The following is a 57,383-nucleotide window of genomic DNA, read 5'->3' on the forward strand; positions in this document are numbered from 1 at the left end:
CCACATCGCTGCCGGGAAGGTGTTCCACAGGTCGGCGTATTGCTTGCCCCAGAAGCCGGTCCAGGTCATGCCGCTGAGCAGCATCACCAGCAGGAACGCCGCGCCCCAGAACCCGGCGACAGCGTGCAGGTCACGCCAGAACAAGCGGCCACGGCTGCCGAAGCGCGGCCACAACACCCCGGCCGAAGACTTGCCCCGCGGCCACCACAGGTACAGGCCGGACACCACCAGCATCACGCCCCAGCCAGCGGCGAGTTCGATCAGGCGATCACCGACGGTGCCGATCATCAGCTCGCCGTGCAGGGCGCGGACGATGGCTTGCAGGTTGTTGTTTGCGTCTTGCTCGCCGAGGACGGTGCCGCGATACGGGTCGATGAACACCGTCACTTCGTGGGCGTCGTTGCGCATCACAAACTGCGCGCTGCGCGTGGCGTCGGCAGGCGGCAGGTATTTGCTGATCGCGGCGTGGGGGTAGGCGGCCTGGGCGCGCTGCAGTTGCTCGTCGGCGCTCAGCGCGTGTTCGGCGGCGGGCACGGTGAGCAGGTGGCCGTACATCAGCGGGTCGAGTTGGGGTTTGAACAGGTAGATGATACCGGTGAGGGCCAGCAGCACCATGAAGGGGGCGACGAAGAGGCCGGCGTAGAAATGCCAGCGCCAGGCCAGGTTGTAGAAGGAGATTTTTTGTGTGGTCATCAGGGGCTCCGCAAGGCTTGTTATGTGTTGGGTCGTGAGCGCTGAAAACTGTAGGAGCGGGCTTGCCCGCGAAAAACCTGAGCGCGCTGCGTTATCGTTGACGTTTTTCGCGAGCAAGCTCGCTCCTACAGGGCTCTGTTTAGAAGCTCATGTCCACCTTGGTCCAGAGCGTACGCCCCGGTTCCTTGATGGCCTGCGGGTCGTTGGCTGGGTAACCGAAGCCTGCGTTACCGGCCAGGTTCAAGTGCTCGGCATAAGCCTTGCCAAACAAATTGTCGACCCCGGTACTGACCTTGAAGTGCTTGTTGATGCGGTACGCCGCGTTCAGCGAGAACACGCCAAAGCCGCCACTTTTGTCGTAGTCCTTGCCGACCACGTTGCCCTTGTTCGGGTCGATACGGTGTTGCGCCGCAACCACCCTCCACAACGCACCAGCGCTCCAATCGTCTTCGCTGTAGGTCAGGCCCAGGCGCGTGTCCAGCGGTGGTATTTGTGGCAGGGCCTTGCCGTCGCTGCTGTTCTTGCCCCAGGCATAGGCCAGGCTGGCGTCGGCTTTCCAGTGTTGGCTCAGCTTGTACGCCGCGCCCAGTTCGCCGCCCATGATGCGTGCGTCCACATTGCGCGCCTGGGAGGTGGTGCCCATCATGCCGGGCCTGTAGTCGAACAGAATGAAGTCGCGCACCTGGCCGACGTAGGCCGAGGCCCAGGCTTCCAGGTCGGCGCGCTTGTACTGGGCGCCGAAGTCGAGCTGGGTGGTTTTCTCCGGTTTCACGCCGTCGAAGGCATTCACCGAACCGGCCGCGCCGGTGTTGGGGGAAAACAGCTCCCAGTAATCCGGGAAACGTTCCGCGTGGCCCAGGCCGGCATACAGCGTGGTGGGGCTGTTCGCCAGGTCGTGTTCATAGCGCACAAAGCCCGAGGGCAACGTATCGGCGCGGGTGTCGCCGGCAGTCGGGTTCGGGCGCGACATCATTCCCGAGCCGGTGCGTTGACGGAAGTCCTTGGCCGAGGCGCGGTCCAGGCGTGCGCCGGTGATCAGGCGATCGTTGTCGGCGGCGTACCAGGTCAGTTCGCCGAACACACCGTAGTTGTGGAAATTGGCGTCCTTGTTACGCGGCGCATCCTTATAGGTGTCGATGCCCATGCCGCTGCGCGCACGGTGTTCATTGGTCTGTGCATCCAGGCCGCTGATCAATTGCACATCGGCCCAGCGCCAGGTCGCCTTGATACGTGCGCCGAGGGTGCGGCGGTCCACGTTGGACGCCATGGGCCCCGCCATCCTTCCGGTGCCCGAAGGGACGCGCAGGCTGTAGTTGTCCATCACATGGTCGGCGTAGTTGTAATAGACCTGCGCCTCGACCTTATCCAGCACCTCGCCGATATTGGACTTCTCGAAACGCAGCCCCAGGCTTTCGCGCAGGAATTGCGAGCCATCCATGCCGCGCCCGGCGTAGCGCGCCTCGCCGTCGCCACGCCCGGCGGTGAGTTCCAGCAGGGTATCGGCGTCGGGCGTGAAACCCACGGCTACGTCACCGTTCCACTTGTCATAGCGCGAGGCGACGGTGTCGTTGTTGCCGTCCTTGTAATCGTCGGCGTGGGCCTGGTTGCCGATCACCCGCACGTAGCCCAATGGCCCGCCGGCAGCGGCATCGATGACCTTGTCGAAACGCCCGTTGGAGCCGGCCAATACGCTGGCGTTGACCCGCGTGCCCAGCTCGCCGAACTGCTCCGGCTCACGCTCGAACAGGATGGTGCCGGCAGACGCGCCCGGGCCCCAGAGCACGGTTTGCGGGCCTTTGATCACGGTGAGCTTGTCGTAGGTTTCCGGCGAAATATACGAAGTTGGCGCATCCATACGGCCTGGGCAGGCGCCGAGCATCATGCCGCCGTTGGTGAGGATATTCAGGCGCGAGCCGAACATGCCGCGCAGCACCGGGTCGCCATTGGTGCCGCCGTTGCGCACCAGGGCGAAGCCGGGGATGGTCTTGAGGTAGTCGCCGCCATCGCTGGCGGGCACCGGTTGGCGTGGGTCTTTGGGGTTGGTGACCACGGTCAGCGGCGAGCTGGGGGCAATCGCGGTGATGACCGTGGGGCTCAGCTCATGCTCGTCGGCGTGAGCGTGGGCAGCCAATAGTGCGCCGCATAACGCGGTGAGCAGGGCAGTACTTCCCAAACGGGTGTCAGCAGAAAACCTGGACATGACAAATTCCATCAATCAATCGTAAACAACACGGCCAGCAGCCTGCGGCTGTCTGTCTAAAGTCGGCCGGGGTGAAGTAACGCTGTGAAGGGCTTACGAAGCGATGGGCGGCGCACGGCTACGGGCGCCGGGGAAGATGCTCTGCCGGGCATGGCCCAGGCGCGTGGCGGGGGTGAGGGCGTTGGCGGGCGGCGGGGTGCCGAGGGTTACGTAGGAGACGCTGCCGGGCAGGGCCGGGCAGCTGAATAGCAGGTCGCAATAGCCGCACTTGGCCCAGAGTGCGTGGTGTTCGGCGGGGGCTTTGGTGTGATGGGATTCGCCGTGGTCGCTCGGCATCTCCATGGGCATTTCCATGGACATACCGGCGTGATGATCCATCGGCATCGCCTGGGAAATCAGCGGACCGATAAAGATCATCAGCATGGCGAACAGGCTGATCCAACTGCCGCGCTTTACGCGGTAGTGGAAAGACAACCTGGCGCGAGGGGCGCCCATCGAGGTTGGCTTACTGAGCGTGCATATGCTCGTGGCCAGCCATCGGTGGCGCTTTGTGCACCGACACTTGCACCTCGACCTTGCCGGCTTTCTCGAAGGTCAGGGTCAGCGGGAATTGCTTGCCATCGGCCAACAGGCTGCGGTCTTTGAGGCCCAGCAACATCACGTGATAGGCCATCGGTGCGAAGGTCAACTCACCCTTGGCCGGTACGGCGACACTGGGCACTTGTTGCATCTTCATCAAGTCGCCCTGCATTACATGTTCATGCAGCTCGGCTTTTTCGGCGACGCTGGTTTCAACGCTGAGCAGGCGATCCGGGGTAGCCCCGGTGTTATGAATCACAAAATAGGCCGCGACGGTGGGCGCATTCGGCGGCAATTCCTGGGACCAGGGATTGCTGACCTCCAAGTCGCCGGCCTTGTAGTCCTCGGCATTGGCAGCACTGAACACCGGCAGCAGCAACGCAGCCAGAAGCAGGGAAGATTTAAGCATGGCAGTTCTCCAGAACGGTTCTAAACGCAGTTCACTTGCGAAGAAAATCAGACCGTTGGAGAGGCGCGCGGGTTAAGGCTCGGCCATTGCTGGCGCGGGGTGGGATTGCGCAATAAGCGCGGCGGCAGGCTCTGCACCGCCTCGAAGCGCGTCACATACAACTGCGGCACATGCCCCGGCAACGCCACCAAGGGCGCCGAACCCGAGCAACACCAGCAATGCTGCATAGCCGAGTGATCATCCGGCGGCGCCGGGATTTCCAGCTTGCCCAGGGCAATCGCCTTGAGGCTGGCGCCATTGGACGAACAGAACCCGCCCCACATCAGACGCTTGATCGGGTCGTCCGTCTGCTGCATCGCACTGGCCAACGGCATGGCAAACGCATTGAACAGCACTGCAAGGCAGGCGATCCAGGCAATTGCAAAGCGTTGACGGGCCATGGCGGATAATCCGTAGGGTTAAACGATCAGGCGGGTATTTAGCCTGATCGAGGGGGATAAGTAAAAAGGGCGGGTGTGGTTTGGTGTCGCAGTGGTTCAGACGGCCGTGGCGTGGAGCTTGAGGCCCAGAGCCTTCATGACTTTCATGATAGTCGCGAATTCGGGATTGCCCGTGCTGGAGAGGGCTTTGTACAGACTTTCTCGTCCGAGGCCGGCGTCGCGGGCTATTTGGGTCATGCCTTGGGCGCGGGCGATATTGTTGAGCGCTGAGCGAATCAGCAATCCGTCACCGGCGTCCTCCTCGAAAGAGGCTTCGAGATACTCCGCCATGTCCTCTGGGGTCGTCAGATGCTCGGCTATATCGAAATCTTTAAATTGAGTCATGGGTCACTCCTTTTTCTGTTAACGCGTTCAATCGCGGCCCATATCAACCAAAGTGAACGCTAAACCACATACGGTTTTATCGGATAAATATTGCACGGCAATCCTTGCGTTTGAGTGCGTTTCCAAGCTGAGTCGATAGGAATCCCATCCACCTGACGCTCCAATCGGTAACGGTAATTTCACTGGTCCTTTGGACTCGTGTGGCATTCCAAGCGTTTTTCGGATGCTGTCTTGGTTCATTGAGAGGGTGAGGGGTACAGGCAGTTCACCGGAATACTTGGGCTCGCCTTGTGCCAGTGAAATCAGGCAAAAAACGATTCGCTCCAATCTCATGGTTTCGGCCCAAAACCAAAGCTCAACGCCTGGCTCTGGTTTATGAATGAAATGGGAGTTTTGACCGTTTTCAAATAATGGTTTTATTGACCCGGCACGAAGTAAGCCCTCGGCAACAAAATCATCGTAGGTGCGTCCCAAGCGTTTTACCAAGCGATCAATGTTTACTGCTTCCATCCTAGTACCACCCCTGGTTTTCGTTGACCTTATGCATTCGGGTGCGTGCCATCTCGAGATCAGACTCAGCGAAGCCATGATCCAGGAGGTATGGCTTGATAGCATCAAAATTGCTGTCTGCCGCCTGACGAAGATCGTCGGCGTCTAACGTCTGTTTCGCCAACCGTAAGTCTCACTAAACTTCTGATGGATGTAAGACGGCATAACAATGCTGGCAGCATTTTTATTATCCGCACAGGAGGGCTCAAACACAGTCGTGGCACTGGCTTATGCAAAGGGAATGGCGTGCAAATGGCGCAAGAATGATGGTGCTGGCAGGCGCAAAGCCAAACAACTGTCCGTTCGGCTAGGCATTGGGGAAAACAGAAACGCCTTACAAGGCTTTGAGGTTGTCCCTAGGACACTCAATCTCTAGTCTCCGTACACCGCTGCACACGCAGCGGTCGGGCGTCGCGGCCCGGCTTGATCAAGCTCCCCTTGCGTTAAGGAGCTTCACAATGAACAAAAACACCCTCAATACCCCCATCCGGCTATTTACCGTGGCCGATGGAATCAGCACTGAAGATCTGTTGGTCAACCTCAGCGAAACACTCGCCTCGGCCAATGCGCTGAGTTGCGACCTGGCCTTTGATCTGGAAGGCCCTAAACGAGAGGAGTTGCTGGGTGTTGCACAGTTGATCGAGCTGGCGCAGTTGCTGGCTGATCGGGTGCACAGTGGTGTCGGGCTTGGGACCGCCGCAAGCCGCTAGCAACACAGTACAAATGTGGGAGCGGGCTTGCTCCCGATAGCAGTGTGTCAGTTGCTGATTTGCTGGCTGCGCTACTGCAATCGGGAGCGAGCCCCCTCTCCCACATGAGATTGTGGCGTTTAAAGAATTCTGATTGCCTGTAGCACCGCTGACGTTGCTGGGCATTCATGCTGGTTTATATTGCAAATTATGCAGCGGGCACGCCGTGGACCTGCATATCGACACCCAGGGCTTTTCTAATCACGGCAAAAATCGCCGCAAGGTTATCCATGCTGGGGTTGCCGCTGGCCGAAAGCATTCGGTGCAGGCTTTTGCTAGGTTTGGCGGTTTGTTTCGCAAGGCCTTCAAAGCCTACTGTGGCGTTGACTAAATCACGCAGGATCACGCGAGATATTTCCGGCTCGCCATTGAGAAATAGCGTAGCGGCCTCGTCGAGAAGCGCTTGGGCGAATGCAGGGTCTCGCTGGGCACGTTCAGCGATGGTGTGTTTGTAGCTACGGGTAAGCGCCATGCTGGTCACCTCTTTTGTTTCAATTTCTTGTCACGCTGATACTCATTAATCAGCGACTTTACGACCTTGATATCGCGCTTTTGACTGGACTTATCACCACCACCGAACAGGATGATTAATCGATGTCCTTCTCGTATCAAATAGATTCGCAAGCCGGGTCCCCAGTCGATACGGTATTCGCCTAGCCCATCGAACCACTTGATGTTGCTGGTGTTGCCTGTTTCAAGTCGAACTAAAGCGGTTGAAACTCGAGTTGCCGCTGGGACACTCAAGGATGAAAACCACTCATCGAACGGACTGGACTCGTTGTCGCGTTGGTATTCTTCGATCTCAATCATTAGCTGTCCTGAAGGTAACAAATAGGTTACTAATCAAGCAAGCGAGCGATCCTGCATCATCGAGTGAAATTTGCCAACGCGCTGAGTGTTTCTTCAGACGACAGGAATTCCCTGTCTACTTGAGCCAACACCGGCCGCTTCAACACCAACACCGGCACCCCCCGCTCACGCGCCACTTCCAGCTTCGGCTCGGTGGCGGTGCTGCCGCTGTTCTTGCTGATCAGCACATCAATTCGCCGTTCTTGGAATAACGCCCGCTCGTCCTCGATGAGGAACGGCCCGCGTGCGCCGATCACTTCACAGCGCTCATTGCCCGGATACACATCCAGCGCGCGCAAGGTCCAGAACTGCTCGGCGGGGATTTCGTCGAGGTGCTGCAAGGGTTCGCGACCCAAGGTGAACAGCGGGCGCTTGAAGGGTTTGAGCGCTTCGACCAACTCGGCCCAGTCAGCGACCTCGCGCCAATCGTCCCCCGGCTGCGGCTGCCAGGCCGGGCGGCGCAATGCCCAGCAAGGCACATCGCTCAATCGCGCCGCCTGGGCCGCGTTTTGGCTGATCTGCGCTGCATACGGATGGGTGGCATCAAGGATCAGGCTGATACGTTCGTCACGAATAAACTGCGCTAACCCTTCAGCGCCTCCGTAACCCCCGACGCGAACCTGGCAGTTCAGGTCGGTTGGCACACGGCCCACGCCGGCCAGGCTGTAGATATGCTGCGGCCCCAAGGTGCGGGCGATGGCCAGCGCTTCGGTGACGCCGCCCAGTAAAAGAATCCTTTTCATAACGGTTTGATCACTTCCAGCAACGTGATCGGCAACGCCTGGCGCCAGGTATCGAACTCGCCCAAGGGCTGCGCCTGGGCCACATGGATGCGGGTCAGTTCGCCGCCATGTTGGGCGCGCCAGTTCATCAAGGTCATTTCGCTTTGCAGGGTCACGGCATTGGCCACCAACCGCCCGCCGGGGCGCAGCTGTTGCCAGCAGGTGTCGAGCACTCCGTCGCGGGTGACGCCGCCGCCGATAAAGATGGCGTGTGGTGCTTCCAGGCCGAGCAATGCAGCCGGCGCCTTGCCGCGAACCAGTTGCAGGCCGGGCACGCCGAGGGTGTCGCGGTTGTGTTCGATCAGGCCCTGGCGGCCGGTGTCGGCTTCAATCGCCAAGGCGCGACAGCTGGGATGGGTGCGCATCCATTCAATACCGATGGAGCCGCTGCCCGCGCCCACGTCCCACAGCAGTTCGCCCGGCATGGGCGCGAGGCGGGCGAGGGTCATGGCGCGTACATCGCGTTTGGTCAGTTGGCCGTCGTGTTTGAAGGCCGAGTCCGGCAAGCCGGCAAGACGCGACAGGCGCGGTGCGTGGGCATCTGCCAGGCAGTCGATGGCGACCAGGTTCAAATCGGCAACCGCAGCGTGCTCCCAGGCTTGCGCGTGCCCGTCGATACGCCGTTCAGCCGGGCCGCCCAAGTGTTCAAACACACGGATGCGGCTGGGGCCAAAACCGCGCTCGGCCAACAACGCCGCAATCAACGCGGGGCTGTTGCCGTCATTGCTCAACACCAACAAGCGCACGCCACTGGCCAGATGCGCATTAAGTGCCGCCACCGGACGAGCCACCACGGATAACGTCACCACCTCCTGCAACGGCCAGCCCAGGCGCGCCGCCGCCAGGGATACCGACGATGGCGCGGGCAAAATCAACAACTCCTCAGGAGCCACGTGCCGCGCCAGGCTGGCGCCGACGCCATAGAACATCGGGTCGCCACTGGCCAAGACGCACACAGGCTCCCCACGCCGCGACAACACCGGCTCCAGGGAAAACGGGCTCGGCCACACCTGGCGCTCGCCACCCATACACAGCGGCAGCAGGTCCAACTGGCGCTGAGCACCTATAATCCGCGTGGCGCGCAACAGGGCATGCCGGGCATTCCTGCCCAGGCCTTTGAAGCCGTCTTCACCGATGCCTACAACCGTCAGCCAGGGCGACATATCAATTCCTTGAACGACATCCGACGGGCAGGCTTTTCATGCCGCCGGACAAAGCAGGCATAATACCGCGCCTTTACCCGTCAACCGGTAGCCCCGTGAACCCAACGCCCGCTGTGAATACCTTGCGCCCCTCGGCTTGTCCGGGGTTGCTGCGTATTGTCCAGGCATTGGACGGCGGCATTTGCCGGGTGAAATTGGCGGGCGGCACGATCACCGCCGCCCAGGCCCACGCCGTGGCGGACGCGGCCCAGACGTATGCGGGCGGAGTGATCGAGGCGACCAACCGCGCCAACTTGCAGATTCGCGGCATCGGCGCCGAGCAGCAAGCGTTGATCGCCCGGCTGCTGGCGGCGGGCCTGGGCCCCAGCAACGCGGGCGGTGACGACGTGCGCAACCTGATGCTCAGCCCCAGCGCCGGCATTGACCCGCAAATGCTATTCGACACCCGCCCGCTGGCCGCGCAGATCCTCGCCACCCTGGAAAACCATCCGCGTTTCCATGAACTGTCGGCCAAGTTCGCGGTGCAGCTCGATGGCGGCGAAGACCTGGCGATGCTCGAACATCACCACGACCTGTGGTTGTCGGCCTTCGTACGCCATGGCGAAACCCTGCTTGCGTTCGGCCTGGCCGGGTGCCCGGGTCTGGATGCGCCTCTCGCCGCCGTGCCATTGGACCAGGGCCATGGGTTGGTGGTGGCTGTGCTGGAAGCCTTTCTGGACCTCGCCACCCCTGAGCAAACGCGCATGCGCCATTTGCCTGTGGATAACGTGCTGAGCCATTTGCGTGTGCCGCTGCTGCCAGCCGACGGCTTCACACGCCCGCCCAGCGACGCGTCGCTGCAGGTGGGCACTTATCCACAAGTGCAGAAGAATCAGTTCTACGTCGCTGCCCTCGCGCCCTTGGGCCGCCTGGACCCGGCGATGCTCAAGGGCGCCGCACAACTGGCCAGCGACTATGGGGACGGCACCTTGCGCTTCACCCCCTGGCAAGGCGTGCTGGTGCCCAACGTCGAAAAGCCTCACGCCGTGACCGAGCGCCTGGCGCAACTGGGCTTTATCTGCTCCCTCGACCACCCGTTGGCGCGCATGATTGCCTGCACCGGCTCCAGTGGCTGCGCAAAAGGCCTGGCCGACACCAAGGCCGACGCCGTGCAACTGGCTGCTCTGCAACCGGGCGTCGAGGTGCACCTGTCCGGCTGCCCGCGCTCCTGCGCCGCCGCGCACACCGCGCCCGCCACCTTGCTGGCGACGAGCCCCGGCCACTACGACCTCTATTTTCGCGATGCAGCCCAGCCAGGTTTTGGCCGGCTGCACGCGCGCACTCTTTCCATTGAAGCGGCGGGCGCCCTGTTGCGCGCTCGTCCACGGAGCAACACCGATGATTGATTACATCCGCGACGGTCAGGAGATCTATCGCAACTCCTTCGCCATTATTCGCGCGGAAGCCAACCTGGACCGCATCCCGGCTGATCTGGAAAAACTCGCGGTGCGGGTGATTCATGCGTGCGGCATGGTCGAGTCCATCGACGGCTTGCAATTCTCCGAAGGAGCGGGCAAGGCCGGGCGCGACGCGTTGGCCGCTGGCGCGCCGATTCTGTGCGATGCGCGGATGGTCTCCGAAGGCGTGACCCGTGCACGCCTGCCGGCCAATAACCAAGTGATCTGTACTCTGCGTGACGACGGCGTGCCGGAGCTGGCGCGCGAGCTGGGCAACACCCGTTCTGCCGCTGCCCTTGAGCTGTGGCGCCCGCATCTGGAAGGCAGCGTGGTGGTGATCGGCAACGCGCCGACCGCGTTGTTCTACCTGTTGGAAATGCTCGACGCCGGCGCGCCGAAACCGGCGTTGATCCTCGGTTTTCCGGTGGGTTTTGTTGGCGCCGCTGAATCCAAGGCGATGCTCGCCGCTGACAGCCGTGGGGTGCCGTTCGTGATCATGCAAGGTCGCCTGGGTGGCAGTGCCATGGCCGCCGCCGCGGTCAATGCCCTGGCCACGGAGGTCGAATAATGCAGGTGCGCGGACGTTTGATCGGCCTGGGCGTCGGCCCCGGTGACCCGGAACTGATTACCCTCAAAGCCCTGCGCCTGCTGCGTGAATCGCCGGTGGTGGCGTACTTCGTGGCCAAGGGCAAGAAGGGCAACGCCTTCGGCATCATCGAGGACCACCTGGTACCGCAACAGACCCTGATGCCGCTGGTGTACCCGGTGACCACCGAAGTGCTGCCGGCGCCGCTGTCCTACGAGCAGGTGATCAGCGACTTCTACGACAACGCCAGCCTCGATGTGGCCGCGCATTTGGATGCGGGCCGCGATGTGGCGGTGATCTGCGAAGGTGACCCGTTCTTCTACGGCTCCTACATGTACCTGCATGACCGCCTGGCCGAGCGCTACGACGCCGAGGTGATTCCAGGCGTGTGCTCGATGCTCGGGGGCGCCTCGGTACTTGGCGCGCCGTTGGTGTATCGCAACCAGAGCTTGTCGGTGCTCTCGGGCGTATTGCCCCATGAGGACCTCAAGCGCCGCCTGGCGGATGCCGATGCCGCCGTGATCATGAAGCTGGGGCGTAACTTCCCGAAGGTGCGCCAGGTGTTGGAAGAACTGGGCCTGGCCGAGCGGGCGCTGTATGTGGAGCGTGCCACCATGGCCAACCAGAAGATTGTGCCGCTGGATCAGGTGGAGCCGATGTCTTCGCCGTATTTCTCACTGATCATCGTGCCCGGTGAACGGTGGCAAGGTTGATGACTCCGGCGATTGTGATTCTGGGCCAGGGCAGCCTGGCGACTGCGCGCAAGCTCCAGCAGGTTTACCCCGGCGCGTTGATCCACGGCCTGGCCACACGGGTTGAAGGTGCAGACCGCACCTACAGCGAATTCGGCGCGACCTTGCGTCAGCTTTATCAGCAGGGCACGCCCCTGATTGCCCTGTGCGCCGCGGGCATTGTGATCCGCACCCTGGCGCCGTTGCTGCTGGAAAAGGGCGAAGAGCCCGCCGTGCTGGCCGTGGCTGAAGACGGCAGCGCTGTGGTGCCGTTGCTCGGTGGCCTGGGGGGCGTAAACCTCATGGCGCGCGATATTGCGGCAGCGCTCGGCGTGTCCGCCGCCATCACCACCAGCGGCGAGTTGCGTTTTGGCACCTGCCTGCTCAACCCGCCGGCGGGCTATCAACTGGCCGATATCGAGTTGGGCAAACGCTTTGTCTCCGACCTTCTGGCCGGCGAAAGCGTGCGTATCGAAGGCGCGGCGCCATGGCTGGAGGACGCTAGCCTGCCTCAGGATCAACAAGCGCGACTGGCGATTCATGTGGGCAGTGCCGAGCGCACACCGGCAGCCAACGAGTTGCTGATTTACCCGCAGAACGTCTACGTCACCTGCCGGCCGGGTGCGCAGTTGGCCGAGCGTGTGCGCACGGCGTTGCAGGCGGCGGGTGTGGCCGTGCAGTCCCTGGCCTGCCTGCTGGCCAGCGACCTGCAGATGGCTGACGCGTCCTTGCATGAAGCCGCGTCGGCCCTGGGCGTACCGCTGCGTTTTGCCGCTGTGGCGCCGGTGGCGGATATCAGGATTACCGTGGCCGAGCAGCCCTTGGACCTGTCGCAGGTTGGGCGCCCGCGCGGGCGTCTGGCGGTGATCGGCCTGGGCCCCGGCGCCGCTGAACTGATGGTGCCGGCGGTGAAGGCGGAACTGGCGCGTTGCACCGATGTGCTGGGGTATGAAACCTACGTGCGCATGGCCGGGCCGTTCCGGGACGACCAAGTGCAACACTGCACCGACAACCGCGAAGAAATGCAGCGCGCCCGCCATGCTTTCGAGTTGGCTGCGCAAGGGCGTTCGGTGGTGGTGGTGTCCTCTGGTGACCCTGGCGTATTCGCCATGGCTGCGGCAGTGATCGAAGCGCTGCACGAGTCCAGTGAGCCGGCCTGGCATCAGGTCGACCTGGAAATCCTGCCGGGGGTGTCCGCCTCGCTGGCCACCGCCGCCCAGGCGGGCGCGCCGCTGGGGCATGACTTCTGTGTGATGTCGCTGTCGGATAACCTCAAGCCCTGGTCGATCATCGAAAAACGCCTGGACCTGGCTTCCCAGGCCGACCTAGCCTTGGCGTTCTACAACCCGATCTCGCGGGCGCGGCCTTGGCAACTGGGGCGCGCCCTGGAGATCGTCGCGCTGCATCGCACGCCACAGACGCCTGTGGTGCTGGGCCGTGACATCGGCCGCCCAGGCCAGACGCTGCGCGTGACCACCTTGGGGCAACTGACGCCCGAGCAGGTGGACATGCGCACCATGGTGCTGATCGGTTCGTCTACCACCTGTGTGTTCCCTCGCGCCGGTGGGGGCGAGTGGGTGTACACGCCACGTTGGTATGGCGACAAACCCAACTCCTGAAAACAGCCCCGTTGGCTGCCGGAAAGCTCCGAATAACCTAGGGATTGCCCTGGCGTTGGTCGGGGCTTTTTCTTTTTTTTACGATGAAAACCGCACGCCTGCCCGCCGCGCCTTGTCATTGCTGGGCGCTGGTTTTGGGCGGGGCAGGCCGAGGGATGTTTGTCGCATGGAAAGCCCGCCGCTCCCTGGACTAGTGTGGAAGCAAGCCCCATGTGGGGTGCTTGTGGAGAACAGAAAATGGAGCGACGTCACAGAAGGATCAACAGCAAAAAAAGGCGCAAGTTGATCGCCGCCTACAAGTTGCCGGGCGCACCTGCACGGCAGGCCACTGGCGCGCAGGATCGCGAGGATGATTGCAATGCGGCGGTGGTCAACAACGGGGTGATTTCGTTTGCCGAAGGCTTGTCGGCGTTGAACCGCGAATACGTGCGCAAAAGCTATTTGCTGGCCAGCAGTTATGTGAGCGATGTGCTGAACGTCCAGCGTGGTAGCGAGGCGTGGTACGAGGAATTTATCAAGGTCATGGTCGGCCTGGGCTGGCTGCCCCTGCGCAGTCGCTTTGAGCGGGTCTCGCGGGCGGGCAAGGGCCTGACGGTGCAACTGGCAGCGCTGAATATCATCGCCTCGATGCTGACGTCGACGGCGCTGTCCGGGCCGTTGCTCAGCGCATTGCCAAAGCTGGCCGCCGATGCGCTGGACGCATTGAAGCGTCAGCCAGCGTCTTTCGAGCTGTTCAAGCGCAATTGCGCGGTGCGCGAGGGCGGCGATTTCGGCCTGGCCTCCTGCGCTGAAACAGGCGGCGAGTTGATCATGGTGCTGGTGACCTACAGCACCCATGGAGTGGATAAACAGGTGGGCCTGCCGTTCCTGGAGTGGGACAGCTCCTCGTTAGAGGCCTTCAGTGGGCAGACTTGCCTGGTGCTCAATACCTCGATGGTCAACGAGAAAACCATCCAACTGATGCGCGAAAGCGCCGGTGACAAAGTCGAAATGGCTATCGCCAAATACCGGATCTAAGGCACCAGGTAGCCGCGTACCCCGGTAAAAATGATTTGCGCGGCCAGGGCGCAGACGAACAGGCCCATCAAGCGGCTGACAATCTGCAAGCCCTGGTCGCCGAGAATGCGTTCGATACGGTTAGACAGGTACAGCACCACGCCCACCGTCAGGCTGGCCAGGGCAATACTGAGGATGGCGGTGAGTTTGTCGTCCCAGTGCGGTTGGCTGACGCCCATCACCAGCAAGGCGCCGATGGTGCCGGGGCCGACGGTGAGGGGGATGGTCAGCGGCACGATGGTCACGTCCTGCTGTACGTTGTCGGTCTGCACCGCCGACTTGCCCTGGGCCATGCCCAGGGCGGAGATAAACAACACGCTGCCGGCGCCGATACGGAACGCGTCGACGGTAATGCCGAACACGCTGAAAATCACCCGGCCAAACAGGTAGAGCAACACGCTCGATACCAGGGTGGCCAGTGCGACCTTCCACGCCAGGCGCCGACGCTCCTTGCTGGAATAGCCACGGGTCAGGCTGATAAAGCAGGACAGCACAAAGAACGGGCTGTAGAGCACCAGCATCTTCAGGTAAACGCTGAATAACACATGGAGCATGGGGGCGGCTCGCGGGCGGGGGAAGTGGGGAGGAGTCTATCTGACAGAGATCAAATGTGGGAGCTGGCTTGCCTGCGATGGCGGCCTGACAGCCGACGCTGATCTAGCTGATGCGCCGCAGTCCAAATGTGGGAGCTGGCTTGCCTGCGAAGACGGCCTAACAGTCAACACAGTTGGACCGGGTACATATCCGTTATTTAGGTAACGGCCACTTAGGGTTCCGCCCTGACGGCGGCTCACTTTTGAAAAGCGCAAAAGTAAGCAAAACGCTCTTGCCCCACCACTCGGCACCTCGCCTAGGCTCGGTGTGCCCGTAATCCGCCAGTGATTTGGGGGGCCGCCGCCACGCGCCATCCATGGCGCGGGGCGGCTAAACCGGCATCCCTGCCGGTTTACCCCCCAAATCCCTGTCGAATTCCGGCCAGCGTGGTTTAACGGGGCGCTTAAGATCAAGATCAAGATCAAGATCAAGATCAAGATCAAGATCAAGATCAAGAGCAGATCAAGATCAAGAGCGGCTCGCTTCGCATCGTGGTTACCGTTGTTTGCTACAGAGTTACGGAGAGGCTTACGGCCAATCGCAGGCAAGCCAGTTCCCACAGGGGATGGTATTTCAAGTCAGGAAAGGGTGCTGTGCTCAGGGCGTTGTTGGCGCTGCGCCACCCAGTAGTCCACCAGTTCGCGCAGCTGCGACAGCTCCACCGGCTTGGCCATATGCCCGTCCATGCCCGCCTGGCGTGCGCGTTCTTTGTGTTCCGACAGGATATGCGCGGTGAGCGCCACCACCGGCGTGCGCACGCGTTGGTGGCTGACTTCCCACGCCCGCAGTTGCTGCGTGGCAGAGAAACCATCGAGGATCGGCATCTCGCAGTCCATCAATACCAGGTCATAGCGCTGGGCTTTCATCGCCTGCAGCGCTTCTTCGCCGTTGCTGGCGGTGTCCGGGTTGAGGTTGAGCTTGCCGAGCATGCCGCGAATCACTTTGGTGGAGATGCTGTTGTCTTCGGCCACCAGAATGCGGAAATCACTGGGCACGGTGATGGCTACCGGTGCGCTGGGGGCCGGGCGTGCAACGAGGGCGCCTTTGCTGCGCTGGGTCAGTTCATCGGCCAGGGTGGTCTTGAGGGTATAGCCCGCCACCGGTTTGGCGAGGATGCGCTTGATCCCGCAGTTGCGCGCAATGATCTTGCTCGGCGCGTTACTGATGCCGGTGAGCATTATCAGCAGGATGTCGTGGTTCAGGCTCGGGTCTTCCTTGATCTTCGCCGCCAGTTGCATGCCGGTCATACCGGGCATGTTCTGGTCCAGCAGCACCACATCGAAGTAATCACGCAGGTGCGCCTTGGTACGCAGCAGCGCCAGGGCCTCCTTGCCCGAAGGCGCGGCGCTGACGTTCAGGCCCCAGGCCGTGCATTGCTGCACCAGCACTTTGCGGCAGGTGTCGTTGTCGTCCACCACCAGCACGCGGGCGTCCTTGAGCGGGCCGTCGAGGTCGCTGGTCGGGTGCTCCAGGCGTTCCGGGTCCAGGGGCAGGGTCAGCCATAGGGTGCTGCCCTGATGACTGCCGCTCTTGACGCCGAACTCGCCGTTCATCAACAGGATCAACTGGCGGGCGATGACCAGGCCCAGATGGCCGCTCAAGCGCGTCGCCGAGAGGAAGTTTTTGCTGTGCAGTTCGCTGTGCAGCAGAGCGTCGCGTTCGGCCGCTTCCATGGGCACGCCGCTGTCCTGCACGGCAATGCGCAGGCGGGGCTTGGTGCTGCGCTCATCCAGCGCGACAACGATCAGCACTTCGCCTTCATCGGTTTTGTGCAGGGCGTTTTCCAGAAGGCTCAGCAGCGCCTGGCGCAGCCGCGTCGGGTCACCGCTGATCACCCGTGGCACCTGAGGCTGGATAAAGCTGATCAGCTCGACATTCTGTTGCTCGGCCTTGGCGCGGAAGATGCTCAGGCAATCGTCGATCAATGCATTGAGGTCAAACTGCACATCATCGAGTTCGATCTGGCCGGATTCGAGCTTGGAAATGTCGAGAATCTCGTTGATCAGGGTGAGCAACTCGTTACCGGCGCTGTGGATGGTCTGCACATAGTCACGTTGCTTCACCGACAACGGCGTGCCCAGCAATAATTCGGTCATGCCCAGCACACCGTTCATGGGCGTGCGAATTTCGTGGCTGATCTTCGCCAGGAACTCGGCCTTGGCGGCGATTTCGGCGTTGCTGGCCGCCAGGTCGCGGCTCAGGCTGAAGCGGGTTTCGACAATGGCGCGCTGACGCTCGCCGAGGGCCAGGCTCATCAGCAGGCCACTGAGGCAGATAAAGCTCAGCAGGGTGACGATCAGGCCTTGTGGCGCCACCAGGGTGAGGCCGAGCAGGGCGGGCAGGATGATCAGCGTGCCGATGTTGAATACCACCATGGCCGCCACGAACAGGCGCGCCGGGCGATAGCCTTTTTGCCAGTGATAGGCCGAGACAAACAGCATGCTCAGGCCCGCCAGCGCGACCAGGGCATAGGTGATGATGTTCAACGGCAAGGTATTGACGAACAACAGCAACAGGCCGCACAGGATGATCAGCAGGATGTCAGCCATCAACACTTTGTTCAGCGGGTGCGGGCCCAGGGGCATGAAGAAGCGGTAGGCAAACATCAGCCCGCAGGGGGCGGTCAGCAACAGGGCCAGGTAGGCGCCAGGGGTCTGGATCGCGTGCCAGTTCGGCAGCCACGGCCCCACCAGGTTAAGCAATAGCGCCAGGCTGAGCATCAACAGGAACTCGCACGCGGCCAGCCATAGGCTGCTGCGCGAGCGGTGGTAGGCGAAGCGCGTGAGGTTGTGCAGGATCAACATCGCCAGCACGCCAAACAGCAGGCCGTAGATCAGCGTCTGGTTCTGGTTGGCGGCGGCCAGTACCGCAGGTTCCAGGGTGATGTAAGGGCGCAGTTCGTGTTCCGAAACCAGCCGCAGGTACACTTCCAGGGGCCGCGGGCTCTGGGGCATCGGTAACATGAAGTCACTGCTGGGCAACGGACGCTCAGCCTGGGGTTGGCGAGTACCGGTGATTTGTTGCTCCACCAGGGTGTCGCCGTCCAGCACGTACAGGCTCAGGCTGGACAGGTCCGGGGCGAACACCCGCAGCACTTGTTCGTGCTTGCCAGGCTGCAACCTGAAACGCACCCACAACGCACCGTCCGGCTGCGCGGCAGTGATGCGGTCCAGTTCGATGGGGCTGAATTGATTGGTGTAGCGGGCGGAACGGATGTCGCTCAGTTGCAGGTCGGCCTGTTCATCAAGCAATACTGCCCAGCCACTGCCTTGCGCGGCGGCCTGGGCCGGCGGCAAGCAGAGCAGGGTCAGCAGACTGATTGTGAAACCTATGGCGATCCTGAGCCAGCGCACGGCGAAATCCCTTCGGTAGGTGGATGCACGGGTTAACTATGCGCGGGGCGACAGGGTACGGCAAGGGCCAAAGGCCCTTACCTAACCGAACGGATAGCTACTGCAAGTGTAGCTGCTCAGTTGTTCTCACCACGTTCGCGGGCAATGGCACGGTAGCCAATGTCGGTGCGGTAGAAGCAGCCTTTCCAGTCGATTTTCGCCGCCAGTTTGTACGCCTGTTGTTGCGCGGCATCGACACTGGCACCCATCGCGGTGGCGCACAATACGCGGCCACCGGCGGTTACAACTTTGCCGTCCTTGAGCGCGGTGCCCGCATGGAACACCTTGCCTTCCAGCGCAGCCGCCGCGTCGAGGCCTTCGATCACATCGCCCTTGGCGTAGTCGGCAGGGTAGCCACCGGCCGCCAGCACGATGCCGACGCTCGGGCGTGGGTCCCATTGTGCTTCGACCTTGTCCAGGGCCTGGGCGAGGGCGGCTTCCACCAGCAGCACCAGGCTCGATTGCAGGCGCAGCATCACCGGTTGGGTTTCCGGATCGCCGAAGCGGCAGTTGAACTCGATGACTTTCGGGTTACCGGCTTTGTCGATCATCAGGCCGGCGTAGAGGAAACCGGTGTACACGTTGCCTTCATCGGCCATGCCGCGCACGGTTGGCCAGATCACCAGGTCCATGACGCGCTGGTGCACGTCGGCGGTGACCACGGGTGCCGGGGAGTAGGCACCCATGCCGCCGGTGTTCGGGCCGCTGTCGCCGTTGCCGACGCGCTTGTGGTCCTGGCTGGTAGCCATCGGCAATACGTTCTTGCCGTCGACCATCACGATAAAGCTGGCTTCTTCGCCGTCGAGGAACTCCTCGATGACCACACGCGAACCCGCGTCACCAAAGGCATTGCCGGCGAGCATGTCGCGCACGGCGTCTTCGGCTTCCTGCAGGGTCATGGCGACGATCACGCCTTTACCGGCAGCCAGGCCATCGGCCTTGATCACGATCGGTGCGCCTTTTTCACGCAGGTAAGCCAGGGCCGGCTCGATCTCGGTGAAGTTCTGGTAATCGGCCGTCGGGATCTTGTGGCGAGCCAGGAAGTCCTTGGTGAAGGCTTTCGAGCCTTCCAGCTGGGCGGCGCCAGCGGTAGGGCCGAAGCAGTCCAGGCCACGGCTGCGGAACAGATCCACGACGCCAGCCACCAGCGGCACTTCCGGGCCGACGATGGTCAGGGAAACATTCTTCTCGGCAAAATCGGCCAACTGCTCCAGGGCCAGCACGTCGATGGCGACGTTTTCGCACTTGGCTTCGATGGCGGTACCGGCGTTGCCGGGGGCCACGAAGACTTTCTGCACGCGTGGGTCCTGGGCTACTTTCCAGGCCAGGGCGTGTTCACGGCCACCGCTGCCAATGATCAAAACATTCATTTCAAAAACCTCTGAGAAACGCTGTGCTTCTCTGTAGGAGCGAGGGGGACGCCTAGTTCTTGCTCGCGAAGGTCGCCAACGATGACGAGGGTAAATTGACACCCCGTGGCGTTCTTGAGTTTTTCGCGAGCAAGCTCGCTCCTACAGTAGAGAAGGGGTGCTGTTTAGTGGCGGAAGTGGCGCATGCCGGTGAAGACCATCGCAATGCCAGCTTCATCAGCGGCGGCGATGACTTCTGCATCACGCATCGAGCCGCCCGGTTGGATCACGGCGGTCACGCCGGCTTTCGCAGCGTTGTCCAGGCCGTCACGGAACGGGAAGAATGCATCGGAAGCCATCACCGAACCCACCACCTGCAAACCGGCGTGTTCTGCCTTGATCGCGGCGATACGTGCCGAGTTCACACGGCTCATCTGGCCCGCGCCGACACCGATGGTCTGGCGGTTCTTGGCGTAGACGATGGCGTTGGACTTGACGTACTTGGCCACTTTCCAGGCGAAGATCAGGTCATTGATCTCTTGCTCGGTCGGCGCGCGCTTGGTCACGACTTTCAGGTCGTCGCTACCGATCATGCCAATGTCGCGGCTCTGTACCAGCAGGCCGCCATTGACGCGCTTGTAGTCCCAGGCCGCGGCGCGGTCTGCCGACCACTCGCCACAGGCCAGCAGGCGCACGTTGGCTTTGGCGGCGACGATGGCGCGGGCTTCTTCGCTGACGCTTGGGGCGATGATCACTTCGACGAACTGGCGCTCGACGATGGCCTTGGCGGTCTCGGCATCCAGCTCGCGGTTGAAGGCAATGATGCCGCCGAACGCGGATTCGGTGTCGGTGGCGTAGGCCAGTTCGTACGCCTGGCGGATACCGCCTTCAGCGTCCGGGCTGACGGCCACGCCGCACGGGTTGGCGTGCTTGACGATCACGCAGGCCGGCTTGACGAAGCTCTTCACACATTCCAGCGCAGCGTCAGTGTCGGCCACGTTGTTGTAGGAGAGTTCCTTGCCCTGCAGTTGAGTAGCGGTGGCGATGCCCACTTCGGCCGGCTTGGCTTCCACGTAGAACGCCGCGCTCTGGTGCGGGTTCTCGCCGTAGCGCATTTCCTGGGCCTTGATGAACTGGCTGTTGAAGGTGCGCGGGAACTGGCTGCGGCCTTCTGTGCTCAAGGTGTCCGCAGCTTGATTCACGGTGCCCATGTAGTTGGCGATCATGCCGTCGTAGGCGGCGGTGTGTTCGAATGCCTTGAGCATCAGGTCGAAGCGCTGTGCGTAAGTCAGGCCACCGGCCTTGAGGTTTTCCAGGACGCTGGCGTAGTCGCTGGCGTTGACCACGATGGCCACGTCTTTATGGTTCTTGGCCGCCGAACGCACCATGGTCGGGCCGCCGATATCGATGTTTTCGATGGCGGTCGGCAGGTCGCAACCTGGCTTGTTGATGGTGGCTTCGAACGGGTACAGGTTGACGGCCACCAGGTCGATCGGCTTGATGCCGTGCTCGGTCATGATGGCGTCGTCGATGCCGCGACGGCCAAGGATGCCGCCGTGGATTTTCGGGTGCAGGGTCTTGACGCGACCGTCCATCATTTCTGCGAAACCGGTGTAGTCCGCGACTTCTACTGCGGCCACGCCGTTGTCCTGCAGCAGTTTGAAGGTCCCGCCCGTGGAGAGGATTTCCACACCCAGGGCTTCCAGCTCCCGGGCAAATTCGAGGATCCCGGTCTTGTCGGAAACACTGATCAAGGCACGGCGGATCGGCAGGCGGGTGGTCTGGTCGGTCATCTCAATTTCCATCAAAAGCAAAGGAAGTCAGCAAAAAAGGCGACCGGTTTTACGCGGGCGCCTTTCTGGTTTGATTGAATGCTTACAGCAAATCGTACTGCTTGAGCTTTTTGCGCAAGGTGCCACGGTTGAGGCCCAGCAGCTCACTGGCTTTGGTCTGGTTGCCCTTGACGTAGTTCATCACGCTTTCGAGCAAGGGCGCCTCGACTTCGGAGAGCACCAGGTTGTACACATCCGTGACGGAAGCGCCCTCAAGGTGGGCGAAATAATTGTGCAGCGCCTTCTCGACACTCCCGCGAAGGGTCTGGCCTTCTTCGCTCGGCGTGTTGAGGTGCTGTTTCAAATTGACGTTGTCGCTCACGGGTGTTGTTCCACTCACTAAAGTCTCGGTCATCATCGTCATGCGGCCACCCCTTCTCCATCCCCTGTTCCCAGGCTCTTGTCGCGTCCGGCGAAGAACTCACGAACGGTGGCGACCTGTGCCTGCGTTTCATCCAAACGATTGAACTGAGCGCGGAATTCCTTGGCGCCCGGCAAGGTGGCGAGATACCAGCCGACATGCTTGCGAGCAATGCGTACTCCCATCACGTCCCCATAGAAGGCGTGCAGGGCGGCCAGATGCTCTAGCAGAATACGTTCCACCTCGACCAACTCTGGTGCCGGCAAGACTTCACCGGTACGCAGGAAATGCTCGATTTCACGAAAAATCCACGGCCGCCCCTGGGCGGCCCGGCCAATCAACAAGCCATCGGCACCGGTCGCGTGCAGCACGCGCCGGGCTTTCTCGGCACTGTCGATGTCGCCATTGGCAAAGACCGGCATCGACACGGCCTGCTTGATCGCGGCAATGGTGTCGTACTCGGCTTCACCGGTATAAAGGTCGGCGCGGGTGCGGCCATGCACCGCCAGCGCTGTAATACCTGCCTGTTCAGCGATCTTCGCCACCGTCAGGCCATTCTTGTTGTCCCGGTCCCAACCGGTACGAATCTTCAGGGTCACCGGCACATCCACTGCGCCGACAACGGCTTGCAGGATCTCGGCGACCAACTGCTCATCTTTCAACAGTGCGGAACCGGCGGCCTTGTTGCAGACCTTCTTGGCCGGGCAGCCCATGTTGATATCGATGATCTGTGCACCCAGCTCCACATTGGCCCGGGCTGCATCCGCCAGCATCTGCGCATCGCCACCGGCGATCTGCACCGAGCGTGGCTCGGGATCACCTTCGTGGATCATGCGCATCCGCGACTTGCGGGTGTTCCACAAACTCATGTCGCTGGTAACCATTTCAGAGACTACTAGACCCGCGCCCAAACGCTTGCACAGCTGACGAAAGGGCTGGTCGGTGACACCCGCCATCGGGGCGAGGATCAAGCCGTTCTGCAATGTGTATGGGCCGATGCGTACCGCCGACATAGGACTTCCCTGTTGTGGGGCCGGATCATTAGAGTTCGAAAAAGGGTTGGCATGATACCCGCTCTCGATGACTGGTTAAAGGCTGAATTGGATAAAATCTGAACAGTTACTTTTTTATCGCCATCGGTTTGGTCGACGGCGGCCAAGTCAATAATCCGCCGTCAAACCTCGGTGGGCACGCCGTTTCACTCGGGCGAATGGAAGCTCAGGCTGTAATTCACGGCTTTGTTGCCGGGGTCGAGGATGTCCAGGGAGATGTGGATCGGCGTCTGCGAGGGCATTTCGCTCACGCCGGCCAACTCGCCGCTCAGGTATTCGGCGGGCTTGAAGCGACGACTGGCAATCAGGCTGCCGTTCAAATCCGCAAAGCGCAGCTCCAGCAGCGGGAAGGGCTGGGAGAAGGTCGCGCGGTTATAGAGGATGGCATCCACCACCAGCGCCCCGGCGAACTCGGGATGGCTGCGCACCACCAGGTTGCTGCTCTTGATATGGGTAATGTCGACCCGCGATGGCACGGTGCACCCCAGTTTCGGGCACAGCGCCTGGAACCACGGGCGGTAGGCATCCTGGCGGGCCAGGTCGTCGAATTGGTAGGCGATGTACTGGCCGGCCAGGCCGGCTGCGGCGAGCGCCACCAGCACTATCCAGACCAGGCGGCGGCCCCAGCCTGACGGGCGCTTCTGCGCATACAGGTGCAGGGGGTCGTCTTCCAAGTCCTGGAGCAGCTCGTCGTGTACGCCGGCCTCCGCTCGTGCGCGCTTGCGTCGCGGCTGCGCGCGGTCTTCGGGTTCCGGCTCGTCGAGGGTGGGCGTCAGCGGTGGGTCGAGGTCGTCATCCGCGGCGGTGGTGTGCAGCGCCGGTTCGTCATCGAGGCCGTCGGTGTGGACCGACATGGACGGTTCGGTGCGCTGTTTGGACGCAGGCGCCTTGGCCGGCTCGGGCTCTTCTTCAGGTGCCTGGGCGCGCTCTTCGGGTGGCTCACTGAACAGGCTGGCCGCCCATTTTTCTTCCTCGGCCTTGACCGTATCGCGGCTGGCGCTGAAGGACTCTTCCTTTTGCCGACGGTCGGCGCCTGGCTGGCGACGTTCTGCGCCCACGGCCTGAGTGTGCTGGATCTCGCGACGCTCCAGCTTGGCCAGTTCCTTGTCCAGGTTATCCAGGTCCAGCTCTTCAGCCGTCCACTGCTTCTGGCTGATGGCCCGCGGTGGCTCGGGCGGCGTTTCGACAGTCGGTTCGACGGCCGGCTCGTCGGTCGTCGGCGCCTCAGGTTCCGGCGCAGACGCCTGGGCCCGTTGCTCCAGCAACTGACGAGCGGCGTTGAACACTTGCAGGCACGAGCCGCAACGCACCACGCCGCGGGCCACGCTCAATTGAGCGTGGTTGACGCGAAAGCGCGATTGGCAATGTGGGCACTGGGTGACGAAACTGTCGGTCATGCGGCCATCCGATTCAGGCAAGCGCTCATTCTAGCGCCGACGACCGCTGATGCGTACCCAGCCATCACGGTTGGCGATCGGGTCCAGCTCGAAGTCCTTGGCGTAGGCCGCCGCCACGTCTTCACCTTGCTCGGCCAGGATGCCCGACAGCGCCAGGCGCCCGCCCGGCTTGACCAGGCTCGACAGTTGCGGCGCCAGCGACACCAGTGGCCCGGCGAGGATATTGGCCACCAGTACGTCGGCCTGAACCTGGGGCAGGTCTTCGGGCAGGTAGAGTGGGAATTTGCCTTCGGCAATGTTGTTGCGCCCGGCGTTATCGCGGGAGGCCTCCAGGGCCTGCACGTCGATATCGGTGCCCACGGCCTCTTTGGCGCCCAGCAGCAGGGCGGCGATTGCCAAAATCCCCGAGCCGCAGCCGAAGTCCAGGACGTTGCTGTCGGTCAGGTCCTGGCCGTCCAGCCATTCCAGGCACAGCGCGGTGGTAGGGTGGGTGCCGGTGCCAAACGCCAGGCCCGGGTCCAGCAGCAGGTTGACCGCGTTTGGCTCAGGGGCGGCGTGCCAGCTTGGCACGATCCACAGGCGCTGGCCGAAGCGCATGGGCTGGAAGTTATCCATCCAGCTGCGTTCCCAGTCCTGGTCTTCGATGACTTCGCTGTGATGCTCGGGCAGCGGGCCGCCGGTGAGCAGTTCCATATGGGCCAGCACGGCGGCGGCGTCGGTGCCGTCTTCGAACAGGGCCAGCAAGTGGGTATGGGACCACAGCGGCGTGGTATTGAGTTCCGGCTCGAAAATCGGCTGGTCTTCGGCGTCCATGAAGGTTACCGACACGGCGCCCACTTCGAGGAACGCGTCTTCGTAGGTTTCGGCTTGTTCTGGGCTGATGGCGAGACGGACTTGCAGCCAAGGCATGGCGGGCACCTTTGAAAAAAATGAATGTGCGGCGGGCAGGCCGCGAAAGCGCGCAAGTTTACGCGAGCGGAGGGCAGAAGACGACACCACAGCAGGTTTGCACAGCACAAAGTGTGTGCGAGCAAGCCCGCTCCCACAGGTGCACAGTATTCATCCAGTCAGGTCGGTGGCCCACAAACAACAAAACCGCCCGAAGGCGGCTTTGTTGGGTGGAGCACTTACTGGTTGGCCAGCTTGTGTTCCAGGTAGTGAATGTTCACACCACCTTCGCAGAAGCCTTCATCACGAACCAGGTCCCGATGCAGCGGGATGTTGGTCTTGATGCCGTCTACCACGATTTCGTCCAGGGCGTTGCGCATACGGGCCATGGCCTCGTCGCGGGTGGCGCCCCAGGTGATCAGCTTGCCGATCAGCGAGTCGTAGTTGGACGGAACCTTGTAGCCGCTGTACAGGTGCGAATCCACACGTACGCCGTTGCCGCCGGGCGCGTGGAAGTGCTTGACCAGGCCAGGGCTTGGGATAAAGGTTTTCGGGTCTTCGGCGTTGATGCGGCACTCCAGGGAGTGGCCATGCATCTTCACGTCGTCCTGGGTGAAGGACAGCACGTTACCGGCGGCGATGCTCAGCATCTCCTTGACGATGTCGATACCGGTGACCATCTCCGATACCGGGTGCTCTACCTGCACGCGAGTGTTCATCTCGATGAAGTAGAAGCGGCCGTTCTCGTAGAGGAACTCGAAGGTACCGGCGCCCCGGTAGTTGATGTCGATGCACGCCTTGACGCAACGCGCCAGCACTTCCTGGCGGGCTTTCTCGTCCAGGCCCGGTGCCGGGGCTTCTTCCAGTACCTTCTGGTGACGACGTTGCAGCGAGCAATCGCGGTCGCCCAGGTGGATGGCGTGGCCCTGGCCGTCGGACAGTACCTGGACTTCCACGTGACGTGGGTTGGTCAGGTACTTCTCCAGGTAGACCATCGGGTTGCCGAACCAGGCGCCCGCTTCGGAGCGGGTCTGCTTGGCGGCTTCGATCAGGTCTTCTTCCTTGTGCACCACGCGCATGCCGCGACCACCACCGCCACCGGCGGCCTTGATGATCACCGGGTAGCCGACTTCGCGACCAATGCGCAGAGCGGTTTCTTCGTCTTCAGGCAGTGGGCCGTCGGAGCCTGGAACGGTTGGCACGCCGGCCGCGATCATGGCGTCCTTGGCCGAGACCTTGTCGCCCATCAGGCGAATGGTTTCGGCTTTGGGGCCGATGAAGGCAAACCCGGATTTTTCCACTTGTTCGGCAAAATCGGCGTTTTCCGCGAGGAAGCCGTAGCCTGGGTGGATGCCATCAGCGCCGGTCACTTCTGCCGCGGCAATGATGTTCGAGACTTTCAGGTACGAGTTCGTGGCCAGTGGCGGGCCGATGCAGATGCTTTCGTCCGCCAGTTTCACGTGCATCAATTCGGTATCGGCCGTCGAGTAAACAGCGACGGTCTTGATGCCCTCTTCCTTACAGGCGCGCAGGATACGCAGCGCGATCTCGCCGCGGTTGGCGATCAGGACTTTTTGCAGTTTCTTCGCAGGTTTCAACATCGAAGGCGCTCCGCGGTTCAAACGATGGTGAACAGCGGCTGGTCGTACTCAACCGGCTGACCGTTTTCTACCAGGATGGATTCGATGACGCCGGCTTTTTCGGCCGTGATGTGGTTCATCATTTTCATCGCTTCAACGATGCAGATGGTGTCGCCCACTTTCACGGTCTTGCCCACTTCAACAAAGGCTGGCGAGGTCGGTGCCGGGGTGCGGTAGAACGTACCGACCATTGGCGACTTGACCACGAAACCATTCAGCGCAGGCGCGGCTGGGGCGGCAGGTGCAGCGGCGGCAGCAGGTGCGGCAGCCGGTGCAGCAGCGGCTGGAGCCGGCGCTTGCATCTGTGGCGCGTAGAACTGTTGGGCCGGGGTCTTGCTGTGACGGCTGATCCGTACGGACTCTTCGCCTTCCTTGATTTCCAGCTCGTCGATACCGGATTCTTCCAGCAGTTCGATCAGTTTCTTAACTTTACGGATATCCATGAATCATCAACTCCCAAGGGTCGGTCAGGGGCGTTTAGCCTGTTCTTCAATGTGTTCCAGGGCGGCCTCCAGGGCCAGTCGGTAACCGCTGGCGCCAAGGCCGCAGATCACTCCTACCGCTACGTCGGAGAAGTAAGAGTGATGGCGGAAAGCTTCGCGTTTATGCACGTTCGATAAATGCACTTCGATGAATGGGATGCTCACCGCCAGCAACGCGTCACGTAATGCAACGCTTGTGTGCGTAAAAGCGGCGGGATTGATCAGAATAAAGTCCACGCCTTCGCCACGCGCGGCATGGATGCGATCAATCAATTCATACTCGGCATTGCTTTGCAGGTAGAGCAAATGGTGGCCGGCTTCACGGGCCCGTCGTTCCAGGTCGAGGTTGATCTGGTCCAGGGTCACTGCCCCGTAGACGCCCGGTTCGCGGGTGCCAAGCAGGTTCAGGTTGGGTCCGTGAAGAACCAGTAAGGTCGCCATTGGCTGTTCCTTGTTATTGGTGTGGGTGCGTCAGAACCCGGCGACTATGCCGCAAAGCCTTTGTGACTGTCCAGTTCTATGCAGTAGCCGGCACGATTAGCGAGGATTGCGCAAAATTTGTGACTGAGAGACTCAATGCAGTCAATGTAGGAGCGAGCTTGCTCGCGAAAAACGTTAACGATGACACGGGTCGTCTGGTTAAACGCGGTGTCTGCGCGTTCTTCGCGAGCAAGCTCGCTCCTACAGGGCGGGCATTAGACGCGGAAGGCTTGTACGGCGGTAGTAAGCTGCGCGCCCAGCACCAGCAGGTGTTCGCCTTGGCTGCGGCCCTGGCCAATACGCAGCAAATTATCCTCACCCAATTGATGAATCCGCTCACTGTTGTCGCGTATCTCGCTCACGGCTCCACTTTGTTGCGCGGTCACATCGGCAATACGTACGGCAGTGTCGGAGATGGTCTGGATCGCGCCGACGATTTCATCCAGTGCACCATCCGCCGCCTGGGCTTGCTGGGCGGTGGCTTCGGCGTGTTCGACCTGGGCGCGCATACCTTCTACCGACTGGTGTGCGGCGGTTTGCAGGCCGGCGATCAGGCCCTGGATTTCGGCGGTGGCACCGGCAGTACGCTGGGCCAGGGAGCGCACTTCGTCGGCCACCACGGCGAAACCACGCCCGGCCTCACCGGCGCGGGCGGCTTCGATGGCGGCGTTGAGGGCCAGCAGGTTGGTCTGGTCGGCAATCGAGCGAATCACCGTGAGCACGCCGCCGATGGTGGCGGACTCTTCGGCAAGTTTCTCGATCATCTGCGCGTTTTGCTGCACTTCGCCCACCAGCGCATGCAGCCCGGTGAGGCTCAGGCCGATCACGCGCTGGCCTTGCTCCACGGCCTGGCCCGCACTGCGGCTGGCGCCGGCGGCCTGGCTGGCATCGCCTGCGACTTGCTGGATGGTGGCCTCCAGTTCGCCCAGGGAATCACGAATTTGCGCCGTGTCGCCGGCCTGGCGTTCGGCACCGTCGTGCAGGCCACTGCTCAGTTCGGCCAGGGCGCGGCTGCTGCCCGCCACTTCTTCGGCATTGCCGCGGATGGTGCTTACCAAATCCACCAGATAGGCGCGCAGGCGGTTGAGGGAGGCCTCGATATCGTGCAGTTCACGGTTGGTCTTGCCCAGGGCAATCGGTTGGCTGAAGTCGCCTTCGGCCCAGGTCGACAAGGCGGGTGCCAGGTTGGTCAGCACGCGCGCCAGGCGCCGTTGCAGGGTGTCGATCAGCAATGCGATCAGCAGGATCAGGCCAATCATCACGCCTTGTATCACACGCACTTCGCCCTGAATCTTCGCGTGTTGCGCGCGCACCACGGGTTCGAGGCCGGCGATGGCGTGTTGCACGTTGGCGATTTTCAAGTGGGTGCTGGCGGCGAGGTCGGCGCGTTGCTGGATCTGCTCGCGGGTGCGCTGCAACTCGGCGGGGTAGCGGGTCAACAGGCTGTTGAGTTCGCGCTTGAGGTCGACGCCAATGTCCTGGGCTTCGGTTTTTTCGGTGTTTTCCAGGCCCATCAGCGCGGAAAAATCGTCGGTGTTGGATTCTGCGCTGGCCTTTATTCCCAATAAGGGCAGTTGCCCGAGCAGGTCGGCCTGGGTTCTCAGGTTGGTCACTTCGCGCTCGACATCCGCAGCCAACTCGGCGCGCCCGCTGCTCACCAGCTTGTCGCGGGCCAGGGACAGTTTGCCCAGGTGCTGCGAGGCGGCGAGCAATGGCGGCATATAGCGCGCAGCCTCCACGGAATTGACGCCGCTGGCGTACTGGCTCAGTTGTTCCAGGTTCGCGCCCAATTCACGTTCGGCTTGCAGCAGCAGGGCTTGTGGGTCGCCAGCCAATTTACCCGCGGCCAACAGGTCGGTTTTGCTGAAGGTCTCCAGCTCCATGAGGCTGGGGCGCAGGCTTTGCGCCAACTCGGGCGGCAGCTCCGCTAGCTGCAGTTGCAGGCCTTCCAGGCTCTGGGTGGCACTGCTCAGGCGCAGGGCATCGCCGCTGGCCAAGTAGTCGTCGATGTTACGGGCAGCCTGGTTTTGAAAGACCTGGGACAACCCCAGGTAGCGTTCCATCAACAAGTACGGGCGCTCCAGCGCCCGTTGCGACCACCACAGCGTGGCCCCGAGGGCCAGGCACACGGCCACCAGCAGAAGGGTATTGAGATTGGTCAGCAGCTTCAGGCGCATGCGGGGTTTCAACCGACGGCAAGAGATAAGCGCCTGAATTTATTGCGTTTGTATTACAGCGTTATGACCGAATCGGTGGATTCTGGTGAAAAGATGGCACTTTGCTTTGATGTGCGAGCGGCTTGCACGCGGTTGCGTCCGGCGTCCTTGGCGCGGTACAGCGCTTCGTCAGCCTGGGCGGCCATCATCAGGCTGTCGGAATCGTCGCACAGCTCCACCAGGCCGGCGCTGAAGGTGCACCACAAATCCTGCGGTTGGGCGGGGTAGTGGATTTCTGCAAAGCGCCGACGAATGTCGTCCAGCACCTTGCAGGCCGATTCCAGGTCGGTGTCGGGCATCACGATGGCGAACTCTTCACCGCCGTAGCGGCCGATGTAATCGGTTTTGCGCAAACGCTGCTTGAGAAACAGTGCCAGGCTCTTGATCACCCGGTCGCCCATGGGGTGGCCGTGGCTGTCATTGACGCGCTTGAAGTGGTCGATATCGAGCATGGCAAAGCTAAGAGGCTTGTTCTCGCGGCGGGCGCGGAAGCTGCAATCTTCGAGCAGTTGCAGGATATGCGTGTGGTTGTACAGCCCGGTGAGGCTGTCGCGCACCATCCGTGCCTTCAAGTTGCGCGCACGCGAGGCACGGTTGCGCACGGTAGTGATCAGGTGACGCGGCTTGATCGGTTTGGTGAGGAAATCGTCGCCGCCCTCGCTCATCGCATCCAGCTGTTTATCCAGGTCGTCTTCAGCCGACAGGTAGATGATCGGCACGCTGACGTAGCGGTCGTTGTGGCGAATCACCTTGGCCAGTTCGGTGCCGGTACAGGCAGGCATGTACATGTCGAGGATGATCAGGTCGGGCTGGAAATCCGCCAGCTCGGCCATGGCCTGGATCGGTTCGATCAAGGTGCGGGTGATAATCCCGGCACTGTTGAGCAGGCGTTCGGTGTGCAGCGCCTGGGCCCGCGAGTCGTCGATGATCAGCACTTTATACGGTTCGTACTGGGCCGCGCAGGTCAGCACTTCGATCTTTTCCAGCAGGCTTGAAGCTTCCAGGGTGCCGGTCAGGAACTCTTCGCCACCGGCGCGCACGGCGGCCAGGCGGGTCGGGGTGTCGGTTTCGTGCAGGCTGAAAAACAACAGCGGCAGCTTGTGCTCAAGGCCCTCTTGGGCTTCTGCGGCGAGCTTCAGGCCCAGCCCTGTGCCGCAGAAGTCCACGTCCATCACGATCGCCGACGGCAAACGCTCGGCCATGGCCGCGCGAAAGGCGGCGACGCTGTCCAGGGCGTGGGCGCTCATGCCAAAGAATTCGAGCTGCTTGGCCAGGCGCTCGGCGCGGTCATGGTCGGCCAGCATCACATAGATCGGTTTGCGCATCGGCGGCAGGAAGGTTTGCTCAAGCTGGTCGCCCTGGCGCAGGCCGGTGCGGGACAGGCGTTGCATTAAGCGGTTGAGCTCAGTGATCAGTTGGCTGCTCAGGCGGCCACGGTTCTCGTCCACGGCTTGCAGGGATTCACTGATATGCCGTGCCAGTTGCGTGTGTTCGGGCTGTTCGAAGCGTTCGGCGAAGCGTTGCAGGCGCAGGTTGGCTTCGCTGAGTTCGGAAAAGTCGGCGTTCGACCACTCGCTGCGCTGCAGGCGCTGCCAGATCTCAAGAATTTGACGTGCCTGATGAATTACCCGCTGGGCAAAGTGCTGCTTGAGACGCTCGCGGCTGGGGTCTTCTGACTCGGTCATATCCTGACTACTGTGAGGGTGCATGCTGAGGTCGACTGATGGCGCTATGCTAGCACCTCTTTTCTGATAGATGAGTGTCATACGTCAATTAAGTCTGCATGCCAGAGATTCAGTTATTGACCGGCTGGTCGCCCAGCGTAAAAGGTGTGCATCCTTTATAGTCCAAGCGGCCCGGTGCGCCACTTTCGCGTAAAAGCCCCGCACCGATGGGCACGATGGGGTAGGGTTGTGGTCGGAATGTCTGAACGCACCCGGACAATTGACGTGCATGAACTCAAGTGATTGAAAGGATATCGCCATGCTGGACTGGAAAAACCGCGAAGGCAGTGCCAAAGGCCCCGCCCCTGAGCCCAAGTCGGCCAACCGCAGCTATTTTCGCAACCTGCTGATGAGCCGGGCTTTGCTCAGCATCATCGGCTTGTACCTGCTGGTCACCGGTGGCCTGGGTTGGTACTGGAGCCAGGAGCCGGCGCTGTTTCCGGTCCAGCAAACCGCCCAGCTTGCCGCCGAAAAGGAAGGCAAGCAGATAGTGGTGGGCTACACCACCGTCGAGACCCTCAAGACCGTGGTCGGCACCTTGCTGAACAAACCCGGCGGTTATATCTCCAACGACCGTTTCCCGCCGGGCTTGTGGATGGACAACATGCCGAGCTGGGAATACGGCGTGCTGGTGCAGGTGCGTGACCTCACTCGTGCCCTGCGTAAAGACTTTGCCCGCTCCCAGTCGCAGTCGGCTGAAGACGCGGACCTGGCCAAGGCCGAGCCGCGCTTCAACTTCGATAACAAGAGCTGGGTGCTGCCGTCCAGTGAGTCGGAATACCAGGAAGGCATCAACTCCCTGAGCCGCTACGAAGCGCGCCTGTCTGACCCGAACCAGCGCGGCGCGCTGTTTTATGCGCGTGCCGACAACCTCAACAACTGGCTGGGCGATGTGGCCACCCGTTTGGGCTCGCTGTCCCAGCGCCTGTCGGCCAGTGTGGGCCGGGTCAAGTTGAACACGGCGCTTAAAACCGAGGCGCTGGCGCCGGGTGAAGTGCCGCAGGTGGATGAAGAAGTGGTGGAAACCCCATGGATGCAGATCGACAACGTGTTCTACGAAGCACGCGGCCAGGCGTGGGCCCTGTCCCATCTGTTGCGTGCCATCGAAGTCGACTTTGCCGACGTACTGGCCAAGAAAAACGCCACCGTCAGCGTGCGCCAGATCATTCGTGAGCTGGAGGCCTCGCAGGAACCGGTATGGAGTCCTATGATTCTTAACGGCAGTGGCTTCGGTGTACTGGCGAACCATTCGCTGGTGATGGCCAACTACATTTCCCGGGCAAACGCTGCAGTGATCGACTTGCGTCAGCTCCTCAACCAGGGTTGATGATGGACGCTATTCAAAAGGAGGCCGCACACCGAGCGGCTTCCGACGCTGAACTGATCTGCTGGGTCGACGAGCAGGACCACCTGCTCGGCCACCTGGTCAGGTCTGACCTGCGCCAGCGCGGCTTGATTGGCCGTTGTACCTTTATCTTCCTGTTCAATTCCAAAGGCGAGCTGTGTGTGCATCGGCGCACGCTGAGCAAAGCCCTGTACCCGGGGTTCTGGGATACGGCGGCGGGCGGGATGGTGGCGGCGGGAGAAAGCTATGCCCTGTCGGCACAGCGGGAATTGGCCGAAGAGCTGGGCGTGAGTGGCGTGGAGTTGGTTGAGCACGATCATTTTTACTTTGAAGATGGCGACAGCCGCCTGTGGTGTACGTCCTACTCTGCTGTCTGGGACGGCCCGCTGTGTTTGCAGCCTGAAGAGGTCATGGAAGCGCGTTTTCTAACCATCGAAGCGGTGCTTGCAGAGGCCGAGCAAAAGCCTTATTGCCCGGACGCCCAAGAGGGCTTGCGGCGCTATCTCGCCTCACGTCGCTAAAGTTGCATAAATTGGCGCCATTTGGCTCTTAGCAACTTGGCTTTTTGCCGTTACACTGCGCGCCTTTTCACCCGAACCGCTATTGTTTCACCCTGTAGGAGCGAGCTTGCTCGCGAAAAACGCCAAGACACCGCGTGCTGCCTGAATGGCCGCGTTATCGTTGACGATTTTCGCGAGCAAGCTCGCTCCTACAGTGGATGTTACTTTGACGGTTCGGTAGCGCTGCCCCTGCCTGAGTGGGGCTTCGCGGTCGGTCACCGCCTTGTGCGGCGCCGATCAGTCTTCATCCTCCCAAGAGGATTGCCGGTGGCCAAAAAAGCCGCATCCTTCGCCGCCCTTGGTGGCCTGGTATTTTCCACCGACGCAGGTCGACACTGCCCGGACTGTCGTCAGCCCGTGGATTCGTGCACCTGCAAACAGACCCTGATCCCCGAAGGCGACGGTATTGCCCGCGTGCGTCGCGAGAGCAAAGGCCGTGGCGGCAAGACGGTGACCACCATCACTGGCGTGCCCCTGGCTGAAGAGGCCCTGAAGGAATTGGCCACCTCGCTGAAAAAGCGTTGTGGCACCGGTGGCGCGTTGAAAGACGGGGTCATCGAGATCCAGGGCGATCACGTCGAGTTGCTGTTGGCCGAGCTGATCAAGCTCGGGTACAAGGCCAAGAAGTCCGGCGGCTGAAAGCCTCTTCCCAACCTGTGGCTAAACTCTGTCCTGCGAGTGGGGTCTACCTTCCCAGCAGGCAAATCGTCATTTTCATTCTTTAGACTGCGCCAGCCTCGAACGAGAGGTGGCGCCTTCGCCTTCATTTATAGGGGACTTCGATGTCCGTACGACGCACACGCAAAGACGATGGCAGCCAATGGACAGTTGCGGACAGCCGCAGTGTTTACGGGATTCGCCATTGGGGGGCCGGGTATTTCGCGATCAATGAAGCCGGTCGCGTAGAAGTCCGTCCGAACGGCCCGAACAGCACGCCCGTCGACCTCTACGAGCAAGTCGATGAGCTGCGCAAAAGCGGCCTGTCGTTGCCGCTGCTGGTGCGCTTCCCCGATATCCTGCAAGACCGCGTGCGCCAATTGACCGGTGCCTTCGATGCCAACATCGAGCGCCTGGAATACCAGAGCAAGTACACCGCGCTGTACCCGATCAAGGTGAACCAGCAGGAAGCAGTGATCGAGAACATCATTGCTACCCAGAACGTCTCCATCGGCCTGGAAGCCGGCTCCAAGCCTGAGCTGCTGGCCGTGCTGGCCCTGGCGCCGAAGGGCGGCACCATCGTCTGCAACGGTTATAAAGACCGTGAGTTCATCCGCCTGGCGCTGATGGGCCAGAAGCTCGGCCACAACGTGTTCATCGTGATCGAGAAAGAGTCCGAGGTGGGGCTGGTGATCGAAGAGGCGGCGAGCCTGAAGGTCAAGCCGCAGGTGGGCCTGCGTGTGCGCCTGTCGTCTCTGGCCTCGAGCAAGTGGGCCGACACCGGTGGCGAGAAATCCAAATTCGGTCTGTCGGCGGCGCAGCTGCTGTCGGTGGTCGAGCGCTTCCGCGCGGCCGGCCTGGACCAGGGCATTCGCCTGCTGCACTTCCATATGGGCTCGCAGATCGCCAACCTGGCCGACTACCAGCACGGGTTCAAGGAAGCCATTCGTTACTACGGCGAACTGCGCAACCTCGGCCTGCCGGTGGACCACATCGACGTCGGCGGTGGCCTGGGCGTGGACTACGACGGAACCCACTCGCGCAACGCCAGTTCGATCAACTACGACATGGACGACTACGCCGGCGTGGTCGTGGGCATGCTCAAGGAATTCTGCGACGCGCAGAGCCTGCCGCACCCGAACATCTTCTCCGAAAGCGGCCGCTCCCTGACCGCTCACCACGCCATGCTGGTGGTGCAGGTGACGGACGTCGAGAAGCACAACGACGAAATCCCGACCATCGAAAACAAGGAAAGCCTGCCCGAAACCGTGCAATGGCTGGTGGACCTGCTGGGCCCGACCGACATCGAGATGGTCACCGAAACCTACTGGCGCGCCACCCACTACATGAGCGACGTGGCGGCCCAGTACGCCGACGGCAAGCTGACCCTGGCGGAAAAAGCCCTGGCCGAACAGTGCTACTTCGCGGTGTGCCGTCGCCTGCACAACTCGTTGAAAGCCCGCCAGCGCTCGCACCGTCAGGTGCTGGACGAACTCAACGACAAGCTGGCCGACAAGTACATCTGTAACTTCTCGGTATTCCAGAGCCTGCCGGACACCTGGGCTATCGGCCAGGTCCTGCCGATCCTGCCGCTGCACCGCCTCGACGAAGAGCCGCTGCGCCGCGCCGTGCTGCAAGACCTGACCTGCGACTCCGACGGCAAGATCAAGCAGTACGTCGACGAGCAGAGCATCGAGACCAGCCTGCCGGTTCACGGCTTGAACGAAGGCGAAGACTACCTGCTGGGTATCTTCCTGGTCGGCGCGTACCAGGAAATCCTGGGCGACATGCACAACCTGTTCGGCGACACCGACTCGGTGAACATCTACCAGCGTGAAGACGGTTCGGTGTACAGCGCCGGGATCGAGACCCACGACACCATCGAAGACATGCTGCGCTACGTGCACTTGTCGCCGGAGGAGTTGATGACTCATTACCGTGACAAGTGTGCCAGTGCGAAGATCTCGGCCTCGGAGCGCACCCAGTTCCTGGATGCGTTGCGTCTGGGCCTGACGCGTTCTTCGTACCTGTCCTCGTAAACCCTTCACCTCTTGTAGGCACGAGATTGCTTGCGAAGAGCATTGACGATGATGCGGTCTTCCTGAATACACGCGTCGCTTTAAGGTTTTTCGTGAGCAAGCTTGAAGATACCGTCTGCGGCGGATTGATTCCCCGGAGATTCTCGTTTTTAGGGTTTCTCGGTACCTTGGACAATTAAGCAATACTGGGTTTCGCATTTGGGATTGTTGCCTACCAGCGAGGCGAACTTAAACGCGTCAGCGGGTGATACAGGGGAGATTGTTACCGGGTAGCGATTGTCCAGGCGCATGCGGCCCTTGGGCTCGACAATGGTTTTCTTGCCTTGTTGTACCGCGTACACCTTGAAGTCGCTGTTATTCCAGACCTCTATCATCTCGGCCAACGCTCGGTTTGGAGTAACGGTGGGCGCTTGGGCGGGAGGGGTGGCGACGTGTCCATCCGGCTGAGTGGTTGCGTCGGCACTGGCCGGTGGGATGAAGGCGTTGACCATCAAGAAAGTGACGAAGAGATGGTTTTGAATGCTCATGTTTGTTCGTCCCTGAGTTCAAAGAAGGTGACGGCACTGAGTCTCACACTCTTCAGCGCCGGCCTTTATTCAACTGCAACACAAGGAACTTGTAACCTGTGAAATCTAACAGGTCGGATAACTGAGCCATTGATCTTTTTTATTCAGGCGCCAGGCTATCGCCCACAGCGTCAGGCTGCGCACCGCCATGAACAGCAGGAAGGTGATCCACAACCCGTGGTTACCCAAACCCTGCAACGCCCAGGCAATCGGCAGCACCAGCAGCACCGTCAGCAACATCCCATCGCGCATTTCCCGCGCCCGCGTTGCACCGATAAACAGCCCATCGAGCAAATAACTCCACACCGCAATCAACGGCAATACCGCGAGGTAGGGCAGGTAGATGTCGGCGGTTTCGCGCACGCTGGGGATATCGGTTTGCATGGCGATAAATAGATGGCCGCCGAAGGTGAACAGCAGGGCGAAGCCGACGCTGGCGATCAGCGACCAACCGCAGGCCACCACCAATGAGCGACGCAACGCCTGCCGGTCACGGGCGCCGATGGCGTGGCCGCAGAGGGCTTCGACCGCATGGGCCAAGCCATCCAGTGCATGAGCCGTCAGTAACAGGCCGTTAAGCAGCAGCGCATTGGCGGCCACCGTGGCATCGCCCAACCGTGCGCCTTGTACCGTGATCATGAAAAACACCGACTGCAGCGCCAGGCTGCGGATGAAGATGTCGCGGTTGACCGCCAGCAACGGGCGCCAGCTTTGCCACAGTTTCAAGGCGGCCCACGCGATATGCCCAGGATAGGCACGCAGGGCTTTTTGCGTGAGCGCCAAGCCGAGCAGGGCGCCGGTCCACTCGGCGATCACCGAGGCGCGGGCGGAGCCGACCACGCCCCAGTCCAGGCCGAGGACGAACCATAGGTTGAGCGCGATGTTGACCAGGTTGGTGGTCAGCAAAATCGCCAACGGCGCCCGCGCGTTCTGGGTGCCGAGGAACCAGCCGACCAGTGCATAACTGGCCAGGGCCGCGGGCAGGCCGAACAGGCGGGTGTGGAAAAATTCGAGGGTCAGTTGGTTCAGTTCGGGCGAGGGCTGCATCCATTCCAGGGCCAGATGGCTCAGGGGAATGCCCACGGTACCCAGTAACATCGCCAGGCCCAGCGCCAGCAACAAGCCTTGCAACAGGATCTGCCGTAACGCCGCCCCATCGTTGCGCCCGGCGGCTTGGGCGGCGAACCCGGTGGAGCCCATGCGCAGGAAGCCCATGGCCCAGGCCAGGAAGGTATACAGGCTGGCGCCGACAGCCACGGCGCCCAGTTGGTGGGCGTGGGGCAGGTGGCCGATGACCATGCTGTCTACCAGGGCGACCAAGGGCACGGAGATATTCGACAGGATCATCGGCGCGGCCAGGGCCCAGACGCGGCGATGGGTGGGGCGGTGGCGCCAGTCGGTCAATAAGGTGGACATGCAGTCTCCTTCGGGGGAGCGGCATTGTACCCGGCCAATGTGGGAGCTGGCTTGCCTGCGATGGCGGCCTCCCAGCCGGCGCCTATCTACCTGACCCCCCGTGATCCAACTGTGGGAGCGGGCTTGCTCGCGAAGGCGGCCTGGCAGTCAACACAGTTGGATTGTGTACATATCCATTGCTGCGGTACCGGCCACTTAGGGTTCCGCCCTGACGGCGGCTCACTTTTGAAAAGCGCAAAAGTAAGCAAAACGCTCTTGCCCCACCACTCGGCACCTCGCCTAGGCTCGGTGTGCCCGTAATCCGCCAGTGATTTGGGGGGCCGCCGCCACGCGCCATCCATGGCGCGGGGCGGCTAAACCGGCATCCCTGCCGGTTTACCCCCCAAATCCCTGTCGAATTCCGGCCAGCGTGGTTTAACGGGGCGCTTAAGATCAAGATCAAAAGCAGATCAAGAGCAGATCAAGAGCAGATCAAGAGCTGCTCGCTTCGCATCGTGGTTACCGTCGGCTGCTACAGGCTACAAAGTTGTGTAGATAGGCAAGCCACACATGTTGATCTTGATCGCCAATGGTTGTGGGATTTGGCTCGGCTTCATGCCCACCAAGAACCAACCGCCCCTCCGTCGGTCAATGTGACCAGCGCCACAGCGGCTTGGTCGGCGCTGATATATAGTTCACCCCTCGGTTCCCTCTGACTATGAGTGCCCCATGCTTAACAAAGGACTGTTCCTGGCCTGCGCGCTGGCCCTGCTGAGCGCTTGCGATTCTTCCGACAAACCCGCTGCGCCGCCTGCGCCCACCGTGGCGGCAGCGCCGAAGCCGGTGAAAGCCGCAGTAGATGTGGCAGCGCTCAAGCAGCGTTATGCCGGGCGTGAGCTGAGCGTGGTGGACGTGTCCGAGGTGCAGTTGGACGGGGCCAGCACCTTGTCGGTGAGCTTTTCCATCCCCTTGGACCCCGATCAGAAATTCGCCGACAAGCTGCACCTGGTAGACAGCAAGTCCGGCAAGGTCGATGGCGCCTGGGAACTGTCCGATAACCTGATGGAAGTGCGCCTGCGCCACCTTGAGCCGCAGCGCAAGCTGGTGCTGACCGTGGACGCCGGGGTGAAGGCGGTCAACGACAACACCCTCGCCGCCGAATACAGCGCCCGCCTGGAAACCCGCGACCTGCAAGCCACCGTCGGCTTCGCCAGCCGTGGCACTTTGTTGCCGACGCGCCTGGCCGAGGGCCTGCCGGTGATCGCGTTGAATGTCGACAAGATCGACGTGGAATTCTTCCGGATCAAACCCGAATCCCTGCCATCGTTCCTGGCGCAGTGGGGGCGCAATACCAGCCTGCAAAGCTATGAGTCCCGCGAACTGCTGCCGATGGCCGAGCTGGTCTACGGCGGGCGTTTCGACCTGAACCCGGCGCGCAATACCCGCGAAACCCTGCTGCTGCCGATTGCCGGCCTCAAACAACTGCAGCAACCCGGCGTGTACCTGGCGGTGATGCGCGCTTCAGGCACCTACAACTATTCGCAACCGGCCACCCTGTTCACCTTGAGTGATATCGGCCTGTCGGTGCACCGCTATGCCAATCGCCTGGATGTGTTTACCCAGGCACTGGAAGGCGGCAAGGCGCTCAACGGCGTCGAACTGGAAATCCTCGATGCCGAAGGCCGCGTGCTCGGCCAGGGCAAGACCGAAGACGGTGGCCACGCCGAGTTGCCGCTGCCGAAAAAGGCCCAGGTGTTACTGGCCAAGCAGGGCGAGCAAACCAGCCTGCTGCGCCTGGACAGCGCCGCGCTGGATTTGGCCGAGTTCGATATCGGCGGGCAACCGTCCCACCCGTTGCAGTTCTTCGTATTCGGCCCGCGTGACCTGTATCGCCCCGGCGAAACCGTGCTGCTCAACGCGCTGTTGCGTGACAAGGATGGCAAGGCGGTCAAGCCTCAGCCAGTGAGTGTCGAAGTGCGGCGCCCGGATGAACAGGTGAGCCGCAAGTTCGTGTGGGAGGCTGATGCTTCAGGCCTGTATCAATACCCGTTGCAACTGGCTGGCGAAGCGCCGACCGGGCGCTGGCAGTTGGTGTTCGACCTCGGCGACGGCAAGCCGCAACTCTATGAATTTCTTGTCGAAGACTTCCTGCCCGAACGCCTGGCGCTGGAACTCAAGGGCAGTGACACGGCGCTGAGCCCGGCGGATAACCCGGTCATCCAGGTCAACGGTCGTTACCTCTACGGCGCGCCCGCATCCGGTAACCGCGTCAGTGGCCAAGTGTATGTGCGCCCGCTCCGTGAGGCGGTCAAATCTCTGCCGGGCTATCAGTTCGGTTCCGTCACCGAAGAAGAGTTGAGCCAGGATTTCGAACTGGACGAAAGCGTCCTCGACGCCAATGGCGAGCAAGCGCTGACCCTGGAAAGCAAGTGGGCCGAGGCCAAATCCCCGCTGCAACTGATCGTGCAAGCCAGCCTGCAAGAGTCCGGCGGGCGGCCGATCACCCGGCGCCTGGTGCAGCCGATCTGGCCGGCCGAGCAACTGCCGGGCCTGCGTGGCCTGTTTGACGGCAAGGAAACCAACGGCGATGGCCCGGTGGAGTTCGAAGTGCTGGTGGCCAACCAGGAGGGTCAGAAGCTGGCCGCCCAAGACCTCAAGGTGCGCCTGGTGCGCGAGCGTCGCGACTACTACTGGAACTACTCGGAGAATGACGGCTGGAGCTACCACTTCAACGAGAAATTTCTCAACCTCGATGAGCAGAGCCTGAACATCAAGGCGGGCGACACCGCCAAGGTCAGCTTCCAGGTGGAATGGGGCCCTTACCGTGTGGAGGTTGAAGACCCGCAGACCGGGCTGGTCAGCAGCCTGCGCTTCTGGGCCGGCTACCAGGCCCAGGACAACACCGAAGGCGGCGCCGTGCGCCCCGACCAAGTCAAGCTGGCGTTGGACAAACCCGCCTATGGCGATGGCGACACCGCCAACGTCACCGTCACGCCACCGGCGGCCGGTAAAGGCTACCTGTTGGTGGAGTCCGCCGAAGGGCCGCTGTGGTGGCAGGAAATCGACGTGCCGGCCGAAGGCAAAAGCTTTGCGGTGAAACTCGACCCGAAATGGTCGCGCCACGATCTGTATGTGAGCGCCCTGGTCATTCGCCCCGGCGAGCGCAAAGCCAATATCACGCCTAAACGCGCCGTGGGCCTGCTGCACCTGCCGCTGGATCGCACCCAGCGCAAACTCGGCCTGACCCTCACCGCGCCAGAAAAAATGCGCCCCAAACAACCGCTGACGGTGAAGATCGCCGCCAAGAACGCCGATGGCAGCGTGCCTCAACAGGTGCACGTACTGCTGGCGGCGGTGGACGTGGGCATCCTCAATATCACTGAATACCCAACGCCCGATCCGTACGCCAGCCTGTTTGGCCGCAAAGCCTATGGGGTCGACCAGTTCGACATCTATGGGCAACTGATCGAAGCCGGCCAGGGCCGTTTGGCCAGCCTGGCATTTGGTGGCGACGCGGCGTTGGCCAAAGGCGGCAAGCGCCCGGACACCAGCGTAACCATCGTCGCCCTGCAAAGCGCGCCGGTGACCTTGAACGAGAAAGGCGAGGGCGAAGTCAGCGTCAATATCCCCGACTTCAACGGCGAACTGCGCCTGATGGCCCAAGCCTGGAGCGATGACCGCTATGGCATGGCCGAAGGCAAGACCGTAATCGCCGCCCCGCTGATTGCCGAATTGTCGGCACCGCGCTTCCTGGCAGGAGGCGATCAGACCACCTTGGCCCTGGACCTCTCCAACCTGTCGGGCAAGGCCCAGAAGCTTGATGTGCAGTTGACCGCGCAAGGTCAGTTGCAGTTGGTCAACAGCGGCGCGCAGTCGGTTGAGCTCAAGCAAGGCCAGCGCACCACGTTGCGTATTCCGGTACAAGCCTGGGGCGGTCTCGGCCAGGGCAAGGTCACGGTCACCGTCAACGGCCTGGACCTGCCGGGTGAAAACCTGCCGCCGTTCAGCCGCGAATGGACCTTGGGCGTACGCCCGGCGTACCCGGCCTTGCTCAGGCATTATCGCGCCGTGCTCAAGGACCAGCCGTGGAGCTTGCCGTCGGGCGCACTGGACCAATTCGATGCGTCGGGGCGCGAGGCGTTGTTGAGCCTGTCGAGCCGGCCACCGTTGAACCTTGGCGCGCAGATCAGTGCACTCAAGGCTTACCCCTACGGTTGCCTGGAGCAAACCGCCAGTGGCTTGTACCCCTCGCTGTACGCCGACGACGCGCTGCTCAAGCGCCTGAGCATCAAGGGCGAGCCGGATGCCGAGCGCAAGCGCAAGATCGAGCTGGGCATCGAGCGCCTGCTGGGCATGCAGCGCTATAACGGCAGCTTCGGTCTGTGGGGCGCCGATGGCGAGGAAGAATATTGGCTGACTGCCTATGTCACCGACTTCCTGCTGCGCGCCCGCGACCAGGGCTTTGCCGTACCGCCTGAAGCCTTGAAGAAGGCCAGCGAGCGCCTGTTGCGGTATGTGCAGGAACGTAACCTGATCGAGGTGGAGTACAGCGAAAACGCCGAACACACCCGGTTTGCCGTGCAGGCCTATGCCGGCATGGTGTTGGCGCGCAGTCAGCAGGCGCCGTTGGGCGCGTTGCGCAGCCTGTTCGAGCGGCGCAGCGACGCACGCTCCGGCTTACCGCTGGTGCAGTTGGCCATTGCCCTGCAGAAAATGGGTGACCAGCCGCGTGCGGATCAGGCGCTGTTTGCCGGGTTGGCGGCGCAGCGCAATGCCAATGAGTGGCTGGCCGACTACGGCAGCCCGCTGCGCGACCAGGCGATGATCCTGGCGTTGCTGGAGGAGAACGACTTGGCCAAGGGCCAGCGCGAGGAGCGTTTGTTCACCCTGTCGGACCAATTGGCGGCCAGCCCGTACCTGTCGACTCAGGAGCGTAATTCCCTGTTCCTGGCCGGGCGCCTCGGGTTCGCCAAGCCGGAAACGAACTGGCAAGTGTCGCTCACCGGCAGCGGCGGTGTGCGTGAGTTGAACAACCAGCAATCGACGTTGGAGTTGGACGGCAAGTTGTTGTCCAGCGACCTGGCCTTGAGCAATCAGGGTGAAGCGCCGGTGTACCAGCAATTGACGGTTTCGGGTTACCCACAAGTGCCGCCAGCGGCCGGTGGCAACAACCTGAGTATCCGCCGCGAATACCTGGGCATGAACGGCCAGCCGTTGAACCTGCGTAACCTCAATAGCGGTGATCTGGTGCTGGTGCACTTGGCGGTCAGCGCCAAGCAACGCGTACCGGATGCTCTGGTGGTCGACCTGTTGCCTGCCGGCCTGGAACTGGAAAACCAGAACCTGGCCCAAAGCGCGGCGAGCCTGGAGAACGCCAGCAGCCAGGTGAAGGAGTGGCGTGAGTCGATGCAGAATGCCTCGCTCAAGCATCAGGAGTTCAGGGACGATCGCTATGTGGCAGCGATGAATCTGGATGGCTATGGCACCACGCACTTGCTGTACCTGGCGCGTGCGGTGACCCCGGGAACTTACCGCGTGCCGCCGCCGCAGGTGGAGTCGATGTATCGGCCGAACTGGCAGGCGGTGGGTGAAACGCCGGTGGATATGGTGATCAAAGGCCGCTGAAAGCCACTGTAGGAGCGAGCTTGCTCGCGAAAAACGTCAACGATAACGCGGGTTTCCTGAATTAACGCGGCGCCGGTGAGTTTTTCGCGAGCAAGCTCGCTCCTACAGGAGGGGGTCGAGTGGTTGTAATGTCAGTGTACGACCCAACTCAGCAACCAAAGGCCCAGCATCAGCCAGATGATCCCGACGATAATCGAGGCCCGCATAAAGGCGCGTACCGCTGAGTAAAGGAACAACAGGCCAACGATCAGAGTGATGATGCTGATGATCGAGGTGTCCATGCCCAAGGTGCGTGACAGGCCATCGATAAAATTGCCGCCAGCGTGGGTCAGGGCCCCGAACAAACCGCTGAGCCCGTCGACGATAAAGCGGATGACGGAGCCGAGCGCCTGGCCCAACCATTCGAAAAAGCTTTCTACCTGCATGTGCGTGTCCTGATGAGAAGGTGGGCGTAACTGTGCCTTTGGTTGTCGATAACGCAGGCGAGTTCCCTGCAAGCATAGAGGTTTGCCCGTTTGAGTTTTAGTTTAATCACCTGCCGATGTACTCAGTTCAATGTGGGAGCGGGCTTGCTCGCGAAGGCGGCGTGCCTGTGACATCTCTGCCAACTGACCCACCGCGTTCGCGAGCAAGCCCGCTCCCACAGGTATTGCGCTGGGCTTTGGGTTCTGTGGCATTAGTAATAGCGCTGCTGTGGGGCGCTGATCGGATCTGGCCCTTACCCCTGCCCCAGGACGATCTGGCCCGAGTGGTGCTAGCCGAAGATGGCACCCCCCTGTGGCGATTTGCCGATGCCAATGGCGTATGGCGCTACCCGGTACACACCCGCGAAGTCTCGCCTTATTACCTTGACGCGCTGCTCACCTATGAAGACCGTTGGTTCTACCAGCACCCCGGCGTAAACCCGTTGGCGCTGGTGCGGGCGACCTGGCAAAACCTGAGCGGCGCGCGAGTGGTCTCCGGCGGCAGCACCTTGTCGATGCAAGTGGCGCGCCTGCTCGACCCGCACTCGCGCACCCTGCACGGCAAGTTACGCCAGCTGTGGCGTACCGCGCAGCTGGAGTGGCACCTGTCCAAGGACGAAATCCTCAACCTGTACCTGAACCGCGCGCCTTTCGGCGGCACGCTGCAGGGCGTGGCGGCGGCGAGTTGGGCCTACCTGGGCAAGTCACCGTCACAACTGACCCACGCCGAAGCCGCGTTGCTCGCGGTGTTGCCCCAGGCGCCGAGCCGTTTGCGCCCGGACCGTCATCCGCAGCGCGCCCAAGAGGCCCGCGACAAAGTGCTGCGCCGCCTGGCCGAGTTTAAGGTGTGGCCGCAATCAGCGGTTGATGAAGCCCTGGAAGAACCCCTGTTGCTCGCCCCACGCCTGGAACCGAGCCTGGCGCCCTTGCTGGCGCGCCGCCTGAACCGCCCCGACAGCCCGCCGCTGATCCGCACCACTCTTGATGCCACTCTGCAACGCCGTCTCGAAGACCTGCTGTTGGGCTGGCGCGCACGCCTGCCGGAACACACCTCGGCGGCCATTCTGGTGGTGGAAGAAGAAAGCATGGCGGTACGCGCCTACCTGGGGTCGGTGGATATCAACGACACCAAGCGCTTTGGCCATGTGGACATGATCAGCGCGCTGCGTTCGCCCGGTTCCACCTTGAAACCTTTTCTCTACGGCATGGCGTTGGATGACGGCCTGATTCACTCCGAATCGCTGTTGCAGGACGTGCCTCGACGCTATGGCGATTACCGGCCAGGCAACTTTTCCATGGGCTTTACCGGGGCGGTGCCGGCGAGCACGGCGTTGTCCAGCTCGTTGAACCTGCCGGCGGTGCAGTTGCTGGAAGCCTACGGGCCCAAGCGCTTTGCCGCACAGATGCGCATCGGTGGCATGCCGTTGGCATTGCCGGCATTGGCCGAGCCGAACCTGGCGCTGATTCTCGGCGGTGCAGGCAGCCGTTTGGAAGACCTGGTAAGTGGCTACAGCGCCCTGGCCCGCGATGGCAAAAGTGCCAGCCTGCGCTTACAGCCGGACGATACGCTCAGGGAGCGGCCGTTGCTGTCGCCCGGCGCCGCATGGATTGTGCGGCGCATCCTCAGCGGCCAGGCGCGGCCCGACCGCGACCCGCGCGCCGAGCTGGTCCAACGCCCGGTGCTGGCGTGGAAAACCGGTACCAGTTATGGCTTTCGCGATGCGTGGGCGATTGGCGTGGGCCCGCGTTATTTGATCGGCGTCTGGATCGGCCGGCCCGATGGCACGCCGGTACCGGGGCAGTTCGGCCTGGCGTCGGCAGCGCCGTTGATGTTGCAGGTGCATGACGTGCTGACCAACCGCGACAGCCAGCGCGGCATCAGTGCGCCGGTCAAACCGGTGCCTGCCAATATCGGCGTGGCGGCGATCTGTTGGCCGCTGGGCCAGCCCATGAGCCGCAGCGACCCCAATTGCCGCCGCCAGCGTTTTGCCTGGACCCTGGACAACACCACGCCGCCGACCTTGCAGGCACTGGGTCAACCGTTGAGCGTGGGCTTGATGGAAAGCATCTGGGTTAACCCCAAAGGCTTGCGGGTCGACGCCCGTTGCCCTGGCGCAACCCCGCAAAACATTGCCCTGTGGCCGGCGCCGCTGGAGCCCTGGTTGCCAAGGATTGAACGCCGTGAAGCGCGCATCCCGGCGGCTGACCCGGATTGCCCGCCACCGGCGCTGGCTGCGGCGTCGCCATTGTCCATTGTGGGCGTGCGCGAAGGCGACCAACTGCGTCTGCCCGCTGCCAGCCAACAAGCCTTGCGCCTTAAAATCTCGGCCTTGGGCGGCAGTGGCCGGCGTTGGTGGTTTCTCAACGGTGCGCCGTTGGGCAACAGCGCGAACCAGAACAGCATCAATGCCAGTTTTGAACGGCTGGGCCGCTATCAGCTCAGCGTATTGGATGAAGCCGGTCAAACCGCCAGGCTCGAGTTCAGCGTTATCGACTAGCCGCCACTTTAGGTGTAGGAGCGAGCTTGCTCGCGAAAAACGTCAACGATGACCCGTGCAGCCAGAAAGCCCGCGGTGTCTTGGGGTTCTTCGCGAGCAAGCTCGCTCCTACAGAGGCTTGCGTTCATCCCCCATCCCCCTGAAGCTATACCCATTCAGGAGCCCCCGCATGAACCTCGAACACCTCACCGAACGCCTGCACCGCATCCGCGATACCAACGACTGGAAGCAGTTCCACAGCCCGAAAAACCTGGCCATGGCCGCCAGCGTGGAAATGGCCGAGCTGGTGGAAATCTTCCAATGGCTCACCGAAGACCAGTCGCGCCAACTGCCCGCCGATAAACTTGCCCATGCGGGCCAGGAGGTCGGCGATATCGTCTTGTACCTGCTGTTGCTGTGCAGTGAACTGGGCCTGGATATGAACGAAGTGGTGCGCGCCAAGCTGGCTGACAGCGAACGGCGGTTTGCCCATGAGTGATCGTCATTTCGACCAGTTGGCCACGCGCTTTGCCGAAAAGATCTACGGCGGCGCCAAGGGCGCGATTCGCCTGGCGGTGCTCCAGGCTGACCTGGTGCAAGCCCTGCCTCAGCGGCCGTTGCGCGTGCTGGATATCGGCGCAGGCCTGGGGCATATGTCGCTGTGGCTGGCCGAGCAGGGCCACGAGGTAACCTTGGCCGAACCCGCCGCACCGATGCTTGAAGGTGCGCGCCAGCGCTTCGCTGACGCGGGCCAAAGCGCGACCTTTATTCATGCACCGTGGCAGGACTTGCTCGGCCAGCTCACCGAGCCTTACGATCTGGTGCTGTGCCACGCCGTGCTGGAGTGGTTGGCCGAGCCCCACGCCATCCTGCCGGTGCTGCACCAACTGACGCTGCCGGGTGGCTGGTTGTCCCTGGCGTTCTACAACCGTGATGCGTTGATCTACCGCAACCTGCTCAAAGGCCACTTTCGCAAAATGCGCAAGAACGACATGGCCGGCGAAAAGCAGAGCCTGACGCCGCAACAACCCCTGGACCCCCGGGAGTTGGCAGCGCAACTCGAAGGGTTGTGGCAGGTCGAAAGCCAAAGTGGCGTGCGGGTGTTCCACGACTATATGCCGGTGGAATTCCAGGCGCGCGCCAACCTGCAGGACTTGTTGGAGATGGAGCTCGCTCACCGTCGTCACCCAAGCTTTGCCGGGCTTGGGCGATATTTGCACTGGATCTGCCGCCCGGTTTAAGCGGCCCAGCGTGGGAGGTCGACATGCGTCGTCTCGGTTTAATCCTGTTGTCCCTAGGCCTTGGCGCTTGCTCGAGCCCCAACCCTTACGTGGCCAGTTCGGCACCGATGCCGCCGGCGCCCGCCCAGGCGGCCACTACCTTTGATGCCAGCGCCTACCCTGCGCCGGTGCGCGACTATGGCGCCTATCGCAGCTGGGGTTGGCTCAACGGTCAGTTGCCGGCGGGCACGGCCTGGGCCGATTCGGCGCAGATTGCCGAGGCGGTCAGCGGCGCTCTCGACCAGCGTGGCTTGCGCCCCTTGCATGACAAGCGTGCGCCCGACCTGCTGGTGAGCGCCGATGTACGCCTGGAAAAACGCCTGCGCCAGGTCCAGGACGATTATGGTTACGGTTACGGCGGCTATAACCGCTATGGCAACGGTTACGGCATGTACAACAGCGTGCCGGTGGTGCGCACCTATGAAGTGACCGTGGCCGTGGCGCGTATCAGCCTGTTCGATGCGCGCACCCGCCAGCCGGTGTGGAGCACCAGCGCCGAAACCACCAGCCAGGGCAGCCTGAGCGAACGCGCCGATAGCTTGCGCAAAGCGATGCAGAAGGCAATGGCTGCCTATCCACCCAGTTAGCAGCTATTCTCATTACAGGCCCACGTTGTTTTTGGAGAACACCATGCTTCGTCGCATCGCTGCACTTGCTGTTGTCATGTTGCTGGGCGGTTGCCAGAGCAACCAGGTCAACCACGATTTCGACGCCAGCCGAGACTTCGGCGCCTACCACAATTGGGCCTGGAAAGACCCGGCGTTGCAGTACCGCCCCGATGACCCGCGTATCAAGAGCGACCTCACCGAGCAACGCATCCGCCAGGCCGTGGGCGAACAGCTGGACCAGCGCGGTTTGCGTCCTGCGGCGGCGGGCACCAAGGCTGACCTGAATGTGCAGGCCTACCTGATCGTCGAAGACCGCCAGCAACAAGTCACTACCAACTACGGCGGTGCCTGGGGCGGCCCGTGGAATGGTTACTGGGGCGCGCCGATGTACAACGAAACGCGCAACATCACCTACAAAGTGGCGACCCTCCAGATCGACCTGCTCGACGGCAAGGACGGCAAGCTGGTGTGGCGCGGCAGCGACGAACAAATGATGGCCAGCACGCCAAACCCCGAGGATCGCAACAAGGCTATCCGCAGCACCGTGACCAAGATCCTCTCCAACTACCCGCCGCGCTGATCGCTCACTGTAGGAGCGAGCTTGCTCGCGAAAAACGTCAACGATAACGCGTGCTTCCTGAGTAAACGCGGCGCCTGTGAGTTTTTCGCGAGCAAGCTCGCTCCTACAGTATCAGGGCGTATCAGGGCATCTCCGTCAGTCGCCAATGTGGCGAGTTGCCAGCAACCTGCCGAAGCCTTGTCTACACTCCAGTGCAACGGAGAGTTAGCGCAGGAGTGCTTCGATGTCTCCCCGATTCGGCTCCAGGCAGCGTGGTGCAATTGGCTTGATGGCGGCAGGCACCTTGGCCTTGGCCTTGGTGTTTACGTTGCTGGCGGTCGACAGCGGGCGCTTGTATCTGGAAAAGCGCAAGTTGCAGTCCGTGGCCGATACTTCGGCGCTGGAAGCGGCCGGGCTCGGTGGCCAATGCGGCACCAACACCACGGCTAACGCCTATGCCACGCAAAATGCCGCGCGCAACGGTTTTGTGGTCGGTAATGGCAGCACCCTGGCGGTGACGTGCGGCACCCTGGCGACCAATGCCCTCAACACCCGCGTATTTAGCGCCGATGCCACCAAGAGCGACGCGATCCGCGTGGTGGCCTCGCGCACCGTCCTGACCAGCATTGCCAATGGCCTGTGGAACCTGTTCAGCGGTGCGCCGATTACTCCGCAAATCAACTTGAGCGCCACCGCCGTCGCCGCGACACCACCGCCCGTGGCGCAGCTGTCGATCCGCAGCAGCCTGGCCAGCGTTGATTCAGGCAAGTCCCCGCTGCTCAACCTGGTGATCGGCAACCTGCTCGGCGGCAACCTGTCGCTCACGGCGGCGGGTTGGAACGGCTTGCTGCAGACCAACGTCAACCTGCTCAGTTACCTGGACCAACTGGCGATCAACCTGAACGTGAAGGCCGGTGACTACGATGCCCTGCTCAGTACCGCCGTCTCGGCGACTCAACTGATCGACGCTGCGGTGAAGGTCTTGCAGAAAAACGGTGCGGCGGCCACGGCGGTGATCAATGATGTGATTTCGATTCAAGCGATTGCGCCGAACAGCAAGCTGTTGACCGTGGGCGACCTGGTCGACATCGCCACCGGCACGCCGACGGCGGCGCTCAACAGCAACGTGCAGTTGTTTCAACTGTTGGAAGCGGTGGCGCAGTTGTCCAGTAGCAAGAATGCGGTGAGTGCGGCGGCCCAGGTCGCGATTCCGTTGGTGGGCAATGTGTCGATACAGACCAAGGTCATCGAACCGCCGCAGCTGTCGGCGATTGGCAATCCTGTATTGGCCAAGAAGGGCTTGCAGAATACCCCGCCAACCGATCAGATTTTTGTACGCACCGCGCAAGTGCGCACGTTGGTGACCGTGCAGGCGCCGATCATCAACGCCGTTTCTGGAGTTGCCTCAATATTGACGGGCCTGGGTACGCCGGTGTCCCAGGTGGTCAAGGGTTTGTTGAACCTCAACCTACCGGCGGTGGTTGGCGGTGTGCTGTGCCTGGTGGCCTGTAATGTGGCAGACGTCGATGTCACCACGTCGTTGGCTATATACATTGAAGCCGGCAGCGCGCAGAGCCATGTCACGGATTTCAATTGCGACTCGCCGGCCTCCAAGTCCTTGACCGTGCAGACCACCACTTCCCTCGCGACCCTGGCGGTGGGTACGGTCGATCCGGTTGCCGCTTTTTCTTCCTCCGCAGCGGTCAATGTCCAACCGGTGAGGTTGATTGATTTTGGCCAGCGCTACTGTGTCGTTCTGACGCTGCTGTGCAGTCCTAACCGTACGCCTAATGTGGGGGGCGGTTTGCTGTTGAAAGCCAATTCCACCATTGCCGCGCAAACCAGCACGATGGTGTTTGCGCCGGTGGCCGAGATGAATGCGCCGCCCACCTACAAGTTTGCTCCGGGTACCGCCAATATCGTCGGCAGCCTGGTGTCGACGCTTAATGGGTTGCAGGTGACTTACGCACCGCCCAGCGGCAGTGTCTCCAATGGCGCGCTGGCTGGGGTCGCCGGGCTGTTGGCGACGATCACTACGGCGGTGGTGGGGCTGATCCAGAATGTGCTGTCGCCGATTCTCGACCCCATCGTTAATACTTTGCTGAGTGCCTTGGGTATCAACCTGGGCAATGCCGAAGTCGGTGCCAACCTTACTTGCCATATGGGTCGGGCTTATCTGGTGATTTAGCTGACCCCCCGAGTTCCAAATGTGGGCGCTGGCTTGCCTGCGATGGCTGCCTGTCAGCCGACACTTCTCTAGCTGACACCCTACGATCCAACTGTGGGAGCGGGCTTGCTCGCGAAGGCGGCCTAACAGTCAACACAGTTGGACCGGGTACATATCCATTATTTAGGTAACGGCCACTTAGGGTTCCGCCCTGACGGCGGCTCACTTTTGAAAAGCGCAAAAGTAAGCAAAACGCTCTTGCCCCACCACTCGGCACCTCGCTTAGGCTCGGTGTGCCCGTAATCCGCCAGTGATTTGGGGGGCCGCCGCCACGCGCCATCCATGGCGCGGGGCGGCTAAACCGGCATCCCTGCCGGTTTACCCCCCAAATCCCTGTCGAATTCCGGCCAGCGTGGTTTGACGGGGCGCTTAAGATCAAGATCAAAAGCAGATCAAAAGCAGATCAAGAGCAAGAGCGGCTCGCTTCGCATCGTGGTTAGCGTTGAATTAGTTCTGCGCGATGGGGAGTTCGATGCAGAATTTCGCGCCGGCCTCGCCGTTGGTAACGCTCAGGCGTCCGCCCATGTTTTCCACAATCCCATAGCTCACCGAGAGCCCCAGTCCGGTACCTACGCCTATTGGTTTGGTGGTAAAGAACGGTTCGAAAATCCGCTCCAACAGGCGCGGGTCTATCCCGCCGGCGTTGTCTTCGACCCAGATGCGTACATGGCGGCTGTCGTGCTCGCTGTGCAGGGCAATCCAGGGGCGCAGGGCAGGGTCTTTTTCTCGCTGGCTGAGCAGGGCGTCGCGGGCGTTGACCATCAGGTTGATCAGTACTTGTTCCAGTTGGTCGACATAGCCTTTGACCTGTACCGAGAAGTCGGTAGGGCTGATGCGCACGTCTACACCTTTGCCGCGCAGGCCTTCGCTGAGCAGGGAGAGGGTGCCCTCCAGTGCCTGCGCCGGGTCGAAGGGTTGCTGCTCGATTTCCGAGCGGCGGCCGAAGACGCGCATGTGGTCGACCACTCGTGCGGCGCGTTGTACCTGGGCGTCGATGCGTTGCAGTTTTTCGGTGAGGTAGTCGATCTGCGCGTCGCCATTGCCCAGGCGCTTGAGCACATTGGCGATGGCCATGCGCATCACGTTCAGCGGTTGGTTGATCTCATGGGCCAGGCCGGTGGCCATTTCGCCGAGGGTGGCCATTTTTGCGCTTTGGGTCAGTTGTTGCTGGGAGCGGCGCACTTCGGTGTTGTCGCGGCCCACGGCTTGCACTTCGATCAGGGCGCCTTGTTCATCGAAGACGCCGCGGTCCGACCACACCCACCAGGCATGTTCGCGCCCCGGCAGTTGCAGGCTGATTTCCGCGGTGCTCACCGGGAATTCCGGGGTCAGTTGCTGGATGCGCTGCACAAAGGCGGCGCGTTGTTCATCCGACAGCCACTGGCCCAGGTCGATGCCTGGCAGGTGCTCGGGCCGGCATTCCAGATAATTGGCCAGCGGCGTGTTGCCGAAGGTGAGGATCAGGTCGGGGCGGTAGCGGCAGATCATCGCGGGCGAGTCTTCCACCAGGATGCGGTAGCGTTCTTCGCTCTGGCGCACCTGCTCGGCGGCCAGGGTCGCTTCGGTGACGTCCAGCCACAGGCCTACGGCTTCCACCGGCAGGCCGAGGTCGTCGCGCAACAGCTTGGCTTCGTCGAGCAGCCAATGGTAGTTGCCTTGTTTGTCGCGCAGGCGGTAGCGGCTGCGCACGTTGCCTTCGCGCAGCAGTTGGCGGGTGCGTTCGAAGTAGTGTTCACGGTCGTCGGGGTGGATCAGCGCTGCCAGGGTGTCGTGGTTGCAATCGGCCAAGGTCCAGCCCAGCAACGGCAACAGGCTGGCGCTGAAGAACGCCGGGTGCAGCGCGCCGTTGACGTAGCGCTGCACATAGATAACGGCCGGTGAGCTGGCGATCAGGTTGTCCAGGCGCGCATGGGCGGCAGCGGCTTGCAGTTGCTGGTTCTGGATGTCGCTGATGTCGAGCATGAAGCCGATCCAGCGCCGTTCATTGCCGGCGCCCAGTACTTGGCCTTGTATGCGGTACCACAGGGGCGACTGCTCGGACTCGGTGCGTTGCAGGCGCACGCTGGTCAGCAGTGGCTTGCCCAGGGCTTGCAGGTCTTGCAGGCGGCTGTTGAGGGCCTGGCGGTCGGCGGGGTGGATGAGTTCGAGCCAGGTGCCGAGGGGTTGGCGGGTGGGGCCTTCGTCCAGGCTCAGGTTGCGCAGCAGTTGTGGCGCCAGTTGGATCTCCTGGGTGGCGGGCAACAGTTCCCACCAGCCCGTGCCGAGCAGGCCTTGCAGGGCTTCCACGCGTTCCAGTTGCTGGTGGTGACGCTGTTCGCGCAGGCGGCCCAGCAGCGGCGCGGCGAGTGCTGCGCACAGGTTCAGCCAGTCACGCTCGCCGGTGTGGTGTGCCTGGCCGTTATAGAAACCACACAGCAGCCACGCGGCGGCGCCATGGCTGTCGCGGTACGGCACCAGGAAGCCGTCGGCATTGCCAAACACGCTGTGCAGGCGCGGGTTGTCGCTGCGGCCCTGGGCAATGTCCAGGCTCAGTGGCGTGTTGCCGTTGATGCTGTCCAGGCTGGTGCCCAGGTGCTGCCCGGTTTGCCACAAGGCCGGGGCGTCGTGGGCGGCGTATTGGCTGTAGATGCGCCAGCCCTGGTCATCTTCGTCGAGCAGTGCCATGGCGACGCAGGGGATGTGCCAGCGCTGGGCCACGCTGCGCAGGTGTTCGCTGAACACCTCGTGCAATCGGCTGGGGCTGCATACGCGTAGCTGTTCGCTCATCAGGCAGGCGAGCTGATGGTTCTGTTCGCGCTGCTGCACCCGCGCTCGGTCGGCCAGCAGGTCAGTGATATCCAAAAGGTGCAGGGCCCAGCCATCGCCCTCTGGCTCGATCCAGCCACGGGTATGCAGGACCTGGCCAGCGGCGCCCTGGAAGTCGAGGTCCAGGCCGTGTCGTTGCCACTGCGCGGGCGCGCCTTCGACACTCAACGCGCTGTCGGCGCACAGCAAGGCCTGCAACGGTGGGGCCGGCATGTTGGCAAGATGCTGGGCAAGCAAAGGCCTCAAGGTGCCTGTGATGTTCAGCACCCGGCCCAGGTTGTCCAGTTGCACTTGCAGGCCCGGCGCGGGCGTCGTTGGTGCGTCCAGGGCCAGGGTGCTGGTAAGCCCGCGCAGGCGTGCGAACAATTTATCCCCTGTCGTCAAAACTGAAGGCTCGAGGTAGCAGTGAGGTTGGTGGGCAGGTTCGGTACGGTACCCACCCCAGGCAACACCAGGGCCGGCAAGACCGCTTTGATATTGGCCGAGGGGTAGGTGATCTTCACCGTCAGCAAATTATTGGTGTAGGTAGCGGTGATATAGCCGGGCAAGAACTTCAAGGAGCCGGGGATCCAGTTCAACTGGGCCTGGGCTGCATCTTTGGCGCGTTGCACGACCAGGGCCGAATAGCCTGCGGTGCTGGGGTCCAGGGACACACTGCGACGCACGCCTTCGGCCGCTGCCTGGTGAAATGACTGCATCAACAGCAATGGCAAGCTGTAGCTGAGCATGCCGTAGAACACCGCAAAGAAAATCACGAAGACCAAGGCAAACTCGATCGCCGCAGCGCCTTTTTGCTTTCTCGGGAGGCTCGATTTCATGACTGCGTCTACCCTGAGGCGAGTACTTGATATCAGCATAGAATCATTCAGCCAAAAGGGATGTTTTTTACGTGATCCAGACGCTAGTGGTTGTGCTGTGGTTGAGCGTGTGTGCCGTGCAGGATATTCGCCAGCGCCAGATTGCCAATACGCTGACCCTGGGCGTCGGGGGGCTGGCGTTGATTTACCTGCTGTGGGCGGGGTCGACGTGGTTGGGCGCGCCTCGCAGCGAGGGTGGCCTGGCCTTGGCCTTGGCGCTGGTGCTGACCGTGCCGGGCTATGCACTGGGCCGCTTTGGCGCGGGGGATGTGAAGTTGCTCGCCGCCCTGGGGCTGGCCTCCAATATCGAGTACTTGCTGGGGTCGCTGATCGGTGCGGGCATCGCCATGGTGGCCTGGACACTTATGCATCAAGGGGTTAGCTCGAACCGCGTTGAGCGGGCAGGGCCAGCGTCAACAAAACAGCCCTTTGCGCCCTTCGTTTTGACAGGTTTTGCCGGCAGCTGGTTTTGGATCCATCAGTCGCACGAGTTGATTAATGCTATGTACATAGTCGGAAAGTACGTCTACGTTTAAGGAGTAGTTGTGTAGGACTTTTCGTCAGAAAGGATAGGTCAACATTTGGCTTGCCAGGCATGGAGTAGCGCGTGAACAAGCTTACGTCTGCAGTAAAAGTGCTCGTTGTCGACGATCAACCCTTAATCGTGGAGGAGCTCTGTGAATTCCTTGAAAGCAGCGGGTACCGTTGTGTCCCGTGCGAGTCCAGCCAGCAAGCTGTCCAGCGTTTTGGCGAAGACCTTCAGATTGGTTTAGTGCTGTGTGACCTGCATATGCCGGACATGGACGGCATCGAACTGGTGCAGGCGCTGCAACGCATCGCCGGCAAACATCGCGCGTTCGAAGCGATCATGCTCACCGGGCGCGCCGACAAGCAGGATGTGATCAAGGCCCTGCGTGCGGGCATTGCCGATTACTACCAGAAGCCGATCAACCTCGATGAATTGCTCGAAGGCCTCAAGCGCCAGGAAGCGGCCTTGGAGGAACGGCAAAAAGACCTGCAACTGGGCACGCTCAACCAGAAATTGCAGTACCTGTCCGAATCGATCAACGACTTGTATATGGACCTGGACAAGGTGCGCCGCAACCCGACGCCCCAGGACCATGACGGGGACTCATCGGCCGATGACGCCGGGCCGGTGGAGATGCCGGCGATCTTCAATCAACTGTCACCGCGCCAGTTGGACGTGGCACGCCTGGTGGGCAAGGGCCAGACCAACTATCAGATTGCCTGTGAGCTGGGGATTACCGAGAACACGGTCAAGCTGTACGTGTCCCAAGTGCTGCGCTTGACCCATATGCACAACCGCACGCAGTTGGCGCTGGCGTTGTCACCGAACAACTCGGCGATGCGCCAGCGGGTAACGGCGCACTAGCACCGCCCTACTGTAGGAGCGAGCTTGCTCGCGAAGAACGTCAACGATAACGCGTTCATCCTGGGTAACCGCGTTGTCTTGGCGTTTTTCGCGAGCAAGCTCGCTCCTGCAGGGAGGGGTTATTTGCTGCCCTGCGCAGTGCCGCCGACTTTCTGATCAAAAAACTCCGGGATCGGGTGCTTGTTGCTGTCCAGCCAGCGCTTGAGCGCCTGCTCGCGTTCTGCCGGCGTGGTTTTTTGCGGGTTGGCCGAGGCGGCGCGCCCGCTCAGTTGCAGCGCCATCCAGTTTTCCGTTTCTGCCTGCCGGGGTGAAGACGGCCCCGCTTCGATGGCCGAAGCAAGGAGGGGCAGGGCCAGGCAGGTAAGGCCGGCGAGGTAATGGAATTTCATCATCGACTCCCTATTTCACAGAGGCTGGCAGCGGCTCGATGACCGCCGCTACCTGATCTTTGACTGGACGCTGCGGTGCCGTGCCAGCCTCCTTGAGGTGTTGCGCCCGCGCCTGGGCTCGGGTCACTTGCTCGGGGCTCAAGCCGAGTTGGCTGACCACTTTCGCGGCTTGCTCCCAGTTGTCCTGGTAGATCAGCAACGTCACCAGGTTGACCGCCGCCAGTTGATCGCTCTGCTTGAGCTCAATAGCGGTCATGAATTCAAAGCGTGCGTCTTCCAGGCGCCGTTGGTCGAGGTAGACCACGCCCAGGTCATTGCGGATTTTTTCGTCGGTGGGCGCCAGCCGTGCCGCACGTTGCAGATGAGCCATGGCCTGGCCGTTGTCGCCCTTGGCCGACGCCAGTTGCCCCAGGCCGTGCTCACCGTCGGCGGCCAGGCAGGTGCCCAGCAGGCTGCGGTACAACGGCTCGGCGTCAGGGCGGCCCAGCAAGCGATAGGCGCGGGC

The 57,383-nt window shown here is 61.9% G+C and carries 49 protein-coding genes and 1 pseudogene (2 of these 50 only partly in view); 19 read left to right on the forward strand and 31 right to left on the reverse strand.

Annotation, left to right across the window (positions count from 1 at the left end):
* The 7 genes from HU731_RS18965 to HU731_RS18995 form a co-directional block, all read right to left on the reverse strand.
* Positions 1–693, reverse strand: partial view of a PepSY-associated TM helix domain-containing protein gene (locus HU731_RS18965; protein ID WP_186608302.1) — the 5' portion only. The gene continues 669 nt to the left of window position 1, outside the view; only the first 693 of its 1,362 coding nucleotides appear in the window; the start codon lies at positions 691–693; the stop codon falls past the left edge of the window.
* 139 nt (positions 694–832) lie between these two features.
* A complete protein-coding gene (locus HU731_RS18970; RefSeq protein ID WP_186608303.1) occupies positions 833–2,893 on the reverse strand; it encodes a TonB-dependent copper receptor in 2,061 nt (686 codons plus the stop codon).
* 93 nt (positions 2,894–2,986) lie between these two features.
* A complete protein-coding gene (locus HU731_RS18975) occupies positions 2,987–3,388 on the reverse strand; it encodes a DUF2946 domain-containing protein (RefSeq protein WP_186608304.1) in 402 nt (133 codons plus the stop codon).
* 10 nt (positions 3,389–3,398) lie between these two features.
* Positions 3,399–3,881, reverse strand: a complete 483-nt coding sequence (locus HU731_RS18980; RefSeq protein ID WP_069558192.1) for a copper chaperone PCu(A)C — start codon at positions 3,879–3,881, stop codon at positions 3,399–3,401.
* A 47-nt stretch (positions 3,882–3,928) separates the two neighbouring features.
* Positions 3,929–4,321: a DUF2946 domain-containing protein gene (locus HU731_RS18985; RefSeq protein ID WP_003188156.1), complete on the reverse strand. Its 393-nt coding sequence runs from the start codon at positions 4,319–4,321 to the stop codon at positions 3,929–3,931.
* Between the two features lie 96 nt (positions 4,322–4,417).
* Positions 4,418–4,705, reverse strand: coding sequence for an addiction module antidote protein (locus tag HU731_RS18990; protein WP_032893775.1), 288 nt, complete (start codon positions 4,703–4,705; stop codon positions 4,418–4,420).
* Positions 4,706–4,732: 27 nt separating this feature from the next.
* Positions 4,733–5,215: a DUF6392 family protein gene (locus HU731_RS18995; protein ID WP_073524959.1), complete on the reverse strand. Its 483-nt coding sequence runs from the start codon at positions 5,213–5,215 to the stop codon at positions 4,733–4,735.
* A gap of 497 nt (positions 5,216–5,712) precedes the next feature.
* Here HU731_RS18995 and HU731_RS19000 point away from each other — a divergent pair, with 497 nt between their 5' ends.
* A complete protein-coding gene (locus HU731_RS19000) occupies positions 5,713–5,964 on the forward strand; it encodes a DUF6124 family protein (RefSeq protein WP_186608305.1) in 252 nt (83 codons plus the stop codon).
* 187 nt (positions 5,965–6,151) lie between these two features.
* Here the strand turns inward: HU731_RS19000 and HU731_RS19005 are convergent, their stop codons facing one another.
* From HU731_RS19005 to cbiE, 4 genes are read right to left on the reverse strand one after another with little or no spacing between them, the layout of a single operon-like run.
* The gene (locus HU731_RS19005; RefSeq protein ID WP_014716718.1) at positions 6,152–6,475 is read right to left on the reverse strand and encodes a helix-turn-helix domain-containing transcriptional regulator; all 324 of its coding nucleotides are present in this window, start codon (positions 6,473–6,475) and stop codon (positions 6,152–6,154) included.
* Between the two features lie 5 nt (positions 6,476–6,480).
* Positions 6,481–6,813, reverse strand: coding sequence for a type II toxin-antitoxin system RelE/ParE family toxin (locus HU731_RS19010; protein WP_161904911.1), 333 nt, complete (start codon positions 6,811–6,813; stop codon positions 6,481–6,483).
* A 56-nt stretch (positions 6,814–6,869) separates the two neighbouring features.
* Positions 6,870–7,595 carry a cobalt-precorrin-6A reductase gene (locus HU731_RS19015; RefSeq protein ID WP_186608306.1) on the reverse strand — a complete coding sequence of 242 codons (726 nt, stop codon included), beginning with the start codon at positions 7,593–7,595 and terminating at the stop codon, positions 6,870–6,872.
* A complete protein-coding gene (cbiE, locus tag HU731_RS19020; protein ID WP_186608307.1) occupies positions 7,592–8,797 on the reverse strand; it encodes a precorrin-6y C5,15-methyltransferase (decarboxylating) subunit CbiE in 1,206 nt (401 codons plus the stop codon). Before cbiE ends, HU731_RS19015 begins: the two co-directional genes overlap by 4 nt.
* Positions 8,798–8,835: 38 nt before the next feature.
* Between cbiE and cobG the strand changes: the two genes are divergently transcribed.
* The 5 genes from cobG (at position 8,836) to HU731_RS19045 (ending at position 14,186) form a co-directional block, all read left to right on the forward strand.
* The gene (gene cobG / locus HU731_RS19025; protein ID WP_186608308.1) at positions 8,836–10,182 is read left to right on the forward strand and encodes a precorrin-3B synthase; all 1,347 of its coding nucleotides are present in this window, start codon (positions 8,836–8,838) and stop codon (positions 10,180–10,182) included.
* Positions 10,175–10,801: a precorrin-8X methylmutase gene (locus HU731_RS19030; RefSeq protein ID WP_186608309.1), complete on the forward strand. Its 627-nt coding sequence runs from the start codon at positions 10,175–10,177 to the stop codon at positions 10,799–10,801. The genes cobG and HU731_RS19030 overlap by 8 nt, the downstream gene beginning before the upstream one ends.
* A complete protein-coding gene (locus HU731_RS19035) occupies positions 10,801–11,532 on the forward strand; it encodes a precorrin-2 C(20)-methyltransferase (RefSeq protein WP_032893769.1) in 732 nt (243 codons plus the stop codon). The genes HU731_RS19030 and HU731_RS19035 overlap by 1 nt, the downstream gene beginning before the upstream one ends.
* Positions 11,532–13,169, forward strand: a complete 1,638-nt coding sequence (cobJ, locus tag HU731_RS19040; protein WP_186608310.1) for a precorrin-3B C(17)-methyltransferase — start codon at positions 11,532–11,534, stop codon at positions 13,167–13,169. Before HU731_RS19035 ends, cobJ begins: the two co-directional genes overlap by 1 nt.
* 237 nt (positions 13,170–13,406) lie before the next feature.
* Positions 13,407–14,186, forward strand: a complete 780-nt coding sequence (locus HU731_RS19045) for a hypothetical protein (protein WP_186608311.1) — start codon at positions 13,407–13,409, stop codon at positions 14,184–14,186.
* On the opposite strand, the gene HU731_RS19050 is transcribed toward HU731_RS19045, so the two are convergent.
* From HU731_RS19050 to HU731_RS19110, 13 genes and pseudogenes are all read right to left on the reverse strand, one after another.
* Entirely contained in the window at positions 14,183–14,779 is a 597-nt protein-coding gene (locus HU731_RS19050; RefSeq protein WP_003171467.1) for a type III secretion system genes modulator TspR, read from the reverse strand. The genes HU731_RS19045 and HU731_RS19050 overlap by 4 nt on opposite strands.
* A gap of 618 nt (positions 14,780–15,397) precedes the next feature.
* Positions 15,398–18,172 carry a hybrid sensor histidine kinase/response regulator gene (locus tag HU731_RS19055; protein WP_186609446.1) on the reverse strand — a complete coding sequence of 925 codons (2,775 nt, stop codon included), beginning with the start codon at positions 18,170–18,172 and terminating at the stop codon, positions 15,398–15,400.
* 116 nt (positions 18,173–18,288) lie between these two features.
* Complete coding sequence (gene purD, locus HU731_RS19060) at positions 18,289–19,581, reverse strand: phosphoribosylamine--glycine ligase (RefSeq protein ID WP_014716727.1); 1,293 nt, start codon at positions 19,579–19,581, stop codon at positions 18,289–18,291.
* A gap of 164 nt (positions 19,582–19,745) precedes the next feature.
* Positions 19,746–21,353 carry a bifunctional phosphoribosylaminoimidazolecarboxamide formyltransferase/IMP cyclohydrolase gene (gene purH / locus HU731_RS19065; protein WP_186609438.1) on the reverse strand — a complete coding sequence of 536 codons (1,608 nt, stop codon included), beginning with the start codon at positions 21,351–21,353 and terminating at the stop codon, positions 19,746–19,748.
* A gap of 82 nt (positions 21,354–21,435) precedes the next feature.
* Entirely contained in the window at positions 21,436–21,756 is a 321-nt protein-coding gene (gene fis, locus HU731_RS19070; protein WP_002555375.1) for a DNA-binding transcriptional regulator Fis, read from the reverse strand.
* Positions 21,753–22,766 (reverse strand): tRNA dihydrouridine synthase DusB, encoded by a 1,014-nt coding sequence (dusB, locus tag HU731_RS19075; RefSeq protein ID WP_034126416.1) that lies wholly within the window; start codon positions 22,764–22,766, stop codon positions 21,753–21,755. Before dusB ends, fis begins: the two co-directional genes overlap by 4 nt.
* 185 nt (positions 22,767–22,951) lie before the next feature.
* A complete protein-coding gene (locus HU731_RS19080) occupies positions 22,952–24,202 on the reverse strand; it encodes a DUF3426 domain-containing protein (RefSeq protein ID WP_186609436.1) in 1,251 nt (416 codons plus the stop codon).
* 30 nt (positions 24,203–24,232) lie between these two features.
* Positions 24,233–25,111: a 50S ribosomal protein L11 methyltransferase gene (gene prmA / locus HU731_RS19085; RefSeq protein WP_186609435.1), complete on the reverse strand. Its 879-nt coding sequence runs from the start codon at positions 25,109–25,111 to the stop codon at positions 24,233–24,235.
* Positions 25,112–25,329: 218 nt separating this feature from the next.
* Complete coding sequence (accC, locus tag HU731_RS19090; protein ID WP_003188188.1) at positions 25,330–26,691, reverse strand: acetyl-CoA carboxylase biotin carboxylase subunit; 1,362 nt, start codon at positions 26,689–26,691, stop codon at positions 25,330–25,332.
* 17 nt (positions 26,692–26,708) lie between these two features.
* On the reverse strand, positions 26,709–27,173 hold the full coding sequence (accB, locus tag HU731_RS19095) for an acetyl-CoA carboxylase biotin carboxyl carrier protein (RefSeq protein WP_003188191.1): 465 nt from the start codon (positions 27,171–27,173) through the stop codon (positions 26,709–26,711).
* 24 nt (positions 27,174–27,197) lie between these two features.
* On the reverse strand, positions 27,198–27,653 hold the full coding sequence (gene aroQ / locus HU731_RS19100) for a type II 3-dehydroquinate dehydratase (RefSeq protein WP_014716732.1): 456 nt from the start codon (positions 27,651–27,653) through the stop codon (positions 27,198–27,200).
* 254 nt (positions 27,654–27,907) lie between these two features.
* Positions 27,908–28,423: pseudogene (locus HU731_RS28975) on the reverse strand (methyl-accepting chemotaxis protein); the annotation flags it as partial.
* Between the two features lie 1,499 nt (positions 28,424–29,922).
* Positions 29,923–31,593, reverse strand: a complete 1,671-nt coding sequence (locus HU731_RS19110; RefSeq protein ID WP_019818274.1) for a response regulator — start codon at positions 31,591–31,593, stop codon at positions 29,923–29,925.
* 298 nt (positions 31,594–31,891) lie between these two features.
* Between HU731_RS19110 and HU731_RS19115 the strand changes: the two genes are divergently transcribed.
* From HU731_RS19115 to speA, 4 genes are all read left to right on the forward strand, one after another.
* A complete protein-coding gene (locus tag HU731_RS19115; protein ID WP_032893759.1) occupies positions 31,892–32,959 on the forward strand; it encodes a DUF2333 family protein in 1,068 nt (355 codons plus the stop codon).
* A gap of 2 nt (positions 32,960–32,961) precedes the next feature.
* On the forward strand, positions 32,962–33,498 hold the full coding sequence (locus HU731_RS19120) for an NUDIX hydrolase (protein ID WP_186609433.1): 537 nt from the start codon (positions 32,962–32,964) through the stop codon (positions 33,496–33,498).
* A 306-nt stretch (positions 33,499–33,804) separates the two neighbouring features.
* Positions 33,805–34,176 carry a translation initiation factor Sui1 gene (locus tag HU731_RS19125; RefSeq protein ID WP_003188201.1) on the forward strand — a complete coding sequence of 124 codons (372 nt, stop codon included), beginning with the start codon at positions 33,805–33,807 and terminating at the stop codon, positions 34,174–34,176.
* A gap of 143 nt (positions 34,177–34,319) precedes the next feature.
* Positions 34,320–36,233: an arginine decarboxylase gene (speA, locus tag HU731_RS19130; protein ID WP_003188203.1), complete on the forward strand. Its 1,914-nt coding sequence runs from the start codon at positions 34,320–34,322 to the stop codon at positions 36,231–36,233.
* 149 nt (positions 36,234–36,382) lie between these two features.
* Here the strand turns inward: speA and HU731_RS19135 are convergent, their stop codons facing one another.
* Complete coding sequence (locus tag HU731_RS19135) at positions 36,383–36,760, reverse strand: hypothetical protein (RefSeq protein WP_186609432.1); 378 nt, start codon at positions 36,758–36,760, stop codon at positions 36,383–36,385.
* A 105-nt stretch (positions 36,761–36,865) separates the two neighbouring features.
* Positions 36,866–38,215 carry an MATE family efflux transporter gene (locus HU731_RS19140; RefSeq protein ID WP_186609431.1) on the reverse strand — a complete coding sequence of 450 codons (1,350 nt, stop codon included), beginning with the start codon at positions 38,213–38,215 and terminating at the stop codon, positions 36,866–36,868.
* Between the two features lie 708 nt (positions 38,216–38,923).
* Here HU731_RS19140 and HU731_RS19145 point away from each other — a divergent pair.
* Positions 38,924–43,819: an alpha-2-macroglobulin gene (locus HU731_RS19145; protein WP_186608852.1), complete on the forward strand. Its 4,896-nt coding sequence runs from the start codon at positions 38,924–38,926 to the stop codon at positions 43,817–43,819.
* Between the two features lie 131 nt (positions 43,820–43,950).
* Here HU731_RS19145 and HU731_RS19150 read toward each other — a convergent pair whose 3' ends face one another.
* Positions 43,951–44,244, reverse strand: coding sequence for a hypothetical protein (locus tag HU731_RS19150; protein WP_003188208.1), 294 nt, complete (start codon positions 44,242–44,244; stop codon positions 43,951–43,953).
* Between the two features lie 245 nt (positions 44,245–44,489).
* Between HU731_RS19150 and pbpC the strand changes: the two genes are divergently transcribed.
* From pbpC to HU731_RS19180, 6 genes are all read left to right on the forward strand, one after another.
* Positions 44,490–46,781, forward strand: a complete 2,292-nt coding sequence (gene pbpC / locus HU731_RS19155; RefSeq protein ID WP_264083078.1) for a peptidoglycan glycosyltransferase PbpC — start codon at positions 44,490–44,492, stop codon at positions 46,779–46,781.
* Between the two features lie 169 nt (positions 46,782–46,950).
* Positions 46,951–47,259: a MazG-like family protein gene (locus HU731_RS19160; protein ID WP_003188211.1), complete on the forward strand. Its 309-nt coding sequence runs from the start codon at positions 46,951–46,953 to the stop codon at positions 47,257–47,259.
* On the forward strand, positions 47,252–48,001 hold the full coding sequence (locus HU731_RS19165; RefSeq protein ID WP_047712475.1) for a methyltransferase: 750 nt from the start codon (positions 47,252–47,254) through the stop codon (positions 47,999–48,001). Before HU731_RS19160 ends, HU731_RS19165 begins: the two co-directional genes overlap by 8 nt.
* Before the next feature lie 23 nt (positions 48,002–48,024).
* The gene (locus HU731_RS19170) at positions 48,025–48,627 is read left to right on the forward strand and encodes a DUF4136 domain-containing protein (protein WP_003188213.1); all 603 of its coding nucleotides are present in this window, start codon (positions 48,025–48,027) and stop codon (positions 48,625–48,627) included.
* Between the two features lie 43 nt (positions 48,628–48,670).
* On the forward strand, positions 48,671–49,228 hold the full coding sequence (locus HU731_RS19175) for a DUF4136 domain-containing protein (RefSeq protein WP_186608854.1): 558 nt from the start codon (positions 48,671–48,673) through the stop codon (positions 49,226–49,228).
* Between the two features lie 223 nt (positions 49,229–49,451).
* Entirely contained in the window at positions 49,452–51,395 is a 1,944-nt protein-coding gene (locus HU731_RS19180; RefSeq protein ID WP_186608856.1) for a pilus assembly protein TadG-related protein, read from the forward strand.
* A 486-nt stretch (positions 51,396–51,881) separates the two neighbouring features.
* Here HU731_RS19180 and HU731_RS19185 read toward each other — a convergent pair whose 3' ends face one another.
* On the reverse strand, positions 51,882–54,623 hold the full coding sequence (locus HU731_RS19185; RefSeq protein WP_186608860.1) for a PAS domain-containing sensor histidine kinase: 2,742 nt from the start codon (positions 54,621–54,623) through the stop codon (positions 51,882–51,884).
* Positions 54,620–55,057, reverse strand: coding sequence for a TadE/TadG family type IV pilus assembly protein (locus tag HU731_RS19190; protein WP_003188217.1), 438 nt, complete (start codon positions 55,055–55,057; stop codon positions 54,620–54,622). The genes HU731_RS19185 and HU731_RS19190 overlap by 4 nt, the downstream gene beginning before the upstream one ends.
* Positions 55,058–55,128: 71 nt before the next feature.
* Here HU731_RS19190 and HU731_RS19195 point away from each other — a divergent pair, with 71 nt between their 5' ends.
* Both HU731_RS19195 and HU731_RS19200 read left to right on the forward strand, forming a co-directional pair.
* Positions 55,129–55,632, forward strand: a complete 504-nt coding sequence (locus tag HU731_RS19195) for a prepilin peptidase (RefSeq protein WP_186608862.1) — start codon at positions 55,129–55,131, stop codon at positions 55,630–55,632.
* A 71-nt stretch (positions 55,633–55,703) separates the two neighbouring features.
* A complete protein-coding gene (locus HU731_RS19200; protein WP_186608864.1) occupies positions 55,704–56,489 on the forward strand; it encodes a response regulator transcription factor in 786 nt (261 codons plus the stop codon).
* Between the two features lie 119 nt (positions 56,490–56,608).
* Here HU731_RS19200 and HU731_RS19205 read toward each other — a convergent pair whose 3' ends face one another.
* Positions 56,609–56,878, reverse strand: coding sequence for a DUF3613 domain-containing protein (locus HU731_RS19205; RefSeq protein ID WP_186608866.1), 270 nt, complete (start codon positions 56,876–56,878; stop codon positions 56,609–56,611).
* A gap of 10 nt (positions 56,879–56,888) precedes the next feature.
* A protein-coding gene (locus HU731_RS19210) for a tetratricopeptide repeat protein (protein WP_186608868.1) crosses the window boundary here: on the reverse strand, positions 56,889–57,383 show its 3' portion. Its footprint extends 231 nt past the window's final position; the window shows 495 of its 726 coding nt (coding positions 232–726); its start codon lies beyond the right edge, outside the window — the gene reads right to left on this strand; it ends in the stop codon at positions 56,889–56,891.

This window comes from Pseudomonas salmasensis (assembly GCF_014268375.2).
Classification (GTDB): domain Bacteria; phylum Pseudomonadota; class Gammaproteobacteria; order Pseudomonadales; family Pseudomonadaceae; genus Aquipseudomonas; species Aquipseudomonas salmasensis.

Excerpts from the sequence above, each read along its gene's own strand:
- HU731_RS18970 (WP_186608303.1), bottom strand. The coding sequence starts at position 2,893 with ATGTCCAGGTTTTCTGCTGACACCCGTTTGGGAAGTACTGCCCTGCTC.
- HU731_RS18975 (WP_186608304.1), bottom strand. The coding sequence starts at position 3,388 with ATGGGCGCCCCTCGCGCCAGGTTGTCTTTCCACTACCGCGTAAAGCGC.
- HU731_RS18980 (WP_069558192.1), bottom strand. The coding sequence starts at position 3,881 with ATGCTTAAATCTTCCCTGCTTCTGGCTGCGTTGCTGCTGCCGGTGTTC.
- HU731_RS18985 (WP_003188156.1), bottom strand. The coding sequence starts at position 4,321 with ATGGCCCGTCAACGCTTTGCAATTGCCTGGATCGCCTGCCTTGCAGTG.
- HU731_RS18990 (WP_032893775.1), bottom strand. The coding sequence starts at position 4,705 with ATGACTCAATTTAAAGATTTCGATATAGCCGAGCATCTGACGACCCCA.
- HU731_RS18995 (WP_073524959.1), bottom strand. The coding sequence starts at position 5,215 with ATGGAAGCAGTAAACATTGATCGCTTGGTAAAACGCTTGGGACGCACC.
- HU731_RS19000 (WP_186608305.1), top strand. The coding sequence starts at position 5,713 with ATGAACAAAAACACCCTCAATACCCCCATCCGGCTATTTACCGTGGCC.
- HU731_RS19005 (WP_014716718.1), bottom strand. The coding sequence starts at position 6,475 with ATGGCGCTTACCCGTAGCTACAAACACACCATCGCTGAACGTGCCCAG.
- HU731_RS19010 (WP_161904911.1), bottom strand. The coding sequence starts at position 6,813 with ATGATTGAGATCGAAGAATACCAACGCGACAACGAGTCCAGTCCGTTC.
- HU731_RS19015 (WP_186608306.1), bottom strand. The coding sequence starts at position 7,595 with ATGAAAAGGATTCTTTTACTGGGCGGCGTCACCGAAGCGCTGGCCATC.
- cbiE (WP_186608307.1), bottom strand. The coding sequence starts at position 8,797 with ATGTCGCCCTGGCTGACGGTTGTAGGCATCGGTGAAGACGGCTTCAAA.
- cobG (WP_186608308.1), top strand. The coding sequence starts at position 8,836 with ATGCCGCCGGACAAAGCAGGCATAATACCGCGCCTTTACCCGTCAACC.
- HU731_RS19030 (WP_186608309.1), top strand. The coding sequence starts at position 10,175 with ATGATTGATTACATCCGCGACGGTCAGGAGATCTATCGCAACTCCTTC.
- HU731_RS19035 (WP_032893769.1), top strand. The coding sequence starts at position 10,801 with ATGCAGGTGCGCGGACGTTTGATCGGCCTGGGCGTCGGCCCCGGTGAC.
- cobJ (WP_186608310.1), top strand. The coding sequence starts at position 11,532 with ATGACTCCGGCGATTGTGATTCTGGGCCAGGGCAGCCTGGCGACTGCG.
- HU731_RS19045 (WP_186608311.1), top strand. The coding sequence starts at position 13,407 with ATGGAGCGACGTCACAGAAGGATCAACAGCAAAAAAAGGCGCAAGTTG.
- HU731_RS19050 (WP_003171467.1), bottom strand. The coding sequence starts at position 14,779 with ATGCTCCATGTGTTATTCAGCGTTTACCTGAAGATGCTGGTGCTCTAC.
- purD (WP_014716727.1), bottom strand. The coding sequence starts at position 19,581 with ATGAATGTTTTGATCATTGGCAGCGGTGGCCGTGAACACGCCCTGGCC.
- purH (WP_186609438.1), bottom strand. The coding sequence starts at position 21,353 with ATGACCGACCAGACCACCCGCCTGCCGATCCGCCGTGCCTTGATCAGT.
- fis (WP_002555375.1), bottom strand. The coding sequence starts at position 21,756 with ATGACGATGATGACCGAGACTTTAGTGAGTGGAACAACACCCGTGAGC.
- dusB (WP_034126416.1), bottom strand. The coding sequence starts at position 22,766 with ATGTCGGCGGTACGCATCGGCCCATACACATTGCAGAACGGCTTGATC.
- HU731_RS19080 (WP_186609436.1), bottom strand. The coding sequence starts at position 24,202 with ATGACCGACAGTTTCGTCACCCAGTGCCCACATTGCCAATCGCGCTTT.
- prmA (WP_186609435.1), bottom strand. The coding sequence starts at position 25,111 with ATGCCTTGGCTGCAAGTCCGTCTCGCCATCAGCCCAGAACAAGCCGAA.
- accC (WP_003188188.1), bottom strand. The coding sequence starts at position 26,691 with ATGTTGAAACCTGCGAAGAAACTGCAAAAAGTCCTGATCGCCAACCGC.
- accB (WP_003188191.1), bottom strand. The coding sequence starts at position 27,173 with ATGGATATCCGTAAAGTTAAGAAACTGATCGAACTGCTGGAAGAATCC.
- aroQ (WP_014716732.1), bottom strand. The coding sequence starts at position 27,653 with ATGGCGACCTTACTGGTTCTTCACGGACCCAACCTGAACCTGCTTGGC.
- HU731_RS19110 (WP_019818274.1), bottom strand. The coding sequence starts at position 31,593 with ATGACCGAGTCAGAAGACCCCAGCCGCGAGCGTCTCAAGCAGCACTTT.
- HU731_RS19115 (WP_032893759.1), top strand. The coding sequence starts at position 31,892 with ATGCTGGACTGGAAAAACCGCGAAGGCAGTGCCAAAGGCCCCGCCCCT.
- HU731_RS19120 (WP_186609433.1), top strand. The coding sequence starts at position 32,962 with ATGGACGCTATTCAAAAGGAGGCCGCACACCGAGCGGCTTCCGACGCT.
- speA (WP_003188203.1), top strand. The coding sequence starts at position 34,320 with ATGTCCGTACGACGCACACGCAAAGACGATGGCAGCCAATGGACAGTT.
- HU731_RS19135 (WP_186609432.1), bottom strand. The coding sequence starts at position 36,760 with ATGAGCATTCAAAACCATCTCTTCGTCACTTTCTTGATGGTCAACGCC.
- HU731_RS19140 (WP_186609431.1), bottom strand. The coding sequence starts at position 38,215 with ATGTCCACCTTATTGACCGACTGGCGCCACCGCCCCACCCATCGCCGC.
- HU731_RS19145 (WP_186608852.1), top strand. The coding sequence starts at position 38,924 with ATGCTTAACAAAGGACTGTTCCTGGCCTGCGCGCTGGCCCTGCTGAGC.
- HU731_RS19150 (WP_003188208.1), bottom strand. The coding sequence starts at position 44,244 with ATGCAGGTAGAAAGCTTTTTCGAATGGTTGGGCCAGGCGCTCGGCTCC.
- HU731_RS19160 (WP_003188211.1), top strand. The coding sequence starts at position 46,951 with ATGAACCTCGAACACCTCACCGAACGCCTGCACCGCATCCGCGATACC.
- HU731_RS19165 (WP_047712475.1), top strand. The coding sequence starts at position 47,252 with ATGAGTGATCGTCATTTCGACCAGTTGGCCACGCGCTTTGCCGAAAAG.
- HU731_RS19170 (WP_003188213.1), top strand. The coding sequence starts at position 48,025 with ATGCGTCGTCTCGGTTTAATCCTGTTGTCCCTAGGCCTTGGCGCTTGC.
- HU731_RS19175 (WP_186608854.1), top strand. The coding sequence starts at position 48,671 with ATGCTTCGTCGCATCGCTGCACTTGCTGTTGTCATGTTGCTGGGCGGT.
- HU731_RS19180 (WP_186608856.1), top strand. The coding sequence starts at position 49,452 with ATGTCTCCCCGATTCGGCTCCAGGCAGCGTGGTGCAATTGGCTTGATG.
- HU731_RS19190 (WP_003188217.1), bottom strand. The coding sequence starts at position 55,057 with ATGAAATCGAGCCTCCCGAGAAAGCAAAAAGGCGCTGCGGCGATCGAG.
- HU731_RS19205 (WP_186608866.1), bottom strand. The coding sequence starts at position 56,878 with ATGAAATTCCATTACCTCGCCGGCCTTACCTGCCTGGCCCTGCCCCTC.